This is a genomic window from Streptomyces sp. NPDC050625, from assembly GCF_040654755.1.
In the GTDB taxonomy this organism is placed as follows: Bacteria; Actinomycetota; Actinomycetes; order Streptomycetales; family Streptomycetaceae; genus Streptomyces.
The window spans coordinates 114,081-169,884 of sequence record NZ_JBFAIQ010000010.1 but is presented as its reverse complement, the minus strand read 5'-3'; the positions used below and the strand labels follow the sequence as shown (position 1 = coordinate 169,884).

Here is a 55,804-nt window from a genome sequence, read left to right as displayed (position 1 = left end):
GAGCACCTGGTCGAGCTGCTGATGATGTGCGACGCGGCCCGGGGCGCCTCCGCGGGCCGCATCACCATCGTCATGCCGCACTACTCCTACGCCCGCTCCGACAAGAAGGAGGAGCCCCGCATCTCCCTCGGCGGCCGTCTGGTCGCCGACCTCATGGTGGCGGCGGGCGCGAGCCGCGTCCTGGCCATGACGCTGCACTCGCCGCAGGTGCACGGTTTCTTCTCGGTGCCCGTGGACCATCTGCACGCGCTGCGTGAACTCGCCGCGCACTTCAGGCAGTACGACCTCTCGCGCACCACCGTGGTCTCGCCGGACCTGGGCAACGCCAAGGAGGCCGCCGCGTTCGCCCGGCTGATCGGCGCCCAGGTCGCGGCCGGTGCCAAACAGCGGTTCGCGGACGACCGGGTGAGCATCAGCTCCGTGATCGGCGAGGTGACCGGGCGGGATGTCATCGTGCTGGACGACGAGATCGCCAAGGGCAGCACGGTGATCGAACTCCTGGGACGGCTGCGGGAGTCGGGGCCGCGCTCGATCCGGGTGGCCTGCACCCACGGGCTGTTCGCGGCGGGCGCCCTGAAGCGGCTGACCGAGCAGCCGGACGTACTGGAGATCGTGTGCACCAACACCGTGCCGGTGCCGGTGGAGGACATCGAGGAGCACAAGGCCAAACTGCGCGTCCTGTCCATCGCCCCGGCGCTCGCCGAGGCCGTGCGCCGGATTCACAACGGTGAGTCCGTCAGCGCCCTGTTCGACGCGCCCCGGAACGAATAGACATGAAGGACGGGAGGCAGCGGAGCCGCACTTGACATCACCCACGTGACCAGGAGGGTCGGCAGTGGCGAAGGCGAAGTTCGAGCGGACCAAACCGCACGTCAACATCGGCACCATCGGTCATATCGACCATGGCAAGACGACCCTCACGGCAGCCATCACGAAGGTGCTGCACGACAGGTTCCCCGACCTCAACCCCTTCACGCCGTTCGACCAGATCGACAAGGCGCCCGAGGAGCGCCAGCGCGGCATCACCATCTCGATCGCGCACGTCGAGTACCAGACGGAGCGCCGGCACTACGCACACGTCGACTGCCCGGGACACGCGGACTACATCAAGAACATGATCACCGGTGCCGCCCAGATGGACGGTGCGATCCTCGTCGTCGCGGCCACCGACGGGCCGATGCCGCAGACCAAGGAGCATGTGCTGCTGGCCCGGCAGGTGGGCGTGCCCTCCATCGTGGTCGCGCTCAACAAGACGGACATGGTGGACGACGAGGAGATCCTGGAGCTCGTCGAGCTGGAGGTGCGCGAGCTGCTGACCGAGTACGAGTTCCCCGGCGACGACGTGCCGGTGGTGAAGGTCTCCGCGCTCAGGGCGCTGGAGGGCGACCCGCAGTGGACCGCCTCGGTGCTCGAACTCCTGGACGCCGTCGACGAGTTCGTGCCGGAGCCGGAGCGCGACGTGGAGAGGCCGTTCCTGATGCCGGTCGAGGACGTCTTCACCATCACCGGGCGCGGCACGGTCGTCACGGGCCGGATCGAGCGCGGCACGCTGAGGGTCAACAGCGAGGTGGAGATCATCGGCATTCATCCGCAGAAGACGAAGACGACGGTCACCGGCGTCGAGATGTTCCGCAAACTGCTCGACGAGGGCCGGGCCGGGGAGAACGTCGGTCTGCTGCTGCGGGGCGTCAAGCGGGAGGAGGTCGAGCGCGGCCAGGTCGTCATCAAGCCGGGGTCGGTCGCGCCGCACACGGTGTTCGAGGCGCGGGCGTACATCCTGTCCAAGGACGAGGGAGGCCGGCACACGCCCTTCTTCGAGAACTACCGGCCCCAGTTCTACTTCCGCACCACCGACGTGACCGGTGTGGTGACCCTGCCCAAGGGCACCGACATGGTCATGCCGGGCGACAACACGACCATGCACGTAGAGCTGATCCAGCCGATCGCCATGGAGGAGGGCCTGAAGTTCGCCATCCGGGAGGGCGGGCGGACGGTGGGCGCCGGTCAGGTCACCAGGATCATCACGTAGTCGGGCGGGGTCACAACGAGCCGGACGTGGCCTCGGGCTGGCCCAGGGCCGCGTCCAGGGTCGGCCGCGGGGGCAGCAGCCGCGACAGTCCGGTGACCCGCAAGACGCGCAGGGTCAGCGGATGGGTGCAGACCAGCTGCAACTGCCCGTCGCGGTCGAGCACCCGGCGCCGGGCCCGGTACAGCAGGCGCAGTCCCGAGCAGTCGAAGAACTCGATGTGCCGCAGGTCGAGCACGATCCGGGCACCGGTCCGGTCCGTCACCCGGTCCAGATACGGAGCGATCTCCGTGGCCGCCGCGATGTCGATCTCGCCGCGGAACTCCAGCACCGTGTGACCGCGGTCCTGGTGGACGCGCAGATACCGGGACAGCGGTGCCGGGTCCTGTCGCACGGCCGAACCACCTCCCACCCGCGCCCGGAAAACTGTTCCCCGCCCAGCAAGTTACCCTCGATAGAGGGAATTTGAGCATGTTCGATTGACATATGTCTTCGAGTTTGGCGCATGACTTCCCGTGTCGCGGGGTGGCAGGGCTACGACCACACGTACCGGACGTGGCTCCGGCGACCGGCCGTACCGCTGGAGTCGATCGCCCCGCTCGGCTGCGGCGTGCGGCCCGGAGCCGGCGCCATCCGGAGCGTGCCGCGGCCGGCCGCCGGCAGCATGCTCGGCGTCGTCGCTGCCGGGGCGGTCGGCCTCCCGGCCGTGATGGTGGCCGAGTTTTCCCCGGCCGCCACTGCTGCCGTCGCCCTCGACCGGCTCGCCGAACGCCTGGGAGTGGCCCGTGAGTTGGGGCGATCCACACCGTCGACGCGAGCGAGACCGACCCGGCCCGGGTGCCGGGCGGCCTCGCCGGCAGTCAGGGCGCCGACGGCCTCGCCGAGACGAGCGGCGGCGTCGACGCGCTCGCCGCCCGCGGCCCCTTGGTCGACGTCGGCGCCCCGCCGTACGGCAGCAAGGTCTCCCCCGGAGGCCGGCGGAGTGCTCGCGGGCAAGCGGATCGTGGGCCCCGACCCTCGGCCACAGTGAGCCGCGGGCCTTCGTCCCGGCCCCGGTCGAGCCGGTCGCCGAAGGGCCGCTCCCGCCGCGGCGATCAACGCCGTCCGCCCCGCCATATGGCCGCGAGGTCTCCTTGGAGGTCGGCGGAGTGCTCGCGGGCAAGCGGATCGTGGGCCCCGACCCTCGGCTGCAGCGAGCCGCGGGCCTTCGTTCCGGCCCTGGTCGAGCCGGTCGCCGAAGGGCCGCTCCGCCGTGGCGATCAACGCCGTCGGCCCCGCCGTGCGGCAGCGAGGTCTCCTTGGAGGTCGGCGGAGTGCTCGCGGGCAAGCGGATCGTGGGCCCCGACCCTCGGCTGCAGCGAGCCGCGGGCCTTCGTCGCAGCCCTGGTCGAGCCGGTCGCCGAAGGGCCGCTCTTGCCGCGGCGATCAACGCCGTACTCACCTACCGATACCGCCCCCGGCTCACTCCGCCAGCAGCACCAGCTTCCCCGTCGTCCGGCCCGTGTCGCCCAGTTCGTGTGCCTTCGCGGCGTCGGTCAGTGGGAACGTCCCGGCGATCGTGGCGCGCAGCTTGCCCGCCTCGGCCAGTTCCGCGATCGCCCGCATCCCGGCCCGGTCGGCGTCGACGAGCATGCGCACCGCCCGTACGCCGCGCCGCTCGGCCTCCTCGTAGAAGTCCGCCGACCCGACCGGCAGGATCGAGACCACGATCCCGCCCGGACGCAGAACGCGCAGCGACCGCACCGAGGTGTCGCCGCCCAGCGTGTCCAGGACCACGTCGACGTCCCGCACGGCCTCCGTGAAGTCCGTGGCCCGGTAGTCGATCGCCTCGTCCACGCCGATCCCGCGCAGGAACTCGTGCTTGCCCGCGCTCGCCGTGCCGATCACATACGCGCCGCGCGCCTTGGCGATCTGCACGGCCACATGGCCGACCCCGCCGGCCGCCGCATGGATCAGGACCCGCTGGCCCCGCCGCAGCTCCGCGGTCTCCACCAGGGCCTGCCACGCGGTCAGGGACACCAGCGGCAGCGCGCCCGCCTGCGTGTGGTCGATCGCGTCGGGCTTGTGCACGAGGGCGCGGACCGGGGCGATCACATACTCGGCGTGGGAGCCGTGGCCGAACGGGTAGGGCAGCATGCCGAAGACCTCGTCCCCGGGGACGAACGTGGCGACGCCGATCCCGGTCGCCTCGACCACTCCGGAGACGTCCCAGCCCAGCACGAAGGGCGGCTGGCCGAGGAAGCCGCCCGTGGCGCGGTGCTTCCAGTCGGTGGGGTTGACCCCGGCGGCGCGCACCCGGACCAGCACCTCGTTCGGTCGCGGGACCGGCCGCTCCAGCCGCACTTCCTTGAGGACCTCGGGACCGCCGAGGACGTCCTGACTGATGGCACGCATCGTGTTCACATCGCTCATGGTCGACCAGCCTGCCGGGTCGCGCCCACACGGAAAATGGCACGATTGCCAAGCTTCGATAGGATCGTGCCATGCGTGGTGAGCGGAGTGCGGAACGGGTCGTCGTCCTGGCGCTGGACGGCGTCTACCCCTTCGAGTTGGGCATCCCCAGCCGGATCCTGGGCGCGGCGGACGGCCGGTACGAGGTCCTGACCTGCACCGTCGACGGCAGGCCGGTGCGCACCAGTGCCGACTTCCGCGTCGCCGTCGAGCACGGCCCCGAGATCCTGGCCACGGCCGACACCGTGGTGGTCGTCTCCATGGCGCCCCCGTACATCCCCACCGAGCTGACCCCCGAGATCGCCGCCGCGCTCGCGAGGATCCGGCCCGACGCGCGGATCGTGTCCATATGCACCGCGGCCTTCGTTCTCGCCGCCGCCGGACTCCTCGACGGCCGCAGGGCCACCACGCACTGGCAGGTGGCCGACCGGTTCCGGGCGATGTACCCGTACGTCGACCTCGACCCGGACGTCCTGTTCGTCGACGACGGCCGGATCCTCACCTCGGCCGGCGCGGCCTCCGGCGTCGACATCTGTCTGCACATCGTCCGCTCCGACCACGGCAGCGAACTGGCCAACAAGGTGGCCCGCCGCTGTGTCGTGCCCCCGTTCCGCGACGGCGGCCAGGCCCAGTACATCGAGCAGCCGGTCCCCCAGAGCGGCGCCGCGAGCACCGCCGGGACCCGCGCCTGGGCCCTGGAGCGCCTCGGCGAGCCGCTGACCCTGACCGAGCTGGCCGCTCACGCCCGGATGAGCCTGCGCACCTTCGCCCGCCGCTTCAACGAGGAGGTGGGCGTCAGCCCCGGCCGCTGGCTGATCCAGCAGCGCGTCGCCCGCGCCCGGCATCTGCTGGAGTCCAGTGACCTGTCCGTGGACCGCATCGCCGGCGAGGTCGGCTTCGCGACGGGCGCCTCCCTGCGCCAGCATCTGCACGCGGCGATCGGGGTGTCGCCGCAGACGTACCGGCGTACGTTCCAGACGACCCGCTGATGTTCGAACGTTCCGGCCCGGTGCCGCGTCGAAGGACCGGAACCGGAGCCGAGGAACAGGGGGCGGGCATGCGCGGAGGCCTTGCGGCAGCGGCCGTACTCGTGGCCGTGACGGTGGTGGCCTGCGACGACGGCGGCGGGCCGGACCCGGTGGTCGAGGGCACACCGCCGGCGACGCCGTACAGCGGTCCGTTGTACCTCCCGACGAAGGCCGTGGACGAGAGCACGCCCGAGGCGATGCGCACCGCCTCCGGCGCGGCGGGCCGGGCACTGGAGTGCGACGGGGAGATCTACCACGGCGAGGGGCCCGACGGCTGGGGCGAGGGTGACGGCGCGGACACCCCGAAGGACGGCCTGAAGCTCTTCTTCCGGATGTTCGAGCCGAGGGTGCCCCGATCCGGCTACCGGGTGGAGCGCAGGGACGACGACCGCGTGCTGTACTCCTACGACGTCGGCGGGCGGACCAAGGTGGCCGTCGTGGTCGCCGAGGACCAGAAGGACCGGCCCGGTTGGGGCCCGGAGACCGACGCCTCCTGCGACCCGGCCGAACTCCCGGCGAGCTTCACGGACACACAGGAGTACGAGGTCTGGACCGACCGGAAGGGCGAGCGGGCACCCGTCGCGGAGATCAGCGGCTATGCCGGCCCCGAGCACTGCGACTGGCAGAGCGCGCACTTCCTGGACCTGGGCAGGGGCGAGGACCGCAGGAGCTACGCCCGCGACCCCGAGGGCGTGCTCGACACCGAGACGATGCTGACGGCGCCGTACGACGGCGACGTCCGGATGCCCGCCGATGCGCACGACACCGGATACCGCTACCACGACCGGCAGTTGTGGCTGACCGACGACCGCGCCACGGCGTACGTCCGCACCCCCGACGGGGTGGAGGCCTGGCCGCTGACGAAGCACGGCGGCCCGGCCTGCCGATGACCCGTCACCGGCTCATGTGCAGCGCCACCAGCAACTGCCAGACCTGGTCGGCGACTTCGTCCGAGGAGGCCGCCAGGAGCCCGTGCAGCCAGTCGGCGAGCACACCGGCGAAGGTGGCGGCCACGGCCGAGGCGACCAGCGGGGCGTCCGCGGCACCCGCCAGTTCCCGCTCGGCCAGGCTGCGGGCCCGCAGGTCCCGGTGCAGGACCCGGCCGAGCGGCCCGCCGCCGCCCGGCGCGAGCAGGGTCCGGTACAGTGCCGCATGCGGGGCGAGGCCCGCGAAGAACTCCCGCAGCGCGGGCGGGGCGTGCACCGGATCGGGGCGGCCGCGCCAGGCGTGCAGCGCGTCGACCGCGTCCCGCACGACATCCGCGCAGGCGTCGACCGCCAACGCCTCCAGCCCGTCGTAGTGCACATAGAAGGTGGCCCGGCCGACCCCGGCCCGGCGTGCCAGCGCGGCCACGCCCACCTCCGCCAGGGGCCGCTCGGCGCACTCCTCCAGCAGGGCCGCGCGCAGCCGCGCCCGGGTGCGCGCGGCCCGTGGGTCCTCGGGGGCGGGCCTGGTCACCGGGCGAGGAGCACGGCGGTCAGGGCGAGCGCGCCGGGCAGCGCCTGGACGAACAGGATGCGGCGGTTGGCCGTGAGCGCGCCGAACACGCCCGCGACGACCACGCACGACAGGAAGAACACCCGCACCCGGAAGCCGGTCGGATCGGCGGCGATCAGTCCCCACACCAGGCCGGCCGCCAGGAAGCCGTTGTAGAGCCCCTGGTTGGCGGCCAGTGGCGCCGTGGTCCGCGCCAGCTCGGGGTCGAAGCCGTGCAGCGCCCGGCCCGGCTTCTTCTGCCACAGGAACATCTCCAGCACCAGGATGTACGCGTGCAGCGCGGCCACCAGGCCGACCAGCACGTTCGCCACGATTTCCATGATCGGCGGACTCCTCACACCACTCGCTACTTGGACAGGTGCCCAATATAGCTGGACAGGTGTCCAGGAAATCACCACGGGTCGCCCGCCGCGCTTCCGCCGCCCCTGCGGAGCTCGCGGGCGCGCAGGGCCAGTTGCATCTCGAAGCGGGCCTCCGGGTCGTGCAGCAGACCGCCGAACAGCTCGTCCAGCTGCCGCATCCGGTAGCGCACCGTCTGTGGATGCACGGCCAGTCGCGCGGCGACCTCGGGGACACCCCGGCCGGACTGGAGCCAGCTCAGCAGGGTCTCCGCCAGCCGCTCGCGCTGCGGCGGGCGCACCTGGGCCAGCGGGCGCAGCCGGCGCTCGGCCATGGCGTCCAGCAACGCGTCGTCGCGCAGCAGCAGAAGCGTGGACAGATGGTCCTGGCAGCGCACGATCCCGGAGTCCGCATCGGTGCCCGCGAGCACACCCCGGCGCACCAGATCCAGCGCCTCGGCCGCCCAGCGCAGCGATCGCGCCCCCTGCTGGAGCGCGACCGTCGGCCCCATCGCCGCCCGCAGTCCGTTCAGCGCCCCGGCCACCGCCCGCCCCCGGCCCGGCCCCTCCGGGTCGGGTACGACCAGCACCGCGGGCTGCACATCGAACCGGGCCAGGAACTCCGGCGGCACGATGGGCTCCACCCCCGACCACTGCCCGTGGTCCACCGCCACCATCGCCACCGCTCGCGGCACCGGCCAGCGCGCGGCGTGCGCGAGATCGGCGATCGCCTCGGCCGCGGCCGGGGGATCGGCGGTGAGCAGATCGACCAGGCGTGCCCGCCGCTGCTGGAGCTCACCGGCCGCGTGCAGACGCGCCTCGGTGTAGCCCGCCGTCGTCGCGGCCGCCATCTCGTCCAGATGCAGAAACAGCGCCTCGCCGAAGGCCCCCAGCACATGGCGGGGCAGCAGGCCCTTGTCGACCAGTGCGTTCACCCGGCGCCAGGTCACCCGTGCGCCCAGGCGCAGCGCCGACTGGAACGAGTCGAGGCTGCGTCCCTCCTCGGCCTCACCGCGGCCGATGCGCTGGTACGTCGCCTTCACCGGCTCCCAGTCGGTGTCCGGTTTGGCCATCCGCTCCAGGAATCCCCGCAGCGCGTGGTCCACGCCTAGGTGCACACCCTGCATGTATGTGTCGTCCATCGGACGCGCGTACTCCGGAATCTCCGTTCTGATCGCCCGGACGACCTCCTCGGTGATATCGGCGAAAAACGGTCTCAGTCGGTCGGGCAGACCTGGCGGCAACGCCTTGAACGGGCCGCGAGTGTCGACTGTCCCCGCTGCGGCTCTCTTCGGCACGACGGTGACGATACCGGCGAGTAACCCGCGGGGGCTCATCAATGGAGGACAGTTGTCCGGGCAGGTGTTGTCCCTTGGTGACAAGCGGAGTGTCAGTAAGTTCCCTGGTCTGTAAGAGTGTTTGTCGATTTGTGGCTCATGCCGGAGAGTGACGGAACCCTCACGTCCGCGACTGCCCGAGGTTGATCCTTTGGGGTTCAAACCCGATAAGCTCCAGACCGGCACTGCGAGTTGACGCCACCCTTGATGGGTCGGCCCGTAGTGCGTACTCATGAGTGCGGCCCTTGCACACCCCCCGTTTCGATCGTGTTGCTTTCGAAGGATGCAGATGGAACTCGCCACTCCGCCACCGGCGGCGCGGGCCCCTGTTGCCTGGTACAGCTGGTGGTTGATGCCACTGGCCTTAGGAGGCGGGACGGTTGCCGCCACGTTCATGAGCTCCGAGCGAATAACCGCCGCGGTGGCCGGTGCCGCCGCGACCGCGGCGAGCTCGGTCTGCGTGCGGCTCCTGCTCCGCTCGCAGAAACAGCTGCGCCGAGCCGAGGGCAGCTTCCGGTCCTCGCAGGCCGAGCACTCCCAGCAGTGGCAGCAGCATGTCGCCACCCTGGAACGGAAGTTCAGCTCCGAGCGCGCCACCCTTGAGGCCCAGCTGACCGAGCAGGCGGCCGCCTACGAGGCCCAGCTCAGTGAGCACACCGCGGTCTACGAGGCCCAACTCGGCGACAGCGCGAGGGCGTACGAGGAGCGACTGGCCGAACAGGCCAAGTCCTACGAGGCGCAGCTCACCGAGCGGGCCGAGGCCTGGCAGGAACAGGCCGCGCACCAGCGGACCGCCGTCGCCCGGCTCGCCGAGGAGCAGCTGCCCGCCGCCCTGGAGCGACTGCGCGCCGGTGACGCCATCGACGACCTGCTGCCCGCGACGGACCGGTCGGCGAAGCTCGACGTGGAGCTCCAGGCCGACCTGCGCAGGATTCTGCGGACCTCCCTGATCGGCGTCGAGGAGGAGTTCAACCGCTCGACCTCGGCCGAACAGGCCGTGATCAGCATCGGCAACCGCATCCACGTCCTGACCAGCAAGCTCCGTGGCCGGCTGCACGAGATGCAGGGTGAGCACGGCCGGCTGCCCGCGGTGGCCAGGGGCCTGATGGAACTCGACCAGGAGCTCGGCCCCGCCGACTCGCTGGCCGCGAGCATCGGTGTGCTGGGCGGCTCGGACCGGCCGGGGCGGCAGTGGCAGGAGCCGCAGCGACTGCTCAGCGTGGTCCGCGGCGGCATCGGCCGCATCAAGGACTTCCAACGTGTCGAGGTACGGCATCTGCCCGAACTCGGCGTCGACGGCGGCCTGGTGGACCACCTCACGCTGATCTTCTCCCACCTTCTGGACAACGCGGCCCGCTACTCGCCGCCCACCGAGCCGGTGCTCGTCTCCGGCAAGGAGGTGCCCAACGGTGTCGGCATCGAGATCCAGGACTCCGGCAAGGGCCTGAGCGAGGAGAAGAAGCGCGAGGCCGAGCACTCCCTCACGGGCACCGCGGCCGGTCCCGGACTCGGCGGGATCTCGGAGGACGCCAACATCGGCCTGCGGGTCGTCGGCACCCTCGCCCGCCGCTACGGCATCCGTGTCACCTTCGCGGACTCGCCCTGGCTCGGCACGTCGGTGGTCGTCGTGGTCCCGCACAAGTACTTCAGCCCCCTTTCGGCGGCCGCTCCGGCGACCGCGCCCGCCGCCCCGACGGCTTCGGTCGCCACGGCACCGGCGACGCCCGCACCGCAGAGCCCGGAGCCCGCCGAATCCATGGAGGCCGACGGCACGGGTCTGGTGGACACCACACCGGGTGGACTGCCCCGGCGCAGGAGCAGGCGCCGCGAGGCGGAGGCGGAGGAGGTGCAGTCACCCCAGCCGGCCGGCCGGGCGGACGGCACCAAGGTCGCCGCGGTGCCCCCGGACGAGTCGTTCGCCGGCCTGGCCGCTTTCGCCACGGCGGGACGCGAGTCGGCGGGGCCGGAGACGGCGACCGGGCCGGAGACGCCGACCGTGGACCGGTCCTCCGCGGAGTTCGGGATTCCGGTCACTACGGGGGACGAGTCCGCCGAGGAGGACACTCTCGGCCTGCGCCGGGAGTCCGCCGCACCCGGAACGGACGACGGCAGCGCGCACGGCCGGGGAGCCGAGCCGGTGGAGGCAGCCGCGGCCGATGACCGTGCGTCGGGCCCCGGACCCGAATCCGCCGTGGCACCCGCGCCGTTCGACGGCCGCGAGTCCACCGAGCACCGAATTGAAGAGAGCGACTAGTCCACATGACGCAACAGGGAACCGACGTGAGCTGGGCGCTCCGCGATCTGGTGGAGAGCATCCCGGAGATCCGCTTCGCCCTCGTGGCCTCCAGCGACGGCAAGGCCATCACCTCCTTTGGCGCCGAAGACCCCGACGACGTGGACCGCTTCGCGGCCGTGGTGGCCGGCCTGCAGGCCCTGGCCCAGCCGGTCGCCGAGCAGTTCCCCAAGTACGCGGGCCAGTTGCGGCTCGCGATGATCGAGGTCGACGGAGGGCATCTGTTCGTCGTGCGGGCGGGCGTCGAGACGTATCTCGGCGTCCTGGCCCGGGAAGGACTCGACCAGGGCCTGCTGGGTCACCAGATGAGGGACCTGGCCCGGCGGATGGGTGAGCTTCTCGGCACCACTCCGCGCCTGGAGGAGCACTCTGGATGAGTGCTCCCCGCCCGCCCACGGACCCGTCCGGACTCGAGCGCTACTACGTCCTCACCCGAGGGCGCAGCAAGCCGGGCGGGTCGGCGTCGAGCCTCGACGTGGCGACCCTCATCGTCTCCCGCACCGCGCCCTTACCGGGGATGCAGCACGAGCACGAGGAGATAGTCCGGCGCTGCCGCGATCCGCTGTCGGTGGCCGAACTCGGCGCCCATCTCGGATTGCCCTTCAACATTCTCGCGGTGCTGTTGGCGGATCTGCTGGACGCAGGCCGTATTGAAGCCCGTGATCCCATCCCGGCGCACCACGCCGGACGCGGGCCCGACCTCGCGCTCCTCCAGGAGGTACTCAGTGGACTGGAAAGGCTTTGACCATCCCGGCGAACCCGCCGCCGGAGGCACGCGCTCGGTCAAGGTGATGATCGCCGGCGGGTTCGGCACCGGAAAGACCACGATGGTCCGCTCCGTCAGCGACATCAAGCCGCTCACCACCGAGGAGACCCTCACCCAGGCCAGCGTCGAGGACGACCATCTGATCGGTGTCGCCGACAAGGCGGAGACCACCGTCAGCCTGGACTTCGGCAAGATCAGCCTCAACGAGAGCCTGATGCTGTACCTGTTCGGGACACCGGGCCAGGAGCGCTTCTGGTTCCTGTGGAACGGGCTGTTCAAGGGCGCGCTCGGTGCGGTGGTCCTGGTGGACACCCGCCGGCTGGCCTCCAGTTTCCGGGCGATCGAGGAGATGGAGCGGCAGGACGTGCCCTTCGTCATCGCGCTGAACATCTTCCCGGACTCCAAGCAGCACCCGATCGAGGAGATCCGGGACGCCCTGGACATCTCCCCGGACATCCCGGTCGTGGCGTGCGACGCCCGCGACCGGTCCTCCAGCCGTGATGTGCTCGTCGCGCTGATACGCCATCTGCAGGAACGCTCCGCCGTCGCACTGGAGCCCCGATGAACGACCAGAACATCGACGGTCCCGACGCCCCCCGCGGCTGCCCGGTCGCGCACGGTTCGGCCGAATTGGCCCGGCTCTACGGGCCCGAGGCGGCGACCGACCCGCTCGGCATCTACGAGCGGCTGCGCAAGGAGCACGGCTCCGTCGCGCCGGTGCTGCTGGAGGGGGACGTCCGCGCCTGGCTGGTGCTGGGCTACCGGGACAGCCGGCGGGTGCTCGACAATCCCCGCCAGTTCGCCCGGGACGCGCGGATCTGGCGGGACTGGCGGGAGGGCCGGGTCGCGGAGAACCATCCGCTGGTTCCGATGGTCGCCTGGCGCCCCGACTGTGTGTCCCAGGACGGCGAGGCGCACCGCCGACTGCGCGGCGCCGTCAACGACGGGCTCCAGGCCGCCACGAGCCGCGGCATCCGGCGCCACGCCACGCACTTCGCCAACAAGCAGATCGACGCGTTCGCGGACAACGGCCGCGCCGATCTGGTGGCGGACTACGCCGCCTACCTGCCGATGCTGGTCCTCACCCGCATCCTCGGGCTCACCGAGGCGGAAGGTCGCCGGCTGGTCGAGTCCTGCGCCAGGGTGTTCCAGGGCGGCGAGGACGCGATACGGCACGACGGCATCATCAGGGAGATCCTCGGCGAACTCGCCGACCGCAAGCGGGCCGAGCCCGGCTCCGACTTCGCCACCGGCCTGCTGGAGCATCACGCGGCCCTCGACCACGACGAGGTCGTGAGCCATCTGCGCCTGGTGATGATGGCCGCGCACACCACGACCAGCAATCTGCTCGGCCGGGTGCTGCAGCTGATCCTCACGGACGCCTCGCGGCTCTCCGACCTGATCAGCGGTCAGCTGACCATCTCCGCGGTGGTGGAGGAGGTCATGTGGAACTCTCCGCCGCTGGCCGTCCTGCCGGGGCGCTTCGCCGCCAGCGACGTCGAACTGGGCGGGCACCGCATCGAGGAGGGCGACCTGCTCGTCCTCGGCCTCGCCCCGGGCAACCTCGACCCCGAGGTCCGGCCCGACCCGGGCGTCTCGGTGCACGGCAACGAGTCGCACCTGGCGTTCAGCGCCGGCCCGCACGAATGCCCCGGGCAGAGCATCGGGCTGTCCATCATCGAGATCGCGGTGGACGTCCTGCTGCACCGGCTGCCGGGCCTGCGCCTGGCCGTGCCGCCGGAGGAGCTCACCTCGACCGCGTCCACATGGATGTCCCTGCTGGACAGCCTGCCGGTCGAGTTCACGGTATAGGCCCCGGACACGCCGCTGCCCGGTCGGGTGACCCGACCGGGCAGCGGCGTTGTGGGGTGGAGTCCACCACCCCACAGGTACGACGTCGGGACGACGAAGCAGGGATTGAGGCGTCAGCCGTCGAGCCAGTCGCCCGCGACGCCCGTGGGACGGTGTCCCGTGGCGTTCCAGAGGAAATGCGGGTGGGCGCAGCCGAACATGTAGGCGAGCAGTGTGGTGTCCTCCCGCCCGGTCCCAGGGTCGTGCAGGTCGTGAAATCTCTCGGATCCGACCACGCCGGCGTCCTGTTGGACCTGACGGGCACGGTCCGTGGACGCTGCGGCGCTGGATGCCTCCACGGCGGCTATGTAGGTGCGGCGCAAGATCTCCCATGTGCTGTCGGTGTTGCCGTACCAGGGGCCGTGCAACGCTTCGAAGGCATGGAGCTCGGCGTCGAAGAGGGGCCATGTCTGCGGGAATTGGGCTCGGCAGCGTGCGGACAGCTCGGCGGTCCGGGGGCTCAGCGCCGGTGCGGTGGGCCGCGGGGAGATGGTGAGGGTGGTGCCGTGGGTGAGGAGGCCGCTGCATGCGTTGGGCTGCAGATCGCACAGCGGGCACTCCTCGGCCGGGGGAAGGCCCTGGGTGATGCCGTCGAACCACAGGGCGTGACGGCCCGTGAGCCCCATCCAGACGATGGTGGTGGTCAGCAGCCAGGTGTTCCACATCGGGCGGTGCGCCTCGGGCATGCAGCCGTACTTGACGAGGGCTATGGCGCAGGCGGAGTAGAGGGCCTTGGTGTGGTCGGGCATTTCGGCGAGCCAGAAGTTGCTTATCTCGCCGGTGAGGGCGTCGGCCCGTACGTCGGCCATGTCGTCGATGGCGCGGCACAGCAGCAGGGAGGCGAGGTGTTCTTCCTGCCAGAGTTCGGTGTCGGGTGAGACGTGCCAGAACAGGCAGTCCAGCATCTGCAGGAGTGCGTAGGTGCTCTGGCCGAGCGGGTTGGTCTGGGGGAGCGTGACGTTGCCCGCGTGGTGCTGCTGGAGCCAGTACTCGTCGACGGAGCGCTTATGGGCCGCGAAGAGTCCGGAGACCAGGGCCCGCGCGCTGTTGGTGCTGAAATTCTCAGCCAGGCGGCCTTCGACGAGTTGGGTGAGGCGCGTGGTGTCTATGGTGTCGATCACGCGTTTGTATTCGTGGAAGACGAGGATGTCGTCCTCGAAGCGGTGGCGGTGGCCGAGGTCTCGTTCGAGGTCGTTCATCTGCCGGGTCCAGGACCAGCCACCGGTCAGGACGCTGTCGAGTTCCCGGCGGTACGGCCAGGTCTTGACGGTGAGGGGACTGCCGGCGCTGTGCCGCCAATCGTAGTCACCCAGCGTGCGTGCGGGGGGCGTGGGCAGCCGACGGCACAGGGGGCAGGCGCAGGCGGTTGTCTGCTCCTCCTCGTGCGACGGGGAGAGTGCCCGGGTGCGCCAGGCCCCTTCCAGCATCGTGCAGGTCAGTCGGCAGACCTCGATGTCGGTGCTGACTTGGGGGAAGGCCGCTTCGATCATGCGCAGGCTGGTGTCGAGGCGCCCCAACCTGGCGTAGCCCTCCTCGTCGGGCGGGAGGAACGCGCGCTGCGCCAGGTGGAGGGCTCCCTCCACCCGCAGCGTGGTGCTGGAGCGGGGGGATCCGAGTGCGTCCAGCCGCTGCTGAGCGGTGTTCTGACACTCCAGGTGCTGCTCCGTGCTTCCGTTGATGCGGTTCACCAAGAGGCGGGCCAGGGCGTTCCCCGCCTCCGCGGCCTGGAACTGGGCGCTCGGCTGCGCCGGTAGCAAGCTGTCGGGGGTGTCCGAGGGGAGGTCGAACCTGACGTCCTGAGGCATGCGCTTCCTTTCGGGAGACGGACCGCAGAGTCCCCCCGGCCCTGCGAACGGGCGGTCGTCACGACGGCCCGTGCACTCGAACTAAGCTTCGTGGTACGAAAGTTGACCGAGAAGCGATACGAGGCTGCCCAGAGCGTAAATGATCTACACCGTGACCTGGCCGTGACGTGTGTTACTGCTTACGCCTCGTAAGTCGCGTACACTCGCGCGCCCGACACGTAGGTCAGCGCCACCTTCGTCTCCGCGATCGCCTCCGGCGGCCCCGCGAACGGGTCGCGATCCAGAACCACCAGGTCAGCCAGCGCGCCGACGCTCACCCGGCCGGTGTCGTCCAGGTGGTTCACATACGCCGTGCCCGCCGTGTACGCCGCCAGGGCCTGCTCCAGTCCGAGACGCTCACCCGGCAGGAACACCGGACGCGCTCCGCCCGGCTCCACCCGGTTGACCGCGACATGGATGCCCTGCAGCGGATCGGGGCTGCTAACCGGCCAGTCGCTGCCCGCCGCCAGCCTCGCCCCGGAACGCAGCAGCGCCCCGAACGGGTACTGCCAGGCGGCCCGTTCGGGCCCGAGGAAGGGGATGGTCAGCTCGTCCATCTGCGGCTCGTGAGCGGCCCACAGCGGCTGTATGTTGGCGGTGGCGCCGAGCCGGGCGAACCGCGGCACGTCGTCGGGATGCACGACCTGGAGGTGCGCCAGATGCGGCCGGGTGTCGCTCGGCCCGTTCGCCGACCGCGCCGCCTCGATCGCGTCCAGCGCGTCGCGTACGGCCCGGTCGCCCAGCGCATGGAAGTGGCACTGGAAGCCGAGGGCGTCCAATTCGGTCACATACTTGGGCAGTTGAGCCGGGTCGACGAAGCTCTTGCCCCGATTGGCGGTGGCGCAGCCGCACTTGTCCAGATACGGGTCGAGCAGCGCGGCCGTGCCGTTCTCCGCGACCCCGTCCAGCATCAGCTTCACACTGCCCGCACGGAACCGGCCGTGGCTCGACGCGGCCCGCCGCTCGACGAGTTCGGGAATCTGCTCGGCCCCGCGCTCCCGGTCCCACCACAGGGCGCCGACCACCCGTGCGGTGAGCGAACCGTCCCGGGCGGCCGTCAGATACGCGTCGGACGGATCGTCCATGCCGAGGAAGTCCCCGACGAGGGCGTCCTGCCAGGCCGTGATGCCGAGCGCGTGCAGATGACGCTGGGCGTGCAGCAGGGCCGCCAGCCGGTCCGCCGCCGTGGCCGGCGGGGCGAGCCGTCCCACGAGCTGCATCGCCCCCTCCTGGAGCGTGCCGCTCGGCTCGCCGGAGGCGTCCCGCTCGATGCGCCCGTCGGCCGGGTCGGGCGTGTCCCGGTCGAGGCCGGCCAGCTCCAGGGCGCGGCTGTTGACCCAGGCGCCGTGGTGGTCACGGTTGGGCAGATAGACCGGCCGGTCGGGGACGGCCGCGTCCAGCAGCTCCTTCGTCGGCGTACCGCCCTCGAAGGCCTCCATCGACCAGCCGCCGCCGAGGATCCACTCCCGCTCGGGATGGGCGTCGGCGTACGCCCGGACGGCGGCCACGGTCTCGGTGGCGGTGCTCGTCCCGGTCAGATCGCACTGGGTGAGTTCGAGTCCGGCCGGCACGGGATGGACGTGCGCGTCCTGGAACCCGGGCAGCAGCAGCCGCCCGGCGAGGTCGACCACCTCCGTGCGGGGCCCGGCGAGTTCGTGGACCTCGTCGTGTCCGACGGCGGTGATCCGGTCACCGGTGACGGCCACGGCGGTCGCCGTGCGGCCCTCGGGGGTGAGGACGGCGCCGCCGGTGAAGAGGAGATCAGCGTGCATGTTCTCTTTCCTTGGAGGTCAGTTGGGGGTGGCGAGCAGCTGCGGCGCGTCGGCGTCCGTGCCCTCGCCGGTGCGGAAGTACGGGGAGCGGCGCACCCACTTGGCAATGGCGGCGGCGACGAAGCCGGACGCGATCATCGCCAGCGGCATGAGCAGCAGGAACCAGCCGTTGTCCGCGCTGAGTTCCAGATGGTCGGTGGAGGTGTAGAAGGACCAGGCGAGGTAGCCGCCGAGGCCCAGGAGCGCGGCGGCGCTCAGCGCGGGCAGCACCACCGCCCGCACGCCCTGCCAGGGGTCGGTGCGCAGCAGGGAGCGGAAGCGTACGGCTGCGGCGAGCGCGGTGAGCGCGTAGGAGAGCGCGACGACGATGCCTACGGCGTTCACGGTCGCCAGGATCATGTCGGCGAGCCGCGGGATCACCAGGGCGAGCGCGGCCACCGCGGTGGCGATCGCCCCGATCAGCAGCGTGCCGGCCGCCGGTGTCCCGTACCGGGAGCTGATCCTGGACCACACCGGGCCGACGGTACGGTCCCGGCTCATCGCGAACATGCCGCGCGCCGTGGGAATCACCCCGGCCTGCAGCGAGGCCACGGCCGAGAACATCAGGGCCACCAGCGGCAGCGCGGCCAGCGGCTGCGCGGCCAGCCGGTCGCCGAAGAACGCAAGGCCCTCGGCGCCGTGTCCGGCCAGCTCAGGCTCGGACAGCACCCGCTGGAAGGCGACCGAGCCGAGCAGGAACAGCCCCAGCATCGTCACCAGGGTGATCGTCCCGGCGCGGGAGGCGTCCCGTGGGTCGCGGACCTCCTCGTTGACGCTGAACGCCACCTCGAAGCCCCAGTAGCAGAACACCGACAGCAGCATCCCCTGCGCGAGCGCCGACGCCGAGGGGATGGCGAAGGGGTCGAACCAGGAGAGGCTGAATCCGTGCGGGCCTGCGACGATGCCGTAGCCGCAGAACCCGAGCAGCACGACGTACTCGAAGACCAGCAGGCCGGTCTGCAGCCGTGCCGCGGTGCGGATGCCGGTCACGGCGGTCAGCGTGACGGCGATCAGGATGCCGATGCCCACCGTCGTCGACTGCGCGGTCGACCCCGGATCCAGGGTGAGTCCGGCCAGCCGGTGCAGCCCGGCCTGGCCGGCCAATTGCAGGATGGACGACCCGGTGACCGCCGTGGTGTACGCGAGGAACGCGATCGACGCCGTGAGGTTCACCCAGCCGACCATGAAGCCGAGCCACGGGTTGAGTGAACGTCCCACCCACACGTACCCGTTGCCGGCGTTGGGCTCCACCTTGTTCAGCCGGGAGAAGGCGCCCGCGATGCCCAGGATCGGCAGGAACGCCAGCAGCATGATGGCCGGCAGATGCAGCCCGACCACCCCGGCCGTGACACCGAGCCCGATGCCGATGCTGGTGGTCGCGGCCGTGCTGGACGCGGCGACGGCGATGCCGTCGAGGACTCCGAGGGACTTGCGCAGCTCCTGCCGCTGGGGCGGGTCGGCGCCGTAGGGCGTTTGGGTCATGGCCAGCTCTCCGCTCGCACCGGGGGGCCTGGTCGGCCCCGGTGACCGCACATGAAACTGTCCGTGCGCTTCACAGGTCAACGCTGTTGTCATAAGCTGCCCGCACACCCCAGGGAGGGCTTCCATGAGCGAACGCGTCGTCCCGCCCGCCGCCCGCCGGCGCAGACGCCCCACCAAACAGGGCGTGGTCCTGTCCGAGAAGCTGATCGTCGAGACGGCGCTGCGCCTGATCGAGGAGCACGGAGCGGACGCCCTCTCCGTCCGCCGCCTGGGCCGGGCACTGGGCGCCGACCCCAGCAGCCTGTACCGCTACTTCCGGCACACCGACGATCTGATGCTCGCCATCGCCGACGAGCTCATCGGCCGCACGATGCGCAGCTGGCGGCCCACCGGCGACTGGCGCGCCGACCTGCGCGACCTGGGCCTGCGCATGCACGCGGGAGCCCTCGCGCACCCGCGGGCGGCGGTGCTCAGCTCCTACCGGGTGACCGGGCGCGTGCACGAGATCCAGGCCGTGGAGACCGGCCTCGGCGTGCTGCGCGACGCCGGTTTCCCCGACGCCGAGGCGGTACGGATCTACCACGCCTTCATCGACCAGGCGCTGGGCTTCGGCGCCCTGGACTCCGCCAATGTGTCCCTGCCGAGGCCCGTCCGGGAGGCCGAGGCGGAGATCTGGCGGGCGACCTACGCCCGGCTGCCCGCCGACACCCATCCGAACATCGCCGCCACCGCCCGTCACCTCGTGGCCTCGATGGGGGGCAGCGCGTACCCGGCCGCCCTGGACCTGCTGCTGACCGCGGCGGCGACCCGGCTGTCCGAAATCAGGGCGGCAGCGGAGGAGTGACGGTCACACTGTTCCGAGTTCGCTCGTCAGCCCCATGAGATCCGTCCACGAAGATCCGCTCACGAGGAGGCCGTACGACGATGACCCCGCCGCCCGCCCGCACCGCCGAACAGCGCATGCAGGACACGCTCCACCGGCTGGAGCACGACGAGGACCTCTGGGTCGCCACCGCGTCCGCCGACGGGGGAGCGCCGTATCTCGTCCCGCTGTCCTTCGTGTGGGACGGTACGACCCTGCTGATCGCCACCCCGGCCGCCAGCCCCACCGGCCGCAACCTGACGGCGACCGGCACCGCACGGCTCGGTGTCGGACCGACCCGGGACGTGGTCATGATCGAGGGCGACGTGGAGCCGTTGAGCCCCGACGAACTGCCCGAGGAGGAGGGCGACCGGTTCGCCGCGGAGACCGGCTTCGATCCGCGCCGACTCACCACCCGCTACTGGTACTTCAGGATCCGCCCGACCCGCGTACAGGCCTGGCGCGAGGCCAACGAACTGGACGGCCGCGAGCTGATGCGCGACGGGAAGTGGCTGGTCGCCGACTGACCCCGAGACACACAAAAGCCCCGCCGCGACGGGGGAACGCGGCGGGGCCTGACGCACGCGTGCCCGCGCCGGACCCGTTTCATGCCTCCCCAAAACAGATTTTTCTAAAACCCGACGACCCCCGGCTGAAAGAGTCGCCGGCCGGTGGCTTTCGGCCGGGGAGAGAGGGCGACACTTGGCCGGTGGAGGCGGTGGTCCCGGACTGGAAGAGACGGCGGGCCTGGGTCCCGGAGACGAAGGCCCCGGTCGGAAGTGAGGACGGCTCCCGGCCGGAGGGGTCGGTGGTCCCGGTCGGAAACGAGGGCGGCCCCGGTCGGAGGCGGTGGCCGCCGGCTGGAAGAGGCGGCGGTCGGTGGTGCGGGGAGCCGGTGGCCGCCGGGCGATCATCCCGGCGTCGCGGGGTCTGGCACGCACTCCCCCAAGCTCTCGGCTTCGCTCGAGCAGGGGGCACCCCCATGACCCCGCTCGGGTCGGCCAGACCGGGAGAGAGGGCGGCCCTTGGCCGGAGAGAGTGGGTGGCTCTTGGTCGGTGGAGGCGGTGGCCCCCGACCGGAAAAGTCGGTGGGCCTGGGTCCCGGAGACGAAGGCCCCGGACATGATGACGACTCCCGGCCGGAAAGGTCGGTGGTCGCGGCCGGACATGAGGGCGGCCCCCGGCCTGAGGCGGTGGCCGCCGACTGGAAGAGGCGGCGGTCGACGGTGGGGGAGCCGGTGGCCGCCGGGCGGAGAGAGGGCGGCCCTTGGCCGGGGAGAGTGGGTGGCCCTTGGTCGGTGGAGGCGGTGGCCCCCGACCGGAAAGGTCGGTGGGCCCGGGTCCCGGAGACGAAGGCCCCGGCCGGACATGAAGGCGGCCCCCGGCCGGGAGGGGCGGTGGCCGCGGTCGAAAACGAGGTCGCCCCAGGCCGGAAGGGGCATTGGGCCCGGCCGGTGAGACCGTGGCCCCGGGCCCCGGTGAAGGTTGCCCGGGGGCGAGGTAGTCGCTCGCCGTGGGTTCCGGTCAGGTTGCGTCGGTCGGTTCGAGGAGGATGACCGGGATCTCGCGGGAGGTTTTCTCCTGGTACTCCGCGTACGGCGGATACGCGGCCACGGCCCGGTCCCACCACACGGTCTTCTCGTCGCCGGTCAGCTCACGTGCCGTCATGTCCCGCTTGACCGGGCCGTCCTGCAGTTCCACACGGGGATCGGCCGTGACGTTGAAGTACCAGACCGGATGCTTGGGCGCGCCGCCCTGCGAGGCGACCACCGCGTACCGGCCGTCGTGCTCCACCCGCATCAGCGGCGTCTTGCGGATCTTGCCACTCCTGGCACCCAGGGTCGTCAGCAGGATCACGGGCAGCCCCGTGTCCAGCAGCGTCGTCCCCTTGGTGCCACCGGAACTCTCGTACAACTCGACCTGGTCCCGCACCCACGGGGTCGGGCTGGGCTCGTACTCGCCCTCAAGAGGCATGAGGTTCGTCTCCTCTTCGGTACCGCGTCCTACTGGCAGCCTGTTTCAACACCGGCGGACACACGAATCATCCGTACCGCGGTTTTGTACGTCACACCGGCGCCACCGCCATCCGTATCGCGAGCGCCAAGATCACGCCACTCGACAGCAACGCCGTCACCAGCCGTCCGCGCAGGCCGGTCAGGGCCCGGCCGAGCAGCGCGCCGCTGCCGGCGAGCAGGAGCTGCCAGCTCGCGGAGGCCGCGAAGGCGGCCAGCACGAACACCGCCTGCTCCAGGGGTGGCACGGCGAGTGCGGTGCGGGTACCGAGGACCAGCGCGGCGAAGTAGATCACGGTGGTGGGGTTCAGCAGGGTGATCCCGAGAAGGCCGAGATACGCGCGCCCCGGGCCCGGTACCGGCCGGTCGGGCCGGGAGGCGAGCCGTTGCTCGCGAAAGTGCCGCAGCGCGCTGACCGCGCCCCGCACGGCCAGCGCGGCCAGCACCAGGGCGGAAGCCCAGCGCAGCGGTCCGAGCACCGGCCGCAGCGCCCCCGCGAGGGCCGTGCCCCCGACCGTGGCCGCCAGCGCGTACAGACCGTCGGCGCTGGCCACACCGAGCGCGGCGCAGGCGCCGGTCCGCAGTGACGTACGAGCCGTGAGGGACACTAGATATGTCGCTACCGCTCCCACCGGTACGGCGATGCCGTACCCGGCGAGCAGGCCCGCGACCAGCAACGCCGTCACGGGCGTGGGGAATCGGGCCTCCGTGGACGGCCGGGCTGCTGCTGGACCGGCACCGCGGGGACGGCGGAGGTCGGCGGCAGAAAGGTGTCTGTGGTGGTCATGGGCAGATCCTGCGGTCGGTGAACCGGCGGTGGCAAGGGAATTTCGGCGCGGAATCGACGGTCGGACATCGGGTGTTCGGCCAGATCACGCAGGTCACCGAACTGGCCGAACTTGCCGTCGCCCTATAGATGCCTGGGGCATCTAATGAAGATCGGCACGACGCACTCTTCGTCTGCGAGGTGTTCCATGACGGAACTGACGCAACTCACGGAACTCACGGAACCGACCGGTCCGGCCACACCCGTCGCCTTCCCCCAGGACCGCACCTGCCCCTACCACCCGCCCACCGGCTACGACCCCCTGCGCGACCGCCGCCCCCTGTCCCGGGTCACCCTCTACGACGGCCGTCCGGCCTGGCTGGTCACCGGCCACGCCGCCGCCCGTGCGCTGCTGTCCGACCCCCGGCTGTCCACCGACCGCAGCCGACCCGGATTTCCCATGCTCACGGCACGCTTCGCCGCCACCCGCGCCGTCCGGGCCGCCCTGCTGGGCGTCGACGACCCCGAGCACCGCACCCAGCGGCGGCTGATGATCCCCTCCTTCAGCGTGAAACGCGCCGCCGGACTGCGGCCCGACATCCAGCGGATCGTCGACGAGCTGATCGACGCGATGATCGCGCACGGCCCGGGCGCCGAGCTGGTGAGCGCCTTCGCGCTGCCCGTGCCGTCGATGGTGATCTGCTCGCTGCTCGGCGTCCCGTACGCCGACCACGAGTTCTTCGAGGCACAGTCGCGCCGCCTGCTGCGCGGACCGGAGGCCGCCGACACCCTGGACGCGCGGGGGCGGCTGCAGAGGTATCTGCTCGCGTTGATCGAGCGCAAGCGGCAGGACCCGGAGCCCGGCGACGGCATTCTCGACGAACTCGTCCACCAGCGGCTGCGCGACGGCGACATGGACCGCGAGGAACTCGTCGCGCTGGCGATCATCCTGCTGGTCGCGGGCCATGAGACCACCGCCAACATGATCTCCCTCGGCACCTACACGCTCCTGCGGAACCCCGAGCGGCTGGCCGAGCTGCGCGCCGACCCCGCGCTCCTGCCCGCCGCGGTCGAGGAGCTGATGCGGATGCTGTCGATCGCGGACGGGCTGCTCCGCATCGCCCTGGAGGACATCGAGGTGGAAGGGGCGACGATCCGCAAGGGTGACGGCGTGGTCTTCGCGACCTCCGTCATCAACCGCGACGACTCCGTGTACCCCGAGCCCGACACCCTGGACTGGCACCGCCCGACCCGCCACCACGTCGGCTTCGGCTTCGGCATCCATCAGTGTCTCGGGCAGAACCTGGCCCGCGCCGAGATGGAGATCGCCCTGGGCACGCTCTTCGCACGGCTGCCGGGACTGCGTCTTGCCGCCCCGCCGGAGGAGATTCCCTTCAAACCCGGCGACACGATCCAGGGGATGCTGGAACTCCCCGTGACCTGGTAAGAGGCTCTTGCCATGCACAGCGACATCGAGATCGACATCGACAGGGACGTCTGTATCGGCGCGGGCCAGTGCGCCCTGGCCGCCCCGAACGTCTTCACCCAGGACGACGACGGCTACAGCATGCTCGTCCCCGGCAAGGAGGACGGCGCCGGCGACCCGATGGTGCGGGACGCGGCCCGCGCCTGCCCGGTCGGCGCCATCAAGGTGACCGAAGCCGCCACCGGCTGACGCCGGCCGCCGCGCTGCCGGTGGGCATCCACCGTCCCGAGCGCGGGCGGGAGCCGTGCCGTCTCCGTCCGCCTCGCCGTGCCCTGCGCCCCAGTAGGGTGCCCGAATGACCGAACAGGCCGAGCGACCCTTCCTCTACCTCGTCGTCTGCGCCGCCGGGATCGCCGCGGGCGTCAGCAAGCTGATCACCGCCGCGCAGGAGCGGGACTGGGAGGTCGGCGTCATAGCGACGCCGGTCGCGACGGGCGGGTTCTTCGACATCGCCGCCGTCGAGACCCAGACCGGCCGCCCCGTCCGCTCCGCCTGGCGGACCCCGGCCGATCCGCGCCCCTTCCCGGCGCCGGACGCCGTGGTGGTCGCGCCGGCCACCTTCAACACCGTCAACAAGTGGGCGGCCGGGATCGCCGACACCCTCGCCCTGGGCACGCTCTGCGAGGCCTACGGCCTGGGCGTTCCGATCGCCGTCCTGCCGTGCGTGGCGGACGCGCTGGCCGCCCATCCCGCCTACCAGGACAGCCTGATACGGCTGCGCGGGATGGGCGTCCGGTTCGGCGAGCCCTACTCCGGTGAGCCCGACGAGTCCGGCAGGCGGCCGGAGTTCCCGTGGGAGGACGCGCTGCAACTGCTGGATCGCGACTGGTGAGCGGCGCGGCCGGGCAGGCGCGCGGTCACGGGCGTACCGTGCGCACGTAGCCGGCACTGCCCGGTGTCGACACCATCCGGTCCCGGCGCACGATGCTCAGCCTGTCGCCGAAGCCCGCGACGGCCTTGCGCAGGCCCTTGTCCGAGTACTCGACGACGACCACCCGGTCGTCGAACGCCTTGGCGTAGGTGCCGCACTCGTCGTACTCACCGCACTCCTCGGCCACCGCGAAGTCCAGTCCGGCCTTCTTCCGGACGCCCGCCAGCTCGGGTGTGTTCTTCTGGCCGATGGCCAGGTGCCGGGCGTGCGCGTGCCGGGAGAGCAGGGTGATGAACGCGGTCGCGTCGTCGGCGGTGAGCAGGTCCTGGGAGCGTGTGTAGCTGTCGTAGTTGTCGGGCTCGACGGCGTCGAAGCCCTTGGTGGCGCACTCGTCGATCCAGCGGTCGACCCTCCGGGCGGCGCGCTCGCGCTTGGCCGGGGTGCGGAGGTCGAGCAGCGGCTCGTTCCAGTCCTCGTCGACGACCACCTCGCCGTCGGCATCGTGCAGCAGCAGGTCGGCGGGCCAGGCGGCGCGCTCCTCCGGCTGGGCCTGGAAGGCGTTGACGTAGCAGATGTTGTAGAGGCCGGGCGCGGGGGACGAGGAGCGGTCGCGGCTGACGATGCGCACACCCTTCGGCGGGGGATAGGCACCGCCGATCTGGTAGTCGAAACCGGCGTGCCGCGGCGGGAGCCGCACCTGCGGGGAGGCACTCCGCGACGGCTGAGGCGATCCGCTCGATCCGCATCCCGTCAGCCCCATGGCCAACGCGACCGCACACACGACGGCGCCGGCGGTCGTCCCGGGACCTCCGACGCGGGAAACACCCTCGGCGGGCATGTACTCCGCTCCATCGATCGCGGGTACGGCCCCGCCTCGGACCGGCGCGGCGGACCTGGCGACTCGGGCCGGGCTGGGAACGTGTCCGTCACCGGCTGGGCGCACCTCTGCGTGCCCGCGCCGAGCGCGGCGACACATGTTTCAGGATCCAACCGTCCGCACACGATGGTCGTCAAGTGGGGGTGGTGCGACGTCGTACGCTCTCAGTCCCTGACCGACCCGAAGGCAGGAGCAGCAACGATGCAGTATGTGAAGCTCGGTTCGACGGGCCTGGACGTGTCGCGGATCTGTCTGGGCTGCATGACCTACGGCCTGCCCGACCGCGGAGTCCACGAGTGGACCCTCGACGAGGACGCGTCACGCCCGCTGATCCGGCAGGCGCTGGAGGCGGGCATCAACTTCTTCGACACGGCCAACGTCTACTCGGACGGCACCAGCGAGGAGATCGTGGGGAAGGCGCTGCGCGACTTCGCGTCCCGCGACGAGGTCGTGCTCGCCACCAAGGTGCACGGGCGGATGCGCCCGGGGCCGAACGGGGGCGGGCTGTCCCGCAAGGCGATCATGTCGGAGATCGACCACAGCCTGCGCCGCCTCGGCACCGACTACGTCGACCTCTACCAGATCCACCGCTACGACCACGCGACGCCGGTCGAGGAGACGATGGAGGCGCTGCACGACCTGGTGAAGGCGGGCAAGGTCCGCTACCTCGGGGCCAGTTCGATGTACGCCTGGGAGTTCTCCAAGGCCCAGTACACCGCCGAGCGGCACGGCTGGACCAGGTTCGTGTCCATGCAGAACCACTACAACCTCCTCTACCGCGAGGAGGAGCGGGAGATGTTGCCGCTCTGCGCGGACCAGGGCGTCGGTGTGCTGCCCTGGAGCCCGTTGGCCCGTGGCCGGCTCACCCGTGACTGGGGCACCGTCACCGAGCGCAGCGCGAACGACAACTTCGGCAGCCGCCTCTACCTGGAGGGCGACCACGCGATCGTCGAGGCCGTCACCCGTATCGCCGGCGACCGGGGCGTCCCGCGCGCCCAGGTCGCCCTCGCCTGGCTGCTGCACCGGGACACGGTGGTCGCGCCGATCGTCGGTGCCGCCAGGCCGCGGCACATCGAGGACGCGGTGGCCGCCGTGGACCTCGAACTGAGCGAGAAGGAGATCGAGGAGCTGGAGGCGCCCTACACCCCGCACGCCATCAGCGGCCACTGACGGTCCGTCAGTGAGGTCCGTGCGGGGCGAACCCGGTGCCGCACGGACCGGCGCCCTCGCTCTCCGGGAGCGGGACGCCCTCGCCGGACATGGACAGCGTGCGGTAGTAGCCGCCGATACGCCGCGTGGAGCGGCCCACGTAGTGACCGATGAAGGAACGCCGGAAGCGGTCGGCGCTGCGGTTGGGCCGCGAGCCGTGCACCAGGCTGCCGTTGAAGAACAGCACGTCGCCCGGTGCCAGGTCGACCGGTACGGCCCTCAGACCGGGCGGCGGCGGCACGTACTCCCGGGCGAACGACAGCTCCTCGTCCGCCTCCTCGGGGCAGAACAGGTCCATCCGATGTGTGCCGGGGACGACTTCGAGCCCGCCGTTGTCCCGGTCGATCACCTCGCAGGCGACCCAGGCGGCGACACAGGTGCCCGGCTCGGCCCGCAGATAGAAGTTGTCCTGGTGCAGCGCCTGGCCGCGGGCTCCCGGCGGCTTGAAGTAGAACATGCTCTGCGCGGCCAGCACCTCCTCGCCCAGCAGCGCTTCGAGGACCGCCCCCAGCCGTGCGTCCAGGAGGAAGGCGCGGGCGAGCGGGCTGATCTCGTGCGGCTGCATCACCCGCGGATGCGTGTGCAGCGGATCGCCCGGGCCGTCGCCCCGCGGGGGCCGGGGCTCGAAGTGCCCGGGTACGGGACCGGACGCGTGCAGCGCCGCGAACTCGGCGCACAGCCGGTCGATCTCGTCGTACCCGAACAGCCCGCGTACGACCGCGAAGCCCGCCTCCTCGAACTGCCGCCGCGCCGCCCGCGGCAGGATGGGGGCGCCGGCGGCGCCGCTGTCCGTGGCTGTCATGCGTCCACCCTTCGGTCCGGTGTGCTCGGTCCCGTCCTCGGTCCGCCACGCTAGGCCGACGCCCGCGCCCGGAGGATGCCCGTGACCACTGAGCAACTGCCCGAGGCTGCCGTACCCGGCGATCCCTCGCCGCCGCCCGGCCTGGTGGTGGTCGGCCGCTTCGACCAGGCGCCGGGCTATCGTGTCGACCGGCCCGGCGGGTCGGAGAGCTGGCTGTTCACCTGGACGACGGGCGGGCGCGGCCTGATGCGCCAGGGCACGGCCGAGGCGCACCCCGCCGCGGGCGACCTCGTGGTGCTCGCCCCCGGCGTCCGGCACCGCTATGCGGTCCCGCCCGGCTCCCGGCACTGGCGGTTCTGGTGGACGCACTGCCAGGCCAGGCCCTCCTGGACGGCCTGGCTGCGCCCGTACGCCGTGGGCGACGGGATGTACGCCGTCACCTCCGCCCCCGCCGCACTGCGCGGCCGGGTCGGGGCGGCGTTCGCTCGCATGCTCGCCGACGCCCGCTGGACCGGCACCGGCGCACCGCCCGCGGCCGCCCCCGTGGACGACGATCCGGTGGCCGTCGCCCACGGCAGCGCGGCACGGGAACTGGCCCTGTGCTCGCTGGAGGAGGCCGTCCTGCTGGCGACGGCCGGTGCGCGGGAGCCGTCGCAGCCGCCCGGCATCGATCCTCGGGTGCGCCGCGCCGAGGAGCTGATCGCGGCCGATCCCGGCGCCGCGCACACGGTCCGCTCGCTCGCGGGGAGTGTCGCGCTGTCGCCCTCCCGGTTCGCGCATCTCTTCACCGAGCAGACCGGCCGTTCGCCGATGCGCGCGCTGCGCGAGGCCCGGCTGCACCATGCCGCCCGGCTGCTGGAGGGGACCGACCTCACCGTCGAGCGGGTGGCCGCCGCGTCCGGATTTCCGAGCCCGTTCCACTTTCACCGGGTGTTCCGCGAACGCTACGGAGTGCCGCCGGGGGCGTATCGATACCGCAATTAGCGGGCGATTCGCCACGGCAGGATCTGACCCACGTGCTCTATTGACGATTCGTCAATTCCGTCGGGTGGCTGAGCAATGCCAAAACGTCTGGATCTCTTGTTCATACAGGCTGGCCTGTGCAAAAGTGTGCGCTGTCGGCGCGCAGACAATTGTTTTTGCCGCTGTGCGCGCGAGGCCGCTCCCGTACGCCCCCCACGCTTCAAAAGAGCTGCCGAAGGCGAACGTTCGAGATGCCGAACTCCGTTCGGGCCAAGTCGGCCCGGCCGCATGCCCATTGGTATGGACTAAATCCCGTGTTGTGTCTGGGAGGAATGCAGCCGTGAATGACGCAGGCTCGTCGAATTCCCCGAGCCCGGCCAGACCGTTCGACGTCACGGACGAGCAACTGAGCGCCGAGCTGAAGAAGTGGACGGGGACGACGCCGGCGCTGCATCCCGTCGGTGAACTCCTCGACCGGCATTGGGAAGCTGCCTTCGCCTACGCCCGGCTGTGCACCGACGGACCGCGCGCGGCGGGGATGCTCACCACCGCGGCGTTCACGAGGCTCTTCGGGGAGTCGCTCCGCCAAGCGGGCCCGACCTCCGCCTGGCGGCCCCATCTGCTGGTCACCGTGCGCCGCATCGCGGCGGAGTGGGACAATGACGGCCGCCAGGAACTGCTGCACCCCGCCCTGCTCACCGGCACCGGCCCCGGGGACCGCGCGGCCGCCCGACTGCTGCCGCCCTCGAACCGGCGCCTGCTGTCACGGGCGTTCCAGCGGCTGCCCCAGTCCTCCCGCGCCGTCCTGTGGCACACCGAGGTCGAGGCCGAACCGCTCGCGGTGCCGGCGGCCCTGCTCGGACTGGACGAGGAGGGGGCCCGCGCCGAACTGCACCGGGCCCGCGTGCGGCTGCGCGAGGAGTCCTTGCAGGTCCACCGTGAACTCGCCACCGAGGACGAGTGCCTGCGCTACATCCGGATGCTGGACGTGACCTTCCGGCGCGGCGCGATGACCGTCGACCCGGACCTCCAGCAGCACCTCAACCGCTGTATGCACTGCCGCCACACCGCCGACCAACTGGGCACGTTCAACGGATTCCTCGGCGTCGCCCTGGCCGAGGCCGTGCTCGGCTGGGGCGCACAGGCCTATGTGGAGTCCAGGGCGGGCCTGACCGGGGAGCCCGCACCCGAGCCCCCGCAGCCGCCGGCCGCGGCCCCGGCGGGCGGCGAACCGTTCGCATCAGTCGTGGGCGAGGCCTTCGCCGCTACGGCCCCGGGCACCGCCGATGGCGACACATCAGTCCTCACCGGGCAGGGGCCGTCCGCTCCCGGGCGCCCGGCGCCGGACCCCCGCGCCGGTGCCCGCCGCGCGGCCTCCGGAGGTCGTGCCGCGACCCGCCCTTCCGCCCCCGCGGACGGCGCCCGCTCCGGCCGCTCCGCACACCGGGCGGCCAGGCGCACCCGCCGGCGGAACCTCGCCGCGGCCGTGGCCACCGTCAGCGGACTCGTGGTCCTGCCGCTGATCCTGTGGTCCGTCCTCTCCTCCGGAGACAGCCCCGCACCGGCCCCGGACGGCAGGTCCAAGACGCCCGGCCCCGGCTCGTCCACCCGGGGACCCTCCTGGGCCGGCGCGAGCCAGACCTCCCAGGGCACCCTGAGCGGCCGGCTGCACAACGTCGGCTCCGGTCTGTGCGTCGCCGTCGTGGGCGACAAGGCCGTCGAGGGCGCGGAGACCGAACTCGCCAAGTGCTCCTCGGCCGCGAGCCAGCGTTGGACGTACGAGACCGACGGACTGCTGCGCAGCGCCGCCGCCCCCGAGCTGTGCCTGGACTCCCACCTCGGCTACTCGGTCCGGCTCGCCTCGTGCACCGGCGCCACCCGGCCCGGCGCCAAGAACGTCCGCTACGACTTCACCCTCCAGGGCGCCCTGGTGCCCCGCTGGGACCAGGACCTGGCCCTCACCCCGGCCGCCACCGACGGCGGGGGCGCCCTCGTCGTCAAGACCCGTGCGAACACCGCGGACCAGCGCTGGGTGATCGACACCTCCAAGCCCGACCTCCAGATGGAGGTGGTCAACTGGGGCGCCGACAGCCCGCCGTCGTCGGCGCCCGCCGCCACCCCCAAGGCCGCCAGGACCCCGTCACCCACCCCGTCGGCGACCGCGTCGACCCCGCGGCCGACGCCGTCGGCCTCCGACTCCGCGGACGTCTGTTCCACCTACCCGTACGCCTGCTCCTGGGGCGGCCAGGACGGCGGCCGGTGGGACGGCGGCTACGGCCCGGGCACCGGCCGCCGCGGCCGCTGAGGAACCGCGCTCCCGCTCGGCGGTGACGGGGCGGGGCGGGGTCAGGAGGACGGTGTGCCCGCCGCGCCCAGGAACTCCGCCCAGCCGCCCACGGGGGACTGCCCGGGGTTGAGCGTGCGCAGCTTGCGCAGCACCGCCGGGTCCTGGGCCTCCAGCCAGGCCACGAGCTGCTTGAAGGAGACGAAGCGCACGTCGTCGTGCTCGGCCATGCGGCCGATGGCCTCCTCGACGGCGTCCATGTAGATGCCGCCGTTCCAGCGCTCGAAGTGGTTGCCGATGAAGAAGGGCGCCCGGTTGGTGGTGTAGGCGCGCTGGAACCCGGCGAGGTAGGTGTCGCGGGCCTGGGTGCGCCAGGCGTCGTACTGGGTGCGGTCGCCCAGCGGGTTTCCGGCGGACTGGTTGAACATCATGTTGTAGTCCATCGACAGCACCTGGAAGGAGTGGCCGGAGAACGGTATGGACTGCAGCGGGAAGTCCCAGATCCGGCCGCCCTGCACCTTGCCCGGCCAGATCTGCAGCCCGCCGGGGGAGCTGGCGTCGTACTTCCAGCCCAGCGCGGCCGCCGTGGGCAGCAGCGCGGCCTGGCCCTCCAGACACGGGGTGCGGCCGCCGATCAGCTCCTTGCGGTAGTCGAAGGGCAGCGGTTCGAGGTCGGTGAAGCCGGTGTTGGTCTTCCACCGGGTGACGAAGGAGACGGCCTGGTCGATCTCGCTGCGCCACTCGGCGGACGACCAGTTGCGCACGCCGGTCGCGCCGCAGAAGTGCCCGTTGAAGTGGGTGCCGATCTCATGGCCTTCGAGCCAGGCGGCGCGCACCTGCTGGAGGGTGGCGTGGATGTGCCGGTCGGCGAGGTAGCCGATCGCGGAGGCGCCGACCGGGTGCTGCGGCGGGCGGTAGAGGTGCTTCTTGGACTCCGGCAGCGTGTAGATGCCGCTGAGGAAGAAGGTCATCGCGGCGCCGTGGTCGGCGGCTATCCGGCGGAACCGGGAGAAGAGCTTGTTGCTGATCTCGCCCGCCCCGTCCCAGGAGAACACCACGAACTGGGGCGGCTGTTCCCCGGGCTTCAGCCGGGTGGCCTTCGGCTGCTTGGGCTGGGCGCCGGTGTCGGCGGTGGAGCCGTCGCCGATCGTCTTCACGGGCCGGGCCTGCCGCTCCGTGCTCCTGCCGGGTCCGGGCCCCCCGTCACCACTCAGGGACCAGCCCCCGGACGAGCAGGCCGTCAGGGCGCCCAGCGCGCCCGCCGTCGCCCCCGCGGTCAGCAGACCTCTGCGTGAGATGCCGCTCATGTTCGTCCCCGATTCCTCGTCGCGGCTCCGGGCGGAGCCTTTGTGCTGTGCGGTCGACGGGGTTCGATGGCCGGTCACGGCGGAAAGATCGGGGCGGCCGAGGCCTGTTGCGGTCCTGTGACAGTTGTGGCGCGGCAATGACGAACCCCGCTGCCCGGGGGAGAGGCAGCGGGGTCCGGGTCGGGTCGGTCAGGCGCCGGTACCGGCGCTGAAGACCGTCAGGAAGACGGAGGAGGCGTTCCCGGAGACGGGCACCTCGCCGGCCGTCCACGTCACTTTGAGCGAGTCCCGTTCGTCCGGCGGGGTGACGACCAGCGCGGCCGGGGTCGCCGTCTTCGCGCCGCTGATCTCCGGGTTGGAGAAGGACAGTCCCGCCCAGGCGCTCTGCCCGGGCTTCAGGGCGACCGTGGCCGGCGAACCGGAGGAGCGCTTGGGGTCCGGGCCGAGCTGGGCGCCCGAGGCGCTCACGAACGCGGCGCCGGGGTAGCCGCGCACGGTGCAGGTGCGGCCGGACTTGTTGGTGAGCACGATCGGGAAGTTCTCCTGCCCGGCGCCGGGGTTGTTGCGGCCCACCGAGGCGCTCAGCTCGGAGGTGTGGCAGCGCGCGGTCGTGCCGGTGGTGGTCGTGGCGCCGCTCGTGCCGCCGGTCGCCTTGGCCGAGGACGCCCCGCCGGTCGCGGCGGACGCGGTGCCGGACGACGGCGCGGTGGAGCCCGCCGTGTCCTCGGTCGCGGGCCCCGCCGTGCCGGATGCCGTGCGCGAGGGCGTCGTCTGCGCCGTGGGACTGCCACACGCGGTCAGGAGGCCCAGTACGGCGACAGCGCTCACGAGCAGGGTCCCGCGCTGCAAGGAGGGGGTGTGCACCATGTCTCTCAACACTCCTGGATCTTCGAGGAACACGGCGGACGCGTGCCCGCGGCGCCGTGTGCGCCGTCATGACTCTGCGATGCACGGGCCGCCGCAATGGTTCGCGACCCGCGTGGTTCTTTTACGATCCTTGCCCGTCAGGTGACCCGGAGCGAGCGGAGTATGCCCTCGGTCGCGTCGCCGTCCCCGCGCACCTGCACATACACCTGCGGCTGCGCGGTGCCGTCCGCCCGGGTCAGCGCGGTCTCCGTGAGGGAGCCGCCGTCCGGGCAGTCGCTCCAGGCACGGATGCGGCCGTGCCAGTGCGTACCGGTGAAGGCGCGGGCACCGGCGTAGTGGCAGGCGGAGTGGCCGAGGGCGTTCACCCGGGCGGTGACGTCGCCGTGCTCGCTCAGCCCGATGAAGACACCGTTGACCGCGGCCGTGAGGTCCGGCCACTTCGACAGGTCGTCGGCGACCTCCAGCCCCGGCTCGTGCCCGGACTTCAGCCCCAGCGCCCGCGGATTCCAGCCGGAGTCGCGCAGCTCGCGGCCCCAGTCGGCCGGTACCTCGGCCACCACCCGCCCGGTGGAGTCCGCCACCCGCACGTTCTCGTCCGTCGCGGAGTGCCGGTGCAGCCAAGTGACCGTGCCGGCCGCGATCAGCGCGGCGAGCACCGCGGCCAGGGACAGCGTGAGCGCGTTGAGCCGGTTACGCAGGCCGTCGAGCCTGCGCCGGCGTGGTCCGCCGGGCGCGGGGTGCGGCGAGGGCCCGGCCGGGGGCCGGACGGCGGACGCCGCGGGTGCGGATCCGCCGGTCGCCACCGCCGGGGCCGCGGACCCGGGGCGGGCGGCACGCGCGGGCCTGAGCCGGCCGGCCCTGCGGCGCGCCGGTGCCGCCGACGCACGCGCGGCCAGTCGGTCCAGCTCGTCCGCGAAGGCCCCGGCACCCGGCCAGCGCCGCTCCCGGTCCGGCTCCAGGGCACGCATCAGCGCCCGCTGCACGTCGTCGCCGAGATCCGGACGCAGCCGCTGCGGGCGCACGACCTGCCCCGGGGCTCCCGGCACGGTGCCGGTGACCAGCTCGTAGCCGACCGCGCCCAGGCTGTAGACGTCGGCACGCGCGTCGATGCCCATGCCGGGCTGCGCCTGTTCCGGCGGCTGGTATCCGGCCGACCCGGCAGCCAGGGTGAGCCCCGAGGCCTGCGCCAGACTCTTGGCGAGGCCCAGGTCGGCGAGCAGGACGCGGTGGGTGCCGCCCGGTCCGCTGCGCAGCAGGACGTTGCTCGGCTTGATGTCCCGGTGCACGATCCCGGCCTCGTGCAGTGCCGCCGCGCTCCGGGCGGCCTCGGCCGTCAGCCGCAGCGCCTCGGGCACCGGGAGCGGACCGGCGGCGACCCGGTCGGCGAGGGTGCCGGCGTCGCCGTACTCCATCACGAAGTACGGCCTGCCGTCCGGCAGTTCCCCGATGTCGTAGACCTGCACCACGCGATTGGAGTCGGCCTTGCGCAGCAGCCGCGCCTCGGCCAGGAACCGGTCGCGGACGTCCAGGCGGTGCGACCAGTTGTCGGCGAGGACCTTCACCGCGACCGGTGCCTGGAGCACGTCGTCGTGGGCGAGCCAGACCGTGCCGAAGGCACCACTGCCCAGGGGTCGTTCGAGGCGGTAGCGGCCGACCCGCTCCGGGGGTTGCATGCGACTATCATGCCTGCCCTGAGATCGACTCCGAGAGGGACCTTCCGTGGACGACGCGGTGCTGACCGAAGACCTCGCCCGGCGGGCCGCCGCGGGTGACCCGGCGGCCCTGGACCGGCTGCTGACCGAGGTCCGGCCCGAGGTCGTCCGGCGCTGCGGGCGCTTTCTGCCCTGCCGGGAGGACGCGGAGGAGGCGGCGCAGGACGTGCTGCTCCAGATAGCCCGGAAGATATCCACCTTCGAGGGCCGCAGCCGCTTCAGCACCTGGCTCTACACGGTCGTCGCCAACTGCGCCCGCCAGAAGTACCGCGAACTCAAGCGCCGGGCGGCCGAGCAGCCCGCCTCGATCGAGCCGTCGCAGTACGTCGACCCGCGCACGACCAGCGTGATCGCGGGTTCCCGGGTGGACCTCCTGGAGGCGCTGGACCGCCTGGAGCGCGAGCACCCGCACCTGGTCGCGCCGCTGATCTACCGGGACATCTGCCAGCTGGAGTACGCCGAGGTCGCCGAGCGCGTCGGCATCCCGCTGGGCACGCTCAAGTCGCGGCTGCACGAGGCCCGCAAACAGGTGCGGCCCTGGCTCACGGCCTCCTGAACCGATCGCGGCGGGCGGCCACTCGTCCCGGCGGGCGGCTACTCGTCCTCCTCCTCGAACAGACCGATCTCCGCCCAGATCGTCTTGCCGTCGGCCGTGTGCCGGCTGCCCCAGCGCTGGGTGAGCTGGGCGACCAGGAGCAGCCCGCGCCCGCCCTCGTCCCAGGTCTTGGCGCGGCGCAGATGGGGGGCGGTGTGGCTGGTGTCGGAGACCTCGCAGATCAGGGTGGCCGCGTCATGGATCAGCCGCAGCCGGATGGGGTGCGCGCCGTACCGGATGGCGTTGGTGACGAGCTCGCTCACCACCAGTTCCGTGGTGAACGCGGCATGGCTCAGCCGCCAGGTGTCGAGCTGCTCCACGGCCTGCTTGCGGATCGGCGCGACGAGCGCCGGGTCGGCCGGGATGTCCCAGGTCGCCACCCGGGAGGCGGGCAGCCCCTGGGTGCGCGCGAGCAGCAGGGCCACGTCGTCCTGGGCGCCGCCCGGCGGCAGCAGGGCCCGCAGGACCCGGTCGCAGGTCTCGTCCAGCGAGTCCGCGTACGACGCCAGCGCCTGGTGCAGCAGCCGGTGACCGGTGTCGACGTCCCGGTCGAGGGCCTCGATCAGACCGTCGGTGTACAGCGAGAGCACGCTGCCCTCGCGGAGTTCGAGCTCGGTGGACTCGAACGGCAGCCCGCCGAGGCCCAGCGGGGGACCGGCCGGCATGTCGAGCTGGCGGGGCGGTCCGCCGGGCGGGATCAGGACGGGCTGGGGGTGTCCGGCGCGGGCCAGGGTGCAGCGGCGTGACACCGGGTCGTACACGGCGTACAGGCAGGTCGCGCCGACCTCGCCGGGGCTGCTGTCCCCGCCCGACTCCTCGGACAGCCGGAGCACCAGGTCGTCGAGGTGGGTGAGCAGCTCGTCCGGGGCCAGGTCGATGTCCGCGAGGGTGCGCACGGCGGTGCGCAGCCGGCCCATGGTGGCCGAGGCCTGGACGCCATGGCCGATCACGTCCCCGACGACCATGGCGACCCGCAGCCCGGACAGCGGGATCACGTCGAACCAGTCACCGCCCACCCCGGCGCTCGCCGCGGGCAGATAGCGCGAGGCGGCCTGCACGGCGGCCGTGCGCGGCAGCGAGCGGGGCAGCAGACTGCGCTGGAGGGCGAGGGCGGTGTCGCGCTCGCGTGAGTAGCGGCGGGCGTTGTCGACGCAGACGGCGGCACGGGCCGTGATGTCCTCGGCCAGCAGCACGTCGTCCGGGTTGAAGGGGTCCGGGCGGCGGTGCCGGGCCAGTACGACGACCCCCAGGGTCAGCCCGCGCGCCCGCATCGGCACGGACATCACGGAGTGGATGCCGAACTCCCGCGCCCGCTCGCCGCGAGCCGTGTCCGCGGCCAGCCACTGCTCGATGTCGGAGGGCACCGAGGCCACGATCGTGCGGCCGGCCGTGAGCGAGTCGGCCTGCGGGGACGAGGCGGGGTAGAACTCGACGTTGCCGGGCCCGACCATCGCCTCGGGGGTGCCCCGGAGCACCGACCGGTGCGCGGCCCGGCGCAGTGGGACCGGCGCGGTGATCCGGGCCGGGGGCTCGCCGCCGTGCTCCTGTGGATCCAGCAGGTCGACGCGGACGAAGTCGGCGAGCGCCGGCACGCACACGTCCGCCAGCTCCTGAGCCGTGCGGGTGACGTCGAGGGTGGTGCCGATGCGGGCACTCGCCTCGTTGACCAGCTGCAGCCGTTCCCGGGCCCGGTAGTTGTCGGTGAAGTCGTGGGCGGTCAGGGACACCCCGTGCACCCGCCCCTCGGCGTCGGTGACCGGGGCCATCCGGGCCAGCCAGGCGTGCGCCCGGTCCTCGCGGCCGGCCCGCATGAAGGTCTCGGCGTCCAGCGGCCGTCCGGTGGTGAGCACCCGGAGCAGATGGCTCTCCAGTTCGTCGCTCTCCGGCTTGCCGCCGATCTCGGACATCCTGAGCCCCTGCGCGTGCTCCAGCGGCAGCCCGAGCACCTCGGCCATCGCGGCGTTCATGGTGCGCAGCCGGAGCCGTTCGTCGTACACCGAGACGGCGCACGGGGACTGGACCAGCGCGGCGCCGGCCAGCGGGTCGTCCGGTGCGGGCGGGCCGCCCGCGAGCGGGGTGACGACGAGCCAGTCGGCGGGGCGGTCGTCGCGCGGCGGACGATGGTGGGCCAGCAGCCACACCGACACCGTACGGCCGTCGCGGTGGCGCAGACCGACCGTTCCGTCCCAGCGTGAGCCGGCGGGCAGGGGCAGGACCCCGTCCTTGGCCAGCAGCTGTGCCGCGGGGTGGCCCACGACGGCGGCGGCCGGGTGGCCGAGCAGCCGGCGGGCGCCCTCGTTCCACTCGACCAGCGTGCCGTCCTCGCCGATGACAGCCCGGGCCGTAGCCGCATCGTCGAACGGATAGTCCGGGCTCATCGTCGCCGCTCCCAAGCGCACACTCACAGTGAACAGGTGCGTCACTTGTGTTCCAGCCTAGTGCGTCCGCCTCTCCCACGGACGGCAACCTCTCGGTGACCGGGCGCGATGGTCGAGGTGCCGATTCGGCCGATGTGACGCCCGGGGCCGGAGTGTGTTCCCGCACCCTTGACGGCCCTGTGTGGCATACCGTCAGAATCTGTTTGTTCGCGATCAGTTGTGAGTACTTCTGGGCCCTGATGAGGGAGAGTCGTCATGACGGTCACTCGCAGATCGGTTTTGGTCGCCGGGGCGGCAGCCCCCACGGCCTCAGCGCTCCTGGGCGCCCCGGACGCACGGGCGGCCGAGGCGTCCGGGCGTGCCGGGGGACGCCACACGGTTCCGCTCCGGGACGGCTGGCGCTTCGCGCTGGTCAACCCGGGCGGGATCACCGACCCGACCGGCGCGTTCTCCCCCGAGCTCTCGGCTTCGCTCGACCAGGGGGGACCTCCACCCGCCGCCGACCCGGGGTACGACGACTCGGGCTGGCGCGAGGTCGCTGTGCCGCACGACTGGAGCATCGAGCAGACCCCCACCACGGAGAACGGCACCACCAGCGGCACCGGATTCTTCCCCGGCGGCCTCGGCTGGTACCGGACCGCCTTCACCGTGCCGCCAGGCTGGGCGGGCAGCCGGGTCTCGGTGGAGTTCGACGGCGTCTACATGGACGCGTACGTCTACTGCAACGGCACCGAGGTCGGCCGCCACCCCTACGGCTACACGGGCTTCGCCTTCGACCTCACCGACCTGCTGCACACCGACGGCAGCACCGAGAACGTCATCGCGGTCAAGGTCCAGAACCGGCTGCCCAGCAGCCGCTGGTACTCGGGCAGCGGCATCTACCGCGAGGCCCGGTTGGTGGTGACCGAGCCCGTGCACGTGGCGCGCTGGGGCACCCGCGTCACGACGCCGGACATCACCGCCGAGCGGGCCCTGGTCCGGGTGCGGACGGCCGTCGTCAACGCGTCCGGGAGCGGCGCGGACGTCCAGGTCCGCTCCCGGATCGTGGACCCCGACGGGCGCACGGTCGCCCGTGCGTCGTCCACCGTGGCCGTCGCCGACGAGGCGGCCGAGACCCATGAACTCACCGTCCCCGAACCCCGGTTGTGGGACTTCGCCGCCCCGCACCGCTACACCCTGGAGACCGAGCTCCGCGTCGGCGGCACGACTACCGACACCCACCGCACCACCTTCGGGATCCGCAGCTACCGCTTCGACCCCGACGAGGGCTTCTCCCTCAACGGCACCCACGCCAAGATCAAGGGCGTCGATCTGCACCACGACCTGGGCGCCCTCGGCGCGGCGATCAGCATCGACGCGGTGCGCAGACAGATGACCATCATGAAGTCGATGGGCGTCAACGCCTTCCGCACCTCCCACAACCCGCCCTCACCGCAGATGATCCAGGTCTGCGAGGAACTGGGCATCGTGATGATGGTGGAGGCCTTCGACTGCTGGCGGACCGGCAAGACCAAGTACGACTACGGCCGGTTCTTCGACGAGTGGTGCGAGAAGGACGCCACCGAGATGGTCCTGGCGGCCCGCAACTCGCCCGCCGTCGTGCTGTGGTCCATCGGCAACGAGATCCCCGACTCCACCAGCACGGCAGGGCTCGCGATGGCCGACCGGATCATCGGCGCCATCAAGGCCGCCGACGACACCCGGCCCGTCGTCATCGGCTCCAACAAGTACCACTCGGTCCCGGCGAAGGGCTCGGCGGCCGACCTGATGCTCGCCAAGCTCGACGGCCTCGGCCTGAACTACAACACCGCCAGATCGGTCGACGCCCTGCACGCGACCTACCCGAAACTGTTCCTCTTCGAGTCCGAGTCCTCGTCGGAGACCTCGACCCGGGGCGCCTACCAGGAGCCGCAACACCTCAACACCGGCGAGAACCACACCCCCGGCAGGCGTGCCACCTCCTCGTACGACAACAACCTCGCCTCCTGGACCATGAGCGGCGAGTACGGGCACAAGAAGGACCGGGACCGGAAGTGGTTCGCGGGGCAGTTCCTCTGGTCCGGCATCGACTACATCGGGGAGCCGACGCCGTACAACGTCTTCCCGGTCAAGGCGTCCTTCTTCGGCGCGGTCGACACGGCCGGCTTCCCCAAGGACATGTACCACCTCTTCCGCAGCCAGTGGGTCACCGAGCCGATGGTGCATCTGGTGCCGATGAGCTGGAACCACGAGGCCGGGGACACGGTGGAGGTCTGGGCGTACGCCAATGTCGCGTCCGTCGAGCTGTTCCTCAACGGAAGATCCCTGGGCGTCAGGGAGTTCGACACCAAGACGACCACCGACGGCCGGACCTATCTGGAGACCACCGAGGCCACCGGCGACGACAAGACCTTCACCGGCGGCCCCTACCCGGGCAGTTACACCAGCCCGAACGGCAGCGCGGGCAAACTGCATCTGACCTGGCAGGTGCCCTACGAGCCCGGTGAGTTGAGGGCGGTGGCCCGGCAAGGCGGCCGGACGGTCGCCACCGACGTGCTGCGCACGGCCGGTGCCCCGCACGCCGTACGACTCACCGCCGACCGCGAGTCCCTCCCCGCCGACGGCCGTTCACTGGTCTTCGTGACCGCCGAGATCGTCGACGCCCACGGGGTGGTGGTGCCGGACGCCGAGCACCTCATCACGTTCGAGGTGAGCGGCGGCTCCCTGGCCGGGCTCGACAACGGACGTGAGGAGAGCGCGGAGCGCTATCAGGCCAGTACCCGAACCGCCTTCCACGGCAAGGCACTTGCCGTTGTGCGGTCCGGCACCGACGCGGGCACGCTGAAGGTCACGGCACGTGTGGACGGTCTGCGCAGGGGCACCGCGGCGGTCCGCACCACGCCCGCCCGCTCCGTCGCCGGCACTCCCGCCCCCGCATTCGGCCCCGACCTCCCGTCGCCGCCGGACTACCCCTACGCGGACGCGAGTTACTCCGGACGCCCGGACACCCTCCCGGCCGCGATGCTCGACGGCGACCCGGCCACCGGCTGGTCCAACGCCTTCACCAAGTCGGCGACGGCACTGCTGCCGGCCTTCAGCGGAGCCCGCCCGAGGGACTGGGTCGCGGTCGACTTCGGGCGCGTCCGGACCTTCGACCGGGCGGAGGTCTCCTTCACCGTGGACGCGACCCACTCGCTGCCCGCGTCCGTCGAGGTCGCGGTGTGGGACGGGCGCACCTACCTTCCGGTGGAGGGCGCGACGGTGGACTGGGCGGCCTCCTCGGACATCCCGACGGTGATCACCTTCGGCCCGGTGCGCGGCTCCCGGATCCGGCTCACCCTGACCAGCGGCCACCCGGGCGAGACATCGGGCGCCGTGCGCATCAGCAGGCTGGACGTGCCCGCGGTCTGACCCGCCGGGAACGGTCGCCCCACCGCCCCACCGCGTCACCGCCTTGTCGCCCCGCCTCGCCGCCTCACCTCGGTGGCGAGGCGAGGAGAGGCGGCCCGTCACTCGGCCGACGCGACCGCCTGCGAGAACTCGGATCCGAGCTGTGACATCAGCTGCACGAACTCCCGCTCGCTGATCGCCTCGTGGAGTTCCGCCAGGACCGCGCGCATGCCCCGGTCGGTCTCCTCCTCGGTGAGCATGTTGCGCTCGGCCACCCGCCGTACGGCGTCCTGGTAACCGAAGCTCTCGGTCCGGCCGCCGAGTCCCCGGCGCACGGCCCCGGCCAGGCCCTCCGGCAGCTCCATGATCAGTTCCAGGGCCTCGCCCGAGCTCAGCCGATGGGCGAGCGTTTCGAGCGTGGCCCGGGTGAGGTCCGCGGCTTCCTGGCGTGTCAGGCCCGTGCGCTCGGACACCGCCTGTATGAATTGCTTCTCGTCCATGCCTCTGCCCCTTTGGCCTAACCTCTGCCTCGTTTACTTATTTGTCTGGCTCGATATGAATCCTCCCTTTCTCTCGACCAGCCTTGCATGCGGGTGCGGTCCTCGCGCGGGCGTGGCGACTGAGCGCATGCGAGGGGAATCGGTCCTGTCCCGACCGTTGACGTCCTGTCATGACTCGAACAACATGACCGGCGTACACACTTGGGAGCGCTCCCATCATCTCTGGAGGAGCGGGACGTGAAACGACGCAGAACCGCCCTGTTCGCCGTGACGGCCCTCCTCGCGGCCGCGTTCACCGCGCTGCCCGCCCCACGGGCCGGCGCCGACGAGGTCGAGCAGGTCAGGAACGGCACCTTCGACACCACCACCGAACCGTGGTGGACGACGAGCAATGTCACCGCGGGCCTCTTCGGCGGACAGCTGTGCGCCGACGTGCCGGGCGGCACCACCAACCGCTGGGACGCCACCGTCGGCCAGAACGACATCACCCTGGTCAAGGGCGAGTCGTACAAGTTCGCCTTCAAGGCCTCGGGTTCCCCCGAGGGGCATGTGGTGCGGGCGATCGTGGGGCTCCAGGTGTCGCCGTACGACACCTGGTACGAGGTCAGCCCACAGCTGAGCGCCTCGGGCGACGGCTACTCCTACACCTTCACCTCACCCGTCGACACCACACAGGCGCAGGTCGCGTTCCAGGCCGGCGGCGCCGCGGACGCCTGGCGGCTGTGCCTCGACGACGTGTCACTGCTCGGCGGGGTGCCACCGGAGGTCTACCAGCCCGACACCGGGCCGCGGGTCAGGGTGAACCAGGTCGCCTACCTGCCCGCCGGACCGAAGAACGCCACGCTGGTCACCGGCACCACGACGCAACTGCCCTGGCAGCTCAGGAACGCCGCCGGCACGACGGTCGCCCAGGGCTGGACCGTGCCGCGCGGCACCGACGTGTCCTCCGGACAGAACGTCCAGTCGATCGACTTCGGCCGCTACCGCGGGCGCGGCCAGGGCTTCACGCTGGTCGCCGACGGGGAGACCAGCCGCCCCTTCGACATCGGCACCGACGCCTACGAACAACTGCGCCTCGACTCGCTGAAGTACTACTACACACAGCGCAGCGGCATCGAGATCCGCGACGCGCTCCGGCCGGGTTACGGCAGGCCCGCAGGGCACGTCGGCGTGGCACCCAACCAGGGCGACACGAACGTGCCCTGCCGGCCCGGCGAGTGCGACTACTCCCTCGACGTCAGCGGCGGTTGGTACGACGCGGGCGACCACGGCAAGTACGTCGTCAACGGCGGCATCTCCACCTGGGAGCTGCTGAGCACCTACGAACGCTCCCGGTCGGCCCGCACCGGACACCCCGCGCGGCTCGCCGACGGAACACTCGCCCTCCCCGAGAGCGGCAACAAGGTGCCCGACGTCCTGGACGAGGCCCGCTGGGAGCTGGAGTTCCTGCTCAGGATGCAGGTGCCGGACGGCCACCCGCTGGCGGGCATGGCACACAGCAAGATCCACGACGCGCAGTGGACCGGCCTCCCCCTGCTCCCCAGCGACGACCCGCAGAAGCGGGAGCTGCACGCGCCGACCACCGAGGCCACGCTCAACCTCGCCGCCACGGCCGCGCAGGCCGCCCGTCTGTACCGGCCCTACGACCCGGCGTTCGCGGCGAAGGCCCTCACGGCGGCCCGCCGGGCATGGACCGCCGCGCTCGCCCACCCCGCCCTTCACCCCGACCCCGACGACGGCACGGGCGGTGGCGCGTACCCCGACGACAACGCCACCGACGAGTTCTACTGGGCGGCCGCCGAGCTCTACCTCACCACGGGGGAGAAGCAGTTCGCCGATCACGTCCTCGACTCCCCGCTGCACAAGGCCGACATCTTCGGCGCCCTCGGCTTCGACTGGGGCCGCACGGCCGCGGCGGGCCGTCTGGACCTGGCGACGGTGCCGAACACCCTGCCCGGCCGCGACGAGGTACGCCGGTCGGTGACCAAGGCCGCGGACGGCTACCTCGCGACCATGGCGGCACAGCCCTACGGGATGCCGTACGCGCCGCCCGGCAATCTCTACGACTGGGGCTCCAACGCCCAGATCCTCAACAACGCGCACGTCATCGCCACCGCCTACGACCTCACCGGTGCCGCCAAGTACCGCGACGGAGCCGTCCAGAGCATGGACTACCTCCTCGGCCGCAACGCCCTGAACATCTCGTACGTCACCGGCTACGGCGAGGTCCATTCCCACAACCAGCACAGCCGCTGGTACGCCCATGAACTCGACCCGAGACTCCCCGCACCGCCGAAGGGCACCCTCGCCGGAGGCGCCAACTCAAGCATCCAGGACCCCTACGCGCAGAGCAGACTCCACGGCTGCACGGGCCAGTTCTGCTACATCGACGACATCCAGTCGTGGTCGACGAACGAGACGGCGGTCAACTGGAACGCGGCTCTGGCGTGGATGGCGTCGTTCGTGGCGGATCAGGGGTAGGGCCCGCCGCCCGGTCACGACGCGTCGTGGAACACCAGCCCCAGGGTCCGTCGTCGGCCGGAGCGCACGGTGCTCACTCCGTGCCGCATCGCCCCGGCCGACCAGCCGCGCTTCGTGCGCACCGGGCGGTCCCGGGTGGTGAACACCAGTCCGTGGCCCTGGCGGAGCACGGTCGCGGTGCCCCTCGACTGGGCCCGCGGCCGCTGCTCGGTCATCAGGAACTCGCCGCCGGTGTAGTCGGTGCCGTACTCGTCGAGGGCGACGACCACCTGGAGCGGGAAGACCGACTCCCCGAACACGTCGCGGTGCAGGGCGTTCCAGTCGCCCGGTGCGTAACTCAGCAGAATCTGTGCCGAGCGGTCCTGCCCGGCCGCGTGGCAGCGGGCCAGCCATTCCTCCAGTGAGTCGGGCCAGGGGGCGGGGCGGCCCAGGCGGGCCGCCCAGTCGCGGGCGATCGGCAGCAGGCGCGGGTAGAGCGCGGCGCGCAGGGCGGCCACCGGGGCGGGCAGGTCGTGCGTGAAGTAGCGGTACTCACCGGAGCCGAACCGGTGCCGGGCCAGATCGACCGTCGTCCGGAACAGCTCCGGCTTCTCGTACAGGGCGGCCAGGTCCCGGCACTCGGCGGGCGTCAGCAGCTGCTGGGTCGGCGCGCTGCCGTGCGCGTCCAGTTCCTCGGCGAGCGCGGCCCAGTCGGTGGCGGCCGTGCGGTGGCGGGCCCGGGCAGGGGTGAGCGTCATGGCGGCTCCTTCCGTCAGACGAGCGTCGGCTGGAGCGCACCCTCGTGCGTGAGCAGCCATACCTTGCGCTCGACGCCGCCCGCGTATCCGCGCATCGAGCCGTCCGCGCCGATCACCCGATGGCAGGGGCGGACCAGCAGCAGCGGATTGGCGCCCACCGCCGCGCCGAGCGCCCGGATCTCGGCACGCGGCACACCCAGGCGCTCGGCGAGTGCGCCGTACGTCGTCGTGGTGCCGTACGGGATGTCGTCCAGGGCCTGCCACACGCGCCGCCGGAACTCGCTTCCCCCGGCGGCGAGCGGCAGCTCGAACCGGATGAGCCGGCCCGCGAAGTACGCGTCGAGCCGGCGGGTCGCCTCGGCGAAGGCGTCGTCGTCGCGACGTGCGCCGGGCCCGAGGGCGGGGGCGCCCGGCTGCCCCGGCATGGACAGGGAGGTCAGCGTGAGGACGCCCGCCGACTCCTCGCCGGTCAGGAGCAGTTCGCCCAGCGGGCTGTCGTGGACGGTGTACACGGTCATCGGCTTCTTCCTCTCTTTCTCTCTCTTCCTCGCTCTCGTGTGGTCCGGTAACGAGTCTGCTGTGCCGCGCGCCAGGTCACCGGCGGGAATCGGACCTGGCGCTCGGTCCCGGTAGGTACCGCTGGACATACCCTGTGACCTGGGGGTATTTACGGTCGAGTACCCGAGCGGTACCGTATGGTCATGCCAGCCCTCAACGTGGAGTTCAGCGAGCGTGAGCTAGAGGACCTGCGCCAGATCGCCAAGGAGCGCGGTACGTCGATGAAGGCACTCGTGCGCGAGGCGGCCGCGGCCGACATCGCCCGGCATCGTGCCCTGCAAGAGGGCGCTGACGCCTTCCGCCGCTTCTTCGCCGCGCACGCCGCCGAGTTCGCGGCCGCGTTCCCCGACGACGAACCGCCCAAGAAGGGCGAGGTCGCCTGACCGATGCCGCCTGTTATCCACATAGACGTGCCCTGGCTGCTCCAGCGCCACGAGGAAGTGCTGCCGGACCAGCCCGCCGTCAACGACTTCTCCGCGCTGGTCGCCGCCGTCGCCCGGCACCGGGTCGACCCGCCCCGCCTCGGCGTGAACTCCGACGCGGCCTGGCGGGCCGCCGCGCTGCTGCACACCCTCGCCCTGCTCAAGCCGCTCCCGGCGGCCAACGCCCGTTTCGCCTGCGCGACCGCCGTCGCCTACATGTTCGTCAGCGGCGTCGGCATCGACCCGCCCTACGGCGCCCTCGTGGACCTCACCCGGGATCTGATCTCCGGCAAGGCGGACGTATACGGCGCGGCCGACCGGCTTCGCTCCTGGCAGATCTGAGCTCCGGCCGGGGCCGGGGCGCGTGAGGGGGGAAACCGCCCCGCCCCGGGGCCGCCGGCCGAGGGCGGGAGGAACGGGGCCGGCGGCCGGTTTCGCGCGGGAGAGCCGCCGTCCTGCGCGGGGCCTCCGAGAAGGGCCGAGTCCCAGTGCACTACCGGGCAGCGCGCGCCGGGAGCGTGCGCGAGGGCCCGCCACGTGCGTGTGCTTCACACGGGGCGCATGGAATGTCGAAAACGGGTGCGAATGACGTACGCGCACCCGCTTTCTGACTTTCTTTCAAACCTGTCGATGTGGGGCGGGCGCCTTGTTGGCCGTGAGGAAGGTGTGCAAGGGTGAAACTCCCGTGCGGGGGGTAAAGTGCCGGGGCTCATTCCACGGCCGAGGAACCCGCTCCGACGAGCGACCGCCGAATTCCCGCTCTCCGCACGCGCACCTAATAGGTACGCACCATACGCAACAAAGGAACCCGCTCCGTGCCCACCCCCCACCCCCCGCGTCCTCCCTATCCGCCGCCAGGCGGGGTGACGGAGGAATCCGACGAGGCTCTCGCCGCCCCGCTGCGAGCCGGCTCGGACGCCGTGGCCTCCCGGTCCGTCGCTCTGCTGATGGCGCGGCACTGGCAGCCGGCCCACGAGTACGCAGCCATCTGCCTCGCCACCTCGGGCCCGCTCGCCCACATGGTCACCGCCACCGCCTTCCACCACATCCTCGACCGGCTGGTGCTCGGCGAGTCCGCCGAGGCGATCCGGCCCCGGCTGCTGGTCGCCGTCCGGGAAACGGTCGCCAACTGGTCCGCGGAGGACCGAATATCCGAGGTTCTGCCGGACCTGGGGAAACCCGCCGGGGGCCGCGGTATGCGCGCCGTGAAGTCCATGCCGCCCGAAAACCGCATACTCGCCGAGCGGTCATTTCTGAGCCTTCCGGCGCTCGCTCAGTGTCTGCTGTGGCACACCGAGGTCGAGGCGGAGTCGATAAATGTCCCCGCCGGTCTGCTGGGCATGGACGCCGACACCGCGACCGCGGCGCTCGCACAGGCGCGCGAGAAATTCCGTGAGGGCTGTGTACGCGCCCACCGGGAACTCGCGCCGAGCAAGGAATGCCGTTTCTACAACCGCCTTCTCGACGTGCCGATCCGGCGCGGCGGCGCGCTGCTGCCGGACGTCCAGCAGCATCTGGCGCAGTGCCCCTACTGCCGTCACGCGGCCGAGCAACTCGGCCAGGTCGAGGCCGGACCGGGACCGCTCCTCGCCGAGGCGATACTCGGCTGGGGAGCCCGTCGCTACCTCGACTCGCGCCCGGGCCGCGCGCACGCGACGGGGACCCGTCCGCGCGGTGAGTCCCGCCGCGGCGGCGGACCCCGGCACGGGGGGACACGGAACAGGCTGCTGGCACGGATCCCCGCGCCCGCCCGCCGTGCCGCGAGGGAGACCTGGTCCTCCCGGACCCTGCTCACCGGCGTCGGCATCGCGGGGGCCGGACTGCTCGCGACCGTCCTCGCCGTGAGCGTCTGGCCGGACGGCGGGGACGGCACCGACCCGGTCGCCTCCACCGGTGTCTCGGGCGCCCGTGGCACGGTGCCGGGTGCCGGCTCCCAGTCCCCGCCCGCCGGTTCCGCCACGGGTCTGCCCACCGCGACCCGGCAGACGCGGCTGCGCAACGCCGCGGCCGACCTGTGCCTCGACATCGATGCCAAGCCGAAGGAGGGGGCGGGCGCCGTACTGGAGGTGTGTTCCTCGGCGTGGACCCAGCAGTGGACGTACGAGACGGACGGGCAGCTGCGCAGTGTGGCCGACCCCGATCTGTGCCTGGACTCGCACGCGGACGCGGGCGTGGTCATCCTCGGCACCTGCGCGGGCAAGAACTCCGAGCGGGGCGACGACGTGCGCTACGACCTCACCGTCCAGGGCGAGTTGCTGCCCCGCTGGGACGAGACCCTCGCCCTGGCATCGGCCGGTGAGAAACCGGGGGCCGACATCGTGGTCAAGGTCCGCGACGGCTCCGACGGCCAGCGCTGGCTGACCGATCCGCCGTCGGCAAGCCCCGGTTCGCTGTCGATCGCCGGAACCGGCGGGCCGTCGGCACAGCCTGCGCGGCTGTCGGACCAGGACTCGAACGGATAGGACGGCCGATAGGACGGCCGGGCGGGCCCCGGGGCGAAGGCGCCGGGGCCCGCCCGGTCCGTCACACGGGGTCCTCGACGAGGTCGGCGGTGCCGATCGTCGAGGGGCCGGCGTGGCCGGACAGGGCGAGGGTGAGGTCGAACTCCGCGAGCAGACAACGGATCACGTGCTCGACGCCCGCCTGGCCGTCGAGGCCCAGCCCGTAGACGTACGGCCGCCCCAGCAGGACCGCCCGGGCGCCGAGGGCGAGGGCCTTGAAGACGTCGTCGCCGGTGCGGATCCCGCTGTCGAACAGCACGGTCAGCCGGTCGCCGACCGCCTCCACGACCCGCGGCAGCGCATCGGCCGCGGCGACCGAGCCGGCCACCTGCCGGCCCCCGTGGTTGGACACCACCACCCCCTCCACCCCGGCGTCGGCGGCCAGCCGGGCGTCGTCCGGGTGCAGCACGCCCTTGAGGACGATCGGCCCGTCCCAGTGCTCACGCAGGAACCCCAGATCGGGCCAGGTGTGGCTCGCGTCGCCGAACAGACCGAGGAAGTGCAGCACGGCCGCGTTGGGATCCTCGTGCACCGGTTTGGCCAGCCCGGCTTGGAAGGCCGGGTCGGAGAAGTAGTTGGCGGTCCCCACCCCGTGCAGGAACGGCAGATAGGCCTGGTCGAGGTCACGGGGCCGCCAGGCCAGGATCGGCGTGTCCAGCGTGACGACCAGCACGGTGAACCCGGCGGTCCTCGCCCGGCCGAGGAAACTCCGGGTCACCTCGCGGTCCTTGCCCCAGTACAGCTGGAACCACCGCTCGGCGTCCCCCATCGCCTCCGCCACCTGCTCCATCGGCGTGCTGGAGGCGGACGACAGGATGTACGGCACGCCCTGTGCGGCGGCCGCCCGCGCGGCGGCGGTCTCCGCCTCCGGATGCATGATCGACAGCACACCGACGGGCGCGAGCGCCAGCGGCGCGGGCAGCGCGCGGCCCAGGACCTCGACGGAGAGGTCCCGCTCGTGCACGTCCCGCAGCATGCGCGGCAGGATCCGCCGCCGGTCCAGGGCGGCCCGGTTGGCGCGCGCCGTACTGCCGTTGCCCGCGCTGCCCGCCACATAGCCGACCGGGCCGGGCCCGAGCCGGTGCTCGGCCAGCTCCTCCAGCCGGGTCGGATCGGTGGGGAGCCGGGGCACGGTCCCCGACATCCCGTTCAGATAGATCTCGTACTGGAAGTCGGCCCAGTGCTTCGCCATCTGTACGTCCCGCCTCTCCTCGTCGAGCATGCGTCGCGCCGACGATACTCGCGGGTAGCAGCGGGTCCGTCCAGCGGGGATTCCGTCGGCCGGCCGGTGGTTGTCTCATCCATCCTCTCCGTCTTCGCCGGACGAATCGGTCACCCCCTCGACGTCCGGTCCCTGGGCCCGTACCCGCTGGACGTGCTCAAGGGACGCGCTCAGTTCGCCGAGCCAGTCGTCGGTGTGACGCTGGACCAGACGCACGCACCAGGCGAGGGCGTCGCTGCGGCTGCGGGCGACACCTCCGGCGATCAGTGTGTCGAGGACCCGGCGCTCGGGCTGCCGCAGCCGGGTCATCACGGGCGCGGCCACATGTGTGAACAGGCCGCGTCGGCCCTCGCACTCCACGCCCCAGGAGACCTTCCTGCCGAAACGGTGCTCGGCCTCGCGGGCCACCAGGATCCGGTCCTCCCGGGTGCGCTCCCGGAACTCCTCGATCCGGCCCTGGACGGCCGCGTCCCGCTCGGCGTCCGAGACGTCGTCGGCGAGCCGGGGGCCGGGGATGCGGCCGATCACGGTGATCTCCTCGCGGTCGGCGGTCACCTCGACCAGCTCCTCGAAGAGATCGTCGGGCAGACGGCCGGCGAACCAGCCGCGAATCTTCTCTCGCTGCTCTGCGGTAATCATGTAATCACGATTACCCCGGTCGGAGATGAACACAAGGGGTCGCGGAGGAGTCAGCCGAGAGCTGAAGCGGAATGTTTCAGGACTATTAACGAGGCGGTGAAAACCAGCCACTTGGCCGCTTCGTGCGATCAAGGGGCGCCAAGTTTCGGGGTTGTAACGTTCGAATTCCGTAACTTCACGCCACTGATTCAATACGCAATGTTACTGAAATCCATGGGTGCGATGTGTGTTTCGGCGACGGACTCGGCAGAGTGTGGCCCGCCGCTCCGGCGCCCACCGGGCCGAGGGCGGCACCCTGTCGATTCAAGCGGAAGGATGCACACAATGCGGAACACCGCGCGCTGGGCAGCGACCCTCGGCCTCTCGGCCGCCGCCGTCTGCGGACCCCTGACCGGGGCCTCCGTCGCTTCCCCGGGCAGCGCCCCGGCTTCGCTCTACGCCCCCTCGGCCCTGGTGCTCACCATCGGCCACGGTGACGACGTGGCCACCGTGACCCCGGAGCGTGCCGTCACTTTGACCTGCGCCCCCAAGGCTTCCGGAACTCATCCGGCCGCGGCCCTGGCCTGCGCCGAACTACGGGGCGTCGGCGGCGATTTCGATGCCCTGGCGGGCAGAGACGACGTGCCGTGCACGAGGGAGTACAACCCGGTGCTGGTCACGGCCCAGGGCGTCTGGCAGGGCAAGCGCGTCACGTATGAGCGCACCTTCGGCAACGAATGCGTGAAGAACGCCAACGGCTCCAGCGTCTTCGCGTTCTAGGACCGGGATCGCCCGGTTCCCGGACATGCCGGAACAGGCCCGCAAATGGGGAGTGCGAGCCCCTGTCGCGGGGACCGGCGATCTCGCACCGGGGGTCGGACGGGCGGAGTGGGGCCGCCCGCCGACCCCCGGCATCACGGCCGCTCCCCGGGAATCCGGGGGAGCGGCCGAAACCGTTCCAGCAGACCCGCCCCGCGCAACAGCCGCTGCAGGCCGGTCCCGACGCCCACCAGGCGCAGCCGGCCGCCGCGCTCCCGGGCCCTCGTCTCGGCCCGGCACAGCACACGCAGCCCGGAGCAGTCGAAGAAGTCCACGGAGCGCAGATCGACCAGCACGTCCGGTTCGGGCCCGGCGGTCGCGGCGTCCAGATGCTCGCCGAGGAGATCCGCCGTGGCGATGTCGATCTCTCCGTACGCCTCGATCACGACGACCGGGCCGAGAGTCCGGGTGCGGGCACAGGAGTTGGGCGCGGGCGGCCGCGCAAGGGGGGACTCGGCACCGGCCAGCCGGCGCGTGCCTCGGTCGTCGGCATCCGGTGTCATGACTGTCTCACCTCGCCCCGGGCATGGGTCCGGGTAGTTACCCCGACGGGGACATGGCCATCCCTGCGACACGGCCCGCAAGATCAGCTGCACTCGAAAGAGTGAACTTCCCGTCGCTGTCCTTGACTTCGCTCATACGAAGAGGGGCCGCCGTCTCCCTGCGGACGGCGGCCCCTCGGCCGTGCGGCTCCGGTCGGCGGCTCTGCGGAGCCTATATGGCGGTCACATATGTGTGCTGGTCACATGTGGACCTATGTGTGCTGGTCACATGTGGACGACCGGTGCGGCAGTGGTGTCCTGCCGTGGCACCCCGCGGCGGTAGAGCAGGAACGCGACCAGTGTGCCCGCGGCGAAGAAGCCGGCCGACCACCAGAAGGCGGTGGTGTAGCTCTCGATGGTCGCCTGCGCCTGGACCAGCTTGCTGGTCGCGTCACGGCCGGCCAGATAGTCGGTCGCGGCGCTCGCGGCGAGCGTGGTCAGCAGGGCCGTACCGATCGAACCGCCCACCTGCTGCATCGCGTTGACGGTCGCCGAGGCGACACCCGCGTCCTCCGCGGCAACCCCGCCCGTGGCCAGCTGCATGGCGGTCGGCATGACCAGCCCCAGGCCCACGCCGATGACGACCAGCGGCGGCAGCACCGCGCTCATGTAGTGGGAGTCGACGCCGATGCCGGTCAGCCAGGCCATGCCGGCCGTGGCCACGGCGAAGCCCAGCGGGATGACCGCCTTCGGGCCGATCCGGGGCAGCAGGACGGTGGTGCCGAGCTGTGCGGCCACCATCAGCGCGCCGACCATCGGCAGGAACGCCACGCCGGTCTTCGTCGGGCTGAAACCGAGGTTGAGCTGCAGGTAGTAGGTGAGGAAGAGGAACACGCCGAACATGCCCGCGCCGGTGATCAGCACCGCGAGGAACGAGGCCGCCCGGTCGCGGTCGAGCAGGATCCGCACCGGCAGCAGCGGGTGCTCGGCCCGGGTCTGCCACCAGGCGAAGGCCGCCAGGAGCAGACCGCCCGCGATCAGGAATCCCCAGGTCAGCGGCGATCCCCAGTCATGGGTCTCGGCGTTGGAGAAGCCGTAGACCAGGGCGAACAGACCGCTGGCGACGAGGATCGTGCCCGGCACGTCCAGCTTCGCGCCGGCGGCGTCACGGTGGTTGCTCAGCAGGATCCAGCCGCCCGCGAAGGCGACGAAGGCGATGGCCACGTTCACATAGAGCGTCCAGCGCCAGTCGAACGCGTCCGTCAGGACGCCGCCGAGCAGCAGGCCGACCGCACCACCGGCGCCGGCGATGGCGCCGTACACACTGAATGCCCGCGCCCGTTCCCGTGCGTCGGTGAAGGTCGTGTTGAGCAGCGACAGCGCGGCGGGCGCGAGGAGCGCGCCGAAGGCACCCTGCAGGGCACGCGCGGTGACCAGCATGCCGAAGCCGGTCGCGGCACCGCCGAGCGCGGAGGCCACGGCGAAGCCGACGACGCCGACGAGGAAGGCCGGCTTGCGGCCGAAGAGGTCCGCTATCCGCCCGCCGAGCAGCAGCAGGGAGGCGAAGGCCAGGGCGTAGGCGGTGACGATCCACTGCCGGTTGCCGTCCGAGAAGCCGAGGTCGGCCTGGGCGGAGGGCAGGGCGATGTTCACGATCGTGGCGTCGAGCACCACCATCAGCTGCGCGACGGAGATGATCGCGAGGATCCACCACCGCTTCGGGGAGGCGGCGGGCGGCGCCTGAATGGCTTCGGCACCCGCGTGGGTGCTGTCGGTCAGGGTCTTCTCGGGCATCGGGAAACTCCAGGGAAGTCGTCCGGGCGTACCAAAACCTAAACGAAACGGTTTCGTACACGACGAGGCTAGAGCACGCTGAACGAAACGGCAACGTTTCGTTCGGGGTCGGTCCTTGCGTGCCCGCTCCGCCTGTATGCCTTGACTGGCATATAACTGGCGAGGCATATTGACCTCATGTCCGACTCCGCGCTCTGGACCGCCCTCGCCGACCCCCACCGGCGGGCCATCGTCGCGCTCCTCCTGGAGCGGCCCCGGCCCGTCGGGGAGATCGTGGAGGCATGCGGTCTGAGCCAGCCGAGCACCTCCAAGCACCTGAAGGTGCTGCGTGAGGCCGGTCTGGTGCGCGTACGACAGGACGCCCAGCGCCGTGTCTACGCCCTCGACCCGGCACCGATCGCGGCACTCGACGCGTGGCTGGCCCCCTACCGCAGGCTCTGGAACAGCAGCCTGGACGTACTGGGCCGGCGGCTCGACCAGACGTCGGACGACAGCAGCCAACCCCCCGCCCCGAAGGACTGATCCGCCATGTCCGCCGAACCCACCGGCACCTTTGTGACCCTGGACGACGGCCGTCCGGCCGTCCGCTTCACCCGCGTGTACGACCATCCGCTCGACCGTGTCTGGCACTTCGTCACCGACCCCGGCGAACTCGCCCAGTGGTTCCCCTCCCGCGCCGACATGGAGCTGCGCCCCGGCGGCACCATCCGGTTCAGCGGCGACCCGAACATGCCCGAGTCGACCGGCCGCGTGCTCGCCGTGAACCCGCCGCGGCACCTGTCCTTCGAGTGGGGCGGCGACGAACTCCGCTTCGACCTGGAGGAGGCCGAGGGCGGGCGCACCCGCTTCACCCTCACCAATGTGCTCGGCGCCGAGAACACCGCCGCCCGCAACGGCGCGGGCTGGGAGGTCTGCCTGGCCGCCCTGGACGCGAAGGCGCGCGGCGAGCTGTTCGAGGGACCGCAGGCCGGGGCGAGCGCGCCCTGGAAGGAGTACTACGCGGGCTACATCGAGGCCGGGGTGCCCTCCGGCGCACCGGTGCCCGGCCTCGGCTGACGCGTCAGGCCAGCTGCCGTCGCACCAGTTCGTGGAGCCGGCCGCCGGTGTCCGCGAGAAGCTCGGCGGGGGTGCCCTGCTGAGCGACCTTGCCGTCCTCCATCACGATGACCCGGTCGGCGTCCAGCACTGTCGACAGCCGGTGGGCGATGACGATCCGGGTGGCGTTGAGCTTGCGGGTGCTCTCGATGACGGTGCGCTGGGTGTCGTTGTCCAGGGCGCTGGTCGCCTCGTCGAAGAAGAGGATGCGCGGGCGGCGGATCAGGGCCTGGGCGATCATCAGCCGCTGGCGCTGACCGCCCGAGACGGCCCCGCTGCCCGAGACGATCGTGTGCAGACCCATCGGCATCCGCTTGATGTCCTCCGCCAGCCCGGCCATCTCGGCCGCCGCCATCGCCTCCTCCGGCGTGCAGGGCTCGGTGCCGCAGATGACGTCCAGGATCGAGCCGGTGAACGGCTGCGCGTGCTGGAGCACCACCCCGCACTGTCGGCGCACGGCCGACTGGTCCAGCGCCGCCAGGTCCTGCCCGTCGTACAGCACGCTGCCCGAGACCGGCCTGTCGAAGCCGATGAGCAGCCTCAGCAGGGTGGACTTGCCGCAGCCGCTGGGCCCGACGATCGCCACGAACTCGCCCGGCCGCACCTCGAAGGTCACGTCGTCCAGGACGAGCGGACCGTCGTCCGCGTACCGGAACGACAGCCGGCGGGCCTCGATCGCCCCGGACAGCGGGCCCGGCCGGGTGCTCGCCGTACGCACCTCGGGCGTCGCCTCCAGCACCGGCCGGATCTCCTCGAACAGCGGCAGCGCGGCCACGGCAGAGACGAACGCGCCGGTGAGCTGGGTGACCGAGGTCAGCAGCATCGTCACCGACGTGTTGAAGGTCAGGAACGCCGCCGCCGACATCGCGCCCTTCGCCGGGCCCGCCAGCAGCATGAACATCAGCAGGGTGCAGACCGGCAGGTACACCGCGCCCAGCACCGTCGTGAGGTTCTTGATGCGGCCCACCTTCTGCTGGAGCTCGCGGCTGCGCGCGAACTCGCCCGCCCAGGCGGCATACGCGTAGTTCTCGGCCGCGGCCACCCGCAGCTTCGGCAGCCCGCGCAGCGTCTGGAAGGCCCGGTTGTTCAGCTTGTTGCCGAGCACCACGAGCTGCCGCTGCCGGCGCACCTGCCACAGCCCGAGCCCCAGGAACACGGCGGCGATGACCGTCAGCATGCCGATCGCGGCGAGCGCCATGGGCACGCTGTACCAGAACAGCAGGGCCAGGTTCATCGCGCCGACGGTCACCGACTGGGCGACCACCGGGCCGACTCCCGCCAGCAGCCGCCGTATCGCGCTGATCCCCATGGCCGCGCTCGCCAGCTCGCCCGTGGACCGCTGGGTGAAGAACTTCGTCGGCAGGCGCAACAGCCGGTCCCAGACCGCCGGTTGGAGCGTCGCCTCGATACGGCCCTCCAGGCGCAGGATGGTCAGGTTCTCCAGGAGCATGAACGCGGCCGCCACCACACCGCTGACCATCACGGCCAGAC

51 protein-coding genes (2 of these 51 only partly in view) are annotated in these 55,804 nt (G+C 71.8%); 27 read left to right on the top strand and 24 right to left on the bottom strand.

Annotation, left to right across the window (positions count from 1 at the left end):
• Positions 1-771: the 3' portion of a ribose-phosphate pyrophosphokinase gene (locus tag AB0I54_RS23780; RefSeq protein ID WP_363298121.1), read on the top strand. 192 nt of this gene lie to the left of the window's left edge; the window shows 771 of its 963 coding nt (coding positions 193-963); its start codon lies beyond the left edge, outside the window; the stop codon is at positions 769-771.
• Between the two features lie 64 nt (positions 772-835).
• The gene (gene tuf, locus AB0I54_RS23775; protein WP_363298120.1) at positions 836-2,029 is read left to right on the top strand and encodes an elongation factor Tu; all 1,194 of its coding nucleotides are present in this window, start codon (positions 836-838) and stop codon (positions 2,027-2,029) included.
• Positions 2,030-2,039: 10 nt separating this feature from the next.
• On the opposite strand, the gene AB0I54_RS23770 is transcribed toward tuf, so the two are convergent.
• Positions 2,040-2,420: an anti-sigma factor antagonist gene (locus tag AB0I54_RS23770; RefSeq protein ID WP_363298119.1), complete on the bottom strand. Its 381-nt coding sequence runs from the start codon at positions 2,418-2,420 to the stop codon at positions 2,040-2,042.
• 111 nt (positions 2,421-2,531) lie between these two features.
• On the opposite strand from AB0I54_RS23770, the gene AB0I54_RS23765 reads away from it, so the two are divergent.
• Complete coding sequence (locus AB0I54_RS23765; RefSeq protein ID WP_363298118.1) at positions 2,532-3,056, top strand: hypothetical protein; 525 nt, start codon at positions 2,532-2,534, stop codon at positions 3,054-3,056.
• A 431-nt stretch (positions 3,057-3,487) separates the two neighbouring features.
• Here the strand turns inward: AB0I54_RS23765 and AB0I54_RS23760 are convergent, their stop codons facing one another.
• A complete protein-coding gene (locus AB0I54_RS23760) occupies positions 3,488-4,438 on the bottom strand; it encodes an NADP-dependent oxidoreductase (RefSeq protein ID WP_363298117.1) in 951 nt (316 codons plus the stop codon).
• Between the two features lie 71 nt (positions 4,439-4,509).
• Between AB0I54_RS23760 and AB0I54_RS23755 the strand changes: the two genes are divergently transcribed.
• Complete coding sequence (locus AB0I54_RS23755) at positions 4,510-5,466, top strand: helix-turn-helix domain-containing protein (protein WP_363298116.1); 957 nt, start codon at positions 4,510-4,512, stop codon at positions 5,464-5,466.
• Positions 5,467-5,534: 68 nt separating this feature from the next.
• Entirely contained in the window at positions 5,535-6,395 is an 861-nt protein-coding gene (locus AB0I54_RS23750) for a hypothetical protein (RefSeq protein WP_363298115.1), read from the top strand.
• 4 nt (positions 6,396-6,399) lie between these two features.
• Here the strand turns inward: AB0I54_RS23750 and AB0I54_RS23745 are convergent, their stop codons facing one another.
• From AB0I54_RS23745 to AB0I54_RS23735, 3 genes are all read right to left on the bottom strand, one after another.
• A complete protein-coding gene (locus AB0I54_RS23745; RefSeq protein ID WP_363298114.1) occupies positions 6,400-6,963 on the bottom strand; it encodes a TetR/AcrR family transcriptional regulator in 564 nt (187 codons plus the stop codon).
• Positions 6,960-7,322, bottom strand: coding sequence for a DUF1304 domain-containing protein (locus AB0I54_RS23740; protein WP_363298113.1), 363 nt, complete (start codon positions 7,320-7,322; stop codon positions 6,960-6,962). Before AB0I54_RS23740 ends, AB0I54_RS23745 begins: the two co-directional genes overlap by 4 nt.
• A gap of 71 nt (positions 7,323-7,393) precedes the next feature.
• Positions 7,394-8,482: a helix-turn-helix domain-containing protein gene (locus AB0I54_RS23735; protein WP_363298112.1), complete on the bottom strand. Its 1,089-nt coding sequence runs from the start codon at positions 8,480-8,482 to the stop codon at positions 7,394-7,396.
• A gap of 484 nt (positions 8,483-8,966) precedes the next feature.
• Here AB0I54_RS23735 and AB0I54_RS23730 point away from each other — a divergent pair, with 484 nt between their 5' ends.
• Genes AB0I54_RS23730 through AB0I54_RS23710 form a run of 5 tightly spaced genes read left to right on the top strand, consistent with a single transcriptional unit; the run spans position 8,967 to position 13,548 of the window.
• On the top strand, positions 8,967-10,931 hold the full coding sequence (locus tag AB0I54_RS23730; RefSeq protein ID WP_363298111.1) for an ATP-binding protein: 1,965 nt from the start codon (positions 8,967-8,969) through the stop codon (positions 10,929-10,931).
• 5 nt (positions 10,932-10,936) lie between these two features.
• A complete protein-coding gene (locus AB0I54_RS23725; protein ID WP_030043913.1) occupies positions 10,937-11,347 on the top strand; it encodes a roadblock/LC7 domain-containing protein in 411 nt (136 codons plus the stop codon).
• The gene (locus AB0I54_RS23720) at positions 11,344-11,715 is read left to right on the top strand and encodes a DUF742 domain-containing protein (protein ID WP_363298110.1); all 372 of its coding nucleotides are present in this window, start codon (positions 11,344-11,346) and stop codon (positions 11,713-11,715) included. Before AB0I54_RS23725 ends, AB0I54_RS23720 begins: the two co-directional genes overlap by 4 nt.
• A complete protein-coding gene (locus AB0I54_RS23715; protein ID WP_363298109.1) occupies positions 11,696-12,301 on the top strand; it encodes an ATP/GTP-binding protein in 606 nt (201 codons plus the stop codon). Before AB0I54_RS23720 ends, AB0I54_RS23715 begins: the two co-directional genes overlap by 20 nt.
• Entirely contained in the window at positions 12,298-13,548 is a 1,251-nt protein-coding gene (locus AB0I54_RS23710; RefSeq protein ID WP_363298108.1) for a cytochrome P450, read from the top strand. The genes AB0I54_RS23715 and AB0I54_RS23710 overlap by 4 nt, the downstream gene beginning before the upstream one ends.
• 113 nt (positions 13,549-13,661) lie before the next feature.
• Here the strand turns inward: AB0I54_RS23710 and AB0I54_RS23705 are convergent, their stop codons facing one another.
• The 3 genes from AB0I54_RS23705 to AB0I54_RS23695 all read right to left on the bottom strand — a co-directional run bounded on the left by AB0I54_RS23705 (position 13,662) and on the right by AB0I54_RS23695 (position 18,724).
• Positions 13,662-15,392: a hypothetical protein gene (locus AB0I54_RS23705; protein WP_363298107.1), complete on the bottom strand. Its 1,731-nt coding sequence runs from the start codon at positions 15,390-15,392 to the stop codon at positions 13,662-13,664.
• 179 nt (positions 15,393-15,571) lie between these two features.
• The gene (locus AB0I54_RS23700; protein ID WP_363298106.1) at positions 15,572-17,203 is read right to left on the bottom strand and encodes an amidohydrolase; all 1,632 of its coding nucleotides are present in this window, start codon (positions 17,201-17,203) and stop codon (positions 15,572-15,574) included.
• A gap of 18 nt (positions 17,204-17,221) precedes the next feature.
• Complete coding sequence (locus AB0I54_RS23695; protein ID WP_363298105.1) at positions 17,222-18,724, bottom strand: APC family permease; 1,503 nt, start codon at positions 18,722-18,724, stop codon at positions 17,222-17,224.
• 124 nt (positions 18,725-18,848) lie between these two features.
• On the opposite strand from AB0I54_RS23695, the gene AB0I54_RS23690 reads away from it, so the two are divergent.
• Positions 18,849-19,568 carry a TetR/AcrR family transcriptional regulator gene (locus tag AB0I54_RS23690; protein WP_363298104.1) on the top strand — a complete coding sequence of 240 codons (720 nt, stop codon included), beginning with the start codon at positions 18,849-18,851 and terminating at the stop codon, positions 19,566-19,568.
• 80 nt (positions 19,569-19,648) lie between these two features.
• Positions 19,649-20,113, top strand: a complete 465-nt coding sequence (locus AB0I54_RS23685; protein WP_363298103.1) for a pyridoxamine 5'-phosphate oxidase family protein — start codon at positions 19,649-19,651, stop codon at positions 20,111-20,113.
• 997 nt (positions 20,114-21,110) lie between these two features.
• Here AB0I54_RS23685 and AB0I54_RS23680 read toward each other — a convergent pair.
• Both AB0I54_RS23680 and AB0I54_RS23675 read right to left on the bottom strand, forming a co-directional pair.
• Positions 21,111-21,560, bottom strand: a complete 450-nt coding sequence (locus AB0I54_RS23680) for a nitroreductase family deazaflavin-dependent oxidoreductase (protein ID WP_363298102.1) — start codon at positions 21,558-21,560, stop codon at positions 21,111-21,113.
• Positions 21,561-21,651: 91 nt separating this feature from the next.
• Positions 21,652-22,284 (bottom strand): LysE family transporter, encoded by a 633-nt coding sequence (locus AB0I54_RS23675; RefSeq protein WP_363298100.1) that lies wholly within the window; start codon positions 22,282-22,284, stop codon positions 21,652-21,654.
• Between the two features lie 288 nt (positions 22,285-22,572).
• Between AB0I54_RS23675 and AB0I54_RS23670 the strand changes: the two genes are divergently transcribed.
• The 3 genes from AB0I54_RS23670 (at position 22,573) to AB0I54_RS23660 (ending at position 24,682) form a co-directional block, all read left to right on the top strand.
• The gene (locus AB0I54_RS23670; RefSeq protein ID WP_363298099.1) at positions 22,573-23,811 is read left to right on the top strand and encodes a cytochrome P450; all 1,239 of its coding nucleotides are present in this window, start codon (positions 22,573-22,575) and stop codon (positions 23,809-23,811) included.
• Between the two features lie 12 nt (positions 23,812-23,823).
• A complete protein-coding gene (locus AB0I54_RS23665; protein ID WP_363298098.1) occupies positions 23,824-24,039 on the top strand; it encodes a ferredoxin in 216 nt (71 codons plus the stop codon).
• A gap of 106 nt (positions 24,040-24,145) precedes the next feature.
• Positions 24,146-24,682 (top strand): flavoprotein, encoded by a 537-nt coding sequence (locus AB0I54_RS23660; RefSeq protein ID WP_363298097.1) that lies wholly within the window; start codon positions 24,146-24,148, stop codon positions 24,680-24,682.
• 25 nt (positions 24,683-24,707) lie between these two features.
• Here AB0I54_RS23660 and AB0I54_RS23655 read toward each other — a convergent pair whose 3' ends face one another.
• A complete protein-coding gene (locus AB0I54_RS23655) occupies positions 24,708-25,559 on the bottom strand; it encodes an endo alpha-1,4 polygalactosaminidase (protein WP_363298096.1) in 852 nt (283 codons plus the stop codon).
• Positions 25,560-25,799: 240 nt separating this feature from the next.
• Here AB0I54_RS23655 and AB0I54_RS23650 point away from each other — a divergent pair, with 240 nt between their 5' ends.
• Entirely contained in the window at positions 25,800-26,768 is a 969-nt protein-coding gene (locus AB0I54_RS23650; RefSeq protein WP_363298095.1) for an aldo/keto reductase, read from the top strand.
• A 7-nt stretch (positions 26,769-26,775) separates the two neighbouring features.
• Here the strand turns inward: AB0I54_RS23650 and AB0I54_RS23645 are convergent, their stop codons facing one another.
• A complete protein-coding gene (locus AB0I54_RS23645; protein ID WP_363298094.1) occupies positions 26,776-27,609 on the bottom strand; it encodes a phytanoyl-CoA dioxygenase family protein in 834 nt (277 codons plus the stop codon).
• Positions 27,610-27,684: 75 nt separating this feature from the next.
• Between AB0I54_RS23645 and AB0I54_RS23640 the strand changes: the two genes are divergently transcribed.
• A complete protein-coding gene (locus AB0I54_RS23640) occupies positions 27,685-28,593 on the top strand; it encodes a helix-turn-helix domain-containing protein (protein WP_363298093.1) in 909 nt (302 codons plus the stop codon).
• Between the two features lie 319 nt (positions 28,594-28,912).
• Positions 28,913-30,877, top strand: a complete 1,965-nt coding sequence (locus AB0I54_RS23635) for a ricin-type beta-trefoil lectin domain protein (RefSeq protein ID WP_363298092.1) — start codon at positions 28,913-28,915, stop codon at positions 30,875-30,877.
• Between the two features lie 41 nt (positions 30,878-30,918).
• Here AB0I54_RS23635 and AB0I54_RS23630 read toward each other — a convergent pair whose 3' ends face one another.
• The 3 genes from AB0I54_RS23630 to AB0I54_RS23620 form a co-directional block, all read right to left on the bottom strand.
• Positions 30,919-32,163: a hypothetical protein gene (locus AB0I54_RS23630; RefSeq protein ID WP_363298091.1), complete on the bottom strand. Its 1,245-nt coding sequence runs from the start codon at positions 32,161-32,163 to the stop codon at positions 30,919-30,921.
• 189 nt (positions 32,164-32,352) lie between these two features.
• Positions 32,353-33,030, bottom strand: coding sequence for a DUF4232 domain-containing protein (locus AB0I54_RS23625; RefSeq protein ID WP_363298090.1), 678 nt, complete (start codon positions 33,028-33,030; stop codon positions 32,353-32,355).
• Positions 33,031-33,167: 137 nt separating this feature from the next.
• Positions 33,168-34,703 carry a serine/threonine-protein kinase gene (locus AB0I54_RS23620; RefSeq protein WP_363298089.1) on the bottom strand — a complete coding sequence of 512 codons (1,536 nt, stop codon included), beginning with the start codon at positions 34,701-34,703 and terminating at the stop codon, positions 33,168-33,170.
• A gap of 46 nt (positions 34,704-34,749) precedes the next feature.
• Between AB0I54_RS23620 and AB0I54_RS23615 the strand changes: the two genes are divergently transcribed.
• Entirely contained in the window at positions 34,750-35,298 is a 549-nt protein-coding gene (locus AB0I54_RS23615; protein ID WP_363298088.1) for an RNA polymerase sigma factor, read from the top strand.
• A 38-nt stretch (positions 35,299-35,336) separates the two neighbouring features.
• Here the strand turns inward: AB0I54_RS23615 and AB0I54_RS23610 are convergent, their stop codons facing one another.
• On the bottom strand, positions 35,337-37,715 hold the full coding sequence (locus AB0I54_RS23610; protein ID WP_363298087.1) for a SpoIIE family protein phosphatase: 2,379 nt from the start codon (positions 37,713-37,715) through the stop codon (positions 35,337-35,339).
• Between the two features lie 255 nt (positions 37,716-37,970).
• On the opposite strand from AB0I54_RS23610, the gene AB0I54_RS23605 reads away from it, so the two are divergent.
• Positions 37,971-41,105, top strand: coding sequence for a glycoside hydrolase family 2 TIM barrel-domain containing protein (locus AB0I54_RS23605; protein WP_363298086.1), 3,135 nt, complete (start codon positions 37,971-37,973; stop codon positions 41,103-41,105).
• Positions 41,106-41,203: 98 nt separating this feature from the next.
• Here AB0I54_RS23605 and AB0I54_RS23600 read toward each other — a convergent pair whose 3' ends face one another.
• On the bottom strand, positions 41,204-41,584 hold the full coding sequence (locus tag AB0I54_RS23600) for a DUF2267 domain-containing protein (RefSeq protein WP_363298085.1): 381 nt from the start codon (positions 41,582-41,584) through the stop codon (positions 41,204-41,206).
• A gap of 237 nt (positions 41,585-41,821) precedes the next feature.
• Between AB0I54_RS23600 and AB0I54_RS23595 the strand changes: the two genes are divergently transcribed.
• Positions 41,822-44,065 carry a glycoside hydrolase family 9 protein gene (locus tag AB0I54_RS23595; protein WP_363298084.1) on the top strand — a complete coding sequence of 748 codons (2,244 nt, stop codon included), beginning with the start codon at positions 41,822-41,824 and terminating at the stop codon, positions 44,063-44,065.
• 14 nt (positions 44,066-44,079) lie between these two features.
• Here the strand turns inward: AB0I54_RS23595 and AB0I54_RS23590 are convergent, their stop codons facing one another.
• Entirely contained in the window at positions 44,080-44,802 is a 723-nt protein-coding gene (locus AB0I54_RS23590; RefSeq protein WP_363298083.1) for a 2OG-Fe(II) oxygenase, read from the bottom strand.
• 14 nt (positions 44,803-44,816) lie between these two features.
• Positions 44,817-45,320 (bottom strand): methylated-DNA--[protein]-cysteine S-methyltransferase, encoded by a 504-nt coding sequence (locus AB0I54_RS23585; RefSeq protein WP_363298082.1) that lies wholly within the window; start codon positions 45,318-45,320, stop codon positions 44,817-44,819.
• A 183-nt stretch (positions 45,321-45,503) separates the two neighbouring features.
• On the opposite strand from AB0I54_RS23585, the gene AB0I54_RS23580 reads away from it, so the two are divergent.
• The 3 genes from AB0I54_RS23580 to AB0I54_RS23570 all read left to right on the top strand — a co-directional run bounded on the left by AB0I54_RS23580 (position 45,504) and on the right by AB0I54_RS23570 (position 48,244).
• On the top strand, positions 45,504-45,743 hold the full coding sequence (locus AB0I54_RS23580; protein WP_363298081.1) for a hypothetical protein: 240 nt from the start codon (positions 45,504-45,506) through the stop codon (positions 45,741-45,743).
• 3 nt (positions 45,744-45,746) lie between these two features.
• Positions 45,747-46,124, top strand: coding sequence for a toxin Doc (locus AB0I54_RS23575; protein WP_363298080.1), 378 nt, complete (start codon positions 45,747-45,749; stop codon positions 46,122-46,124).
• A gap of 473 nt (positions 46,125-46,597) precedes the next feature.
• Positions 46,598-48,244 (top strand): RICIN domain-containing protein, encoded by a 1,647-nt coding sequence (locus tag AB0I54_RS23570; protein ID WP_363298079.1) that lies wholly within the window; start codon positions 46,598-46,600, stop codon positions 48,242-48,244.
• 61 nt (positions 48,245-48,305) lie between these two features.
• Here the strand turns inward: AB0I54_RS23570 and AB0I54_RS23565 are convergent, their stop codons facing one another.
• Positions 48,306-49,475: a lactate 2-monooxygenase gene (locus AB0I54_RS23565; RefSeq protein ID WP_363298206.1), complete on the bottom strand. Its 1,170-nt coding sequence runs from the start codon at positions 49,473-49,475 to the stop codon at positions 48,306-48,308.
• A gap of 105 nt (positions 49,476-49,580) precedes the next feature.
• Positions 49,581-50,144, bottom strand: coding sequence for a hypothetical protein (locus tag AB0I54_RS23560; protein WP_363298078.1), 564 nt, complete (start codon positions 50,142-50,144; stop codon positions 49,581-49,583).
• Between the two features lie 324 nt (positions 50,145-50,468).
• Here AB0I54_RS23560 and AB0I54_RS23555 point away from each other — a divergent pair, with 324 nt between their 5' ends.
• Positions 50,469-50,903 (top strand): protease inhibitor, encoded by a 435-nt coding sequence (locus tag AB0I54_RS23555; RefSeq protein ID WP_363298077.1) that lies wholly within the window; start codon positions 50,469-50,471, stop codon positions 50,901-50,903.
• A 134-nt stretch (positions 50,904-51,037) separates the two neighbouring features.
• Here the strand turns inward: AB0I54_RS23555 and AB0I54_RS23550 are convergent, their stop codons facing one another.
• Together AB0I54_RS23550 and AB0I54_RS23545 are read right to left on the bottom strand one after the other, a co-directional pair.
• Positions 51,038-51,445 carry an STAS domain-containing protein gene (locus AB0I54_RS23550; protein WP_363298076.1) on the bottom strand — a complete coding sequence of 136 codons (408 nt, stop codon included), beginning with the start codon at positions 51,443-51,445 and terminating at the stop codon, positions 51,038-51,040.
• A gap of 264 nt (positions 51,446-51,709) precedes the next feature.
• On the bottom strand, positions 51,710-53,218 hold the full coding sequence (locus AB0I54_RS23545; protein WP_363298075.1) for an MFS transporter: 1,509 nt from the start codon (positions 53,216-53,218) through the stop codon (positions 51,710-51,712).
• Positions 53,219-53,395: 177 nt separating this feature from the next.
• Between AB0I54_RS23545 and AB0I54_RS23540 the strand changes: the two genes are divergently transcribed.
• Together AB0I54_RS23540 and AB0I54_RS23535 are read left to right on the top strand one after the other, a co-directional pair.
• Positions 53,396-53,740, top strand: a complete 345-nt coding sequence (locus AB0I54_RS23540; protein ID WP_363298074.1) for a metalloregulator ArsR/SmtB family transcription factor — start codon at positions 53,396-53,398, stop codon at positions 53,738-53,740.
• 6 nt (positions 53,741-53,746) lie between these two features.
• Positions 53,747-54,274, top strand: coding sequence for an SRPBCC family protein (locus tag AB0I54_RS23535; protein ID WP_363298073.1), 528 nt, complete (start codon positions 53,747-53,749; stop codon positions 54,272-54,274).
• Positions 54,275-54,278: 4 nt separating this feature from the next.
• Here the strand turns inward: AB0I54_RS23535 and AB0I54_RS23530 are convergent, their stop codons facing one another.
• Positions 54,279-55,804 carry the 3' portion of an NHLP bacteriocin export ABC transporter permease/ATPase subunit gene (locus AB0I54_RS23530; RefSeq protein WP_363298072.1) on the bottom strand. It continues 1,291 nt past the right edge of the window, so only the last 1,526 of its 2,817 coding nucleotides appear in the window; its start codon lies beyond the right edge, outside the window; the stop codon is at positions 54,279-54,281.

Excerpts from the sequence above, each read along its gene's own strand:
- AB0I54_RS23765 (WP_363298118.1), top strand. The coding sequence starts at position 2,532 with ATGACTTCCCGTGTCGCGGGGTGGCAGGGCTACGACCACACGTACCGG.
- AB0I54_RS23760 (WP_363298117.1), bottom strand. The coding sequence starts at position 4,438 with ATGAGCGATGTGAACACGATGCGTGCCATCAGTCAGGACGTCCTCGGC.
- AB0I54_RS23755 (WP_363298116.1), top strand. The coding sequence starts at position 4,510 with ATGCGTGGTGAGCGGAGTGCGGAACGGGTCGTCGTCCTGGCGCTGGAC.
- AB0I54_RS23750 (WP_363298115.1), top strand. The coding sequence starts at position 5,535 with ATGCGCGGAGGCCTTGCGGCAGCGGCCGTACTCGTGGCCGTGACGGTG.
- AB0I54_RS23740 (WP_363298113.1), bottom strand. The coding sequence starts at position 7,322 with ATGGAAATCGTGGCGAACGTGCTGGTCGGCCTGGTGGCCGCGCTGCAC.
- AB0I54_RS23735 (WP_363298112.1), bottom strand. The coding sequence starts at position 8,482 with ATGGACGACACATACATGCAGGGTGTGCACCTAGGCGTGGACCACGCG.
- AB0I54_RS23730 (WP_363298111.1), top strand. The coding sequence starts at position 8,967 with ATGGAACTCGCCACTCCGCCACCGGCGGCGCGGGCCCCTGTTGCCTGG.
- AB0I54_RS23725 (WP_030043913.1), top strand. The coding sequence starts at position 10,937 with ATGACGCAACAGGGAACCGACGTGAGCTGGGCGCTCCGCGATCTGGTG.
- AB0I54_RS23720 (WP_363298110.1), top strand. The coding sequence starts at position 11,344 with ATGAGTGCTCCCCGCCCGCCCACGGACCCGTCCGGACTCGAGCGCTAC.
- AB0I54_RS23710 (WP_363298108.1), top strand. The coding sequence starts at position 12,298 with ATGAACGACCAGAACATCGACGGTCCCGACGCCCCCCGCGGCTGCCCG.
- AB0I54_RS23705 (WP_363298107.1), bottom strand. The coding sequence starts at position 15,392 with ATGCCTCAGGACGTCAGGTTCGACCTCCCCTCGGACACCCCCGACAGC.
- AB0I54_RS23700 (WP_363298106.1), bottom strand. The coding sequence starts at position 17,203 with ATGCACGCTGATCTCCTCTTCACCGGCGGCGCCGTCCTCACCCCCGAG.
- AB0I54_RS23695 (WP_363298105.1), bottom strand. The coding sequence starts at position 18,724 with ATGACCCAAACGCCCTACGGCGCCGACCCGCCCCAGCGGCAGGAGCTG.
- AB0I54_RS23690 (WP_363298104.1), top strand. The coding sequence starts at position 18,849 with ATGAGCGAACGCGTCGTCCCGCCCGCCGCCCGCCGGCGCAGACGCCCC.
- AB0I54_RS23685 (WP_363298103.1), top strand. The coding sequence starts at position 19,649 with ATGACCCCGCCGCCCGCCCGCACCGCCGAACAGCGCATGCAGGACACG.
- AB0I54_RS23680 (WP_363298102.1), bottom strand. The coding sequence starts at position 21,560 with ATGCCTCTTGAGGGCGAGTACGAGCCCAGCCCGACCCCGTGGGTGCGG.
- AB0I54_RS23670 (WP_363298099.1), top strand. The coding sequence starts at position 22,573 with ATGACGGAACTGACGCAACTCACGGAACTCACGGAACCGACCGGTCCG.
- AB0I54_RS23665 (WP_363298098.1), top strand. The coding sequence starts at position 23,824 with ATGCACAGCGACATCGAGATCGACATCGACAGGGACGTCTGTATCGGC.
- AB0I54_RS23660 (WP_363298097.1), top strand. The coding sequence starts at position 24,146 with ATGACCGAACAGGCCGAGCGACCCTTCCTCTACCTCGTCGTCTGCGCC.
- AB0I54_RS23655 (WP_363298096.1), bottom strand. The coding sequence starts at position 25,559 with ATGCCCGCCGAGGGTGTTTCCCGCGTCGGAGGTCCCGGGACGACCGCC.
- AB0I54_RS23650 (WP_363298095.1), top strand. The coding sequence starts at position 25,800 with ATGCAGTATGTGAAGCTCGGTTCGACGGGCCTGGACGTGTCGCGGATC.
- AB0I54_RS23645 (WP_363298094.1), bottom strand. The coding sequence starts at position 27,609 with ATGACAGCCACGGACAGCGGCGCCGCCGGCGCCCCCATCCTGCCGCGG.
- AB0I54_RS23640 (WP_363298093.1), top strand. The coding sequence starts at position 27,685 with ATGCCCGTGACCACTGAGCAACTGCCCGAGGCTGCCGTACCCGGCGAT.
- AB0I54_RS23630 (WP_363298091.1), bottom strand. The coding sequence starts at position 32,163 with ATGAGCGGCATCTCACGCAGAGGTCTGCTGACCGCGGGGGCGACGGCG.
- AB0I54_RS23625 (WP_363298090.1), bottom strand. The coding sequence starts at position 33,030 with ATGGTGCACACCCCCTCCTTGCAGCGCGGGACCCTGCTCGTGAGCGCT.
- AB0I54_RS23620 (WP_363298089.1), bottom strand. The coding sequence starts at position 34,703 with ATGCAACCCCCGGAGCGGGTCGGCCGCTACCGCCTCGAACGACCCCTG.
- AB0I54_RS23610 (WP_363298087.1), bottom strand. The coding sequence starts at position 37,715 with ATGAGCCCGGACTATCCGTTCGACGATGCGGCTACGGCCCGGGCTGTC.
- AB0I54_RS23605 (WP_363298086.1), top strand. The coding sequence starts at position 37,971 with ATGACGGTCACTCGCAGATCGGTTTTGGTCGCCGGGGCGGCAGCCCCC.
- AB0I54_RS23600 (WP_363298085.1), bottom strand. The coding sequence starts at position 41,584 with ATGGACGAGAAGCAATTCATACAGGCGGTGTCCGAGCGCACGGGCCTG.
- AB0I54_RS23590 (WP_363298083.1), bottom strand. The coding sequence starts at position 44,802 with ATGACGCTCACCCCTGCCCGGGCCCGCCACCGCACGGCCGCCACCGAC.
- AB0I54_RS23585 (WP_363298082.1), bottom strand. The coding sequence starts at position 45,320 with ATGACCGTGTACACCGTCCACGACAGCCCGCTGGGCGAACTGCTCCTG.
- AB0I54_RS23580 (WP_363298081.1), top strand. The coding sequence starts at position 45,504 with ATGCCAGCCCTCAACGTGGAGTTCAGCGAGCGTGAGCTAGAGGACCTG.
- AB0I54_RS23575 (WP_363298080.1), top strand. The coding sequence starts at position 45,747 with ATGCCGCCTGTTATCCACATAGACGTGCCCTGGCTGCTCCAGCGCCAC.
- AB0I54_RS23565 (WP_363298206.1), bottom strand. The coding sequence starts at position 49,475 with ATGGCGAAGCACTGGGCCGACTTCCAGTACGAGATCTATCTGAACGGG.
- AB0I54_RS23560 (WP_363298078.1), bottom strand. The coding sequence starts at position 50,144 with ATGATTACCGCAGAGCAGCGAGAGAAGATTCGCGGCTGGTTCGCCGGC.
- AB0I54_RS23555 (WP_363298077.1), top strand. The coding sequence starts at position 50,469 with ATGCGGAACACCGCGCGCTGGGCAGCGACCCTCGGCCTCTCGGCCGCC.
- AB0I54_RS23550 (WP_363298076.1), bottom strand. The coding sequence starts at position 51,445 with ATGACACCGGATGCCGACGACCGAGGCACGCGCCGGCTGGCCGGTGCC.
- AB0I54_RS23545 (WP_363298075.1), bottom strand. The coding sequence starts at position 53,218 with ATGCCCGAGAAGACCCTGACCGACAGCACCCACGCGGGTGCCGAAGCC.
- AB0I54_RS23540 (WP_363298074.1), top strand. The coding sequence starts at position 53,396 with ATGTCCGACTCCGCGCTCTGGACCGCCCTCGCCGACCCCCACCGGCGG.
- AB0I54_RS23535 (WP_363298073.1), top strand. The coding sequence starts at position 53,747 with ATGTCCGCCGAACCCACCGGCACCTTTGTGACCCTGGACGACGGCCGT.